The organism is Sphaerisporangium sp. NPDC049003, assembly GCF_043197795.1.
GTDB lineage: Bacteria > Actinomycetota > Actinomycetes > Streptosporangiales > Streptosporangiaceae > Sphaerisporangium.
On the sequence record NZ_JBICTU010000001.1, the window covers coordinates 1 to 55139 of the forward strand.

56 protein-coding genes and 1 tRNA gene (1 of these 57 running past the window's edge) are annotated in these 55139 nt (G+C 68.5%); 12 read left to right on the forward strand and 45 right to left on the reverse strand.

Going from position 1 to position 55139, the window contains the following annotated elements; translation table 11 throughout:
- Nucleotides 1-139: 139 nt before the first annotated feature.
- Nucleotides 140-676 (reverse strand): endonuclease NucS domain-containing protein, encoded by a 537-nt coding sequence (locus ACGFIV_RS00005; protein ID WP_392830493.1) that lies wholly within the window; start codon nt 674-676, stop codon nt 140-142.
- A gap of 44 nt (nt 677-720) precedes the next feature.
- On the opposite strand from ACGFIV_RS00005, the gene ACGFIV_RS00010 reads away from it, so the two are divergent.
- Both ACGFIV_RS00010 and ACGFIV_RS00015 read left to right on the forward strand, forming a co-directional pair.
- A complete protein-coding gene (locus ACGFIV_RS00010) occupies nt 721-855 on the forward strand; it encodes a hypothetical protein (protein WP_392830496.1) in 135 nt (44 codons plus the stop codon).
- 183 nt (nt 856-1038) lie between these two features.
- Nucleotides 1039-1111 (forward strand) — tRNA-Arg (locus tag ACGFIV_RS00015).
- 95 nt (nt 1112-1206) lie between these two features.
- On the opposite strand, the gene ACGFIV_RS00020 is transcribed toward ACGFIV_RS00015, so the two are convergent.
- From ACGFIV_RS00020 to msrA, 9 genes are all read right to left on the reverse strand, one after another.
- The gene (locus ACGFIV_RS00020) at nt 1207-3777 is read right to left on the reverse strand and encodes a DEAD/DEAH box helicase (RefSeq protein WP_392830499.1); all 2571 of its coding nucleotides are present in this window, start codon (nt 3775-3777) and stop codon (nt 1207-1209) included.
- A gap of 17 nt (nt 3778-3794) precedes the next feature.
- Nucleotides 3795-4223, reverse strand: coding sequence for a DEAD/DEAH box helicase family protein (locus ACGFIV_RS00025; RefSeq protein ID WP_392830502.1), 429 nt, complete (start codon nt 4221-4223; stop codon nt 3795-3797).
- Between the two features lie 855 nt (nt 4224-5078).
- Nucleotides 5079-5408 carry a hypothetical protein gene (locus tag ACGFIV_RS00030; RefSeq protein WP_392830505.1) on the reverse strand — a complete coding sequence of 110 codons (330 nt, stop codon included), beginning with the start codon at nt 5406-5408 and terminating at the stop codon, nt 5079-5081.
- Nucleotides 5405-5572 (reverse strand): hypothetical protein, encoded by a 168-nt coding sequence (locus ACGFIV_RS00035; protein WP_392830508.1) that lies wholly within the window; start codon nt 5570-5572, stop codon nt 5405-5407. The genes ACGFIV_RS00030 and ACGFIV_RS00035 overlap by 4 nt, the downstream gene beginning before the upstream one ends.
- A 165-nt stretch (nt 5573-5737) precedes the next feature.
- Complete coding sequence (locus ACGFIV_RS00040; RefSeq protein WP_392830510.1) at nt 5738-6922, reverse strand: helix-turn-helix domain-containing protein; 1185 nt, start codon at nt 6920-6922, stop codon at nt 5738-5740.
- Between the two features lie 405 nt (nt 6923-7327).
- Nucleotides 7328-7627, reverse strand: a complete 300-nt coding sequence (locus tag ACGFIV_RS00045; protein WP_392830513.1) for a helix-turn-helix domain-containing protein — start codon at nt 7625-7627, stop codon at nt 7328-7330.
- Nucleotides 7624-7980 (reverse strand): type II toxin-antitoxin system RelE/ParE family toxin, encoded by a 357-nt coding sequence (locus ACGFIV_RS00050; protein WP_392830516.1) that lies wholly within the window; start codon nt 7978-7980, stop codon nt 7624-7626. Before ACGFIV_RS00050 ends, ACGFIV_RS00045 begins: the two co-directional genes overlap by 4 nt.
- Before the next feature lie 105 nt (nt 7981-8085).
- On the reverse strand, nt 8086-8499 hold the full coding sequence (locus tag ACGFIV_RS00055) for a hypothetical protein (protein ID WP_392830519.1): 414 nt from the start codon (nt 8497-8499) through the stop codon (nt 8086-8088).
- A gap of 274 nt (nt 8500-8773) precedes the next feature.
- Nucleotides 8774-9463, reverse strand: coding sequence for a peptide-methionine (S)-S-oxide reductase MsrA (gene msrA / locus ACGFIV_RS00060; RefSeq protein ID WP_392830522.1), 690 nt, complete (start codon nt 9461-9463; stop codon nt 8774-8776).
- 139 nt (nt 9464-9602) lie between these two features.
- Here msrA and rarD point away from each other — a divergent pair, with 139 nt between their 5' ends.
- Complete coding sequence (rarD, locus tag ACGFIV_RS00065; RefSeq protein WP_358548437.1) at nt 9603-10520, forward strand: EamA family transporter RarD; 918 nt, start codon at nt 9603-9605, stop codon at nt 10518-10520.
- A 53-nt stretch (nt 10521-10573) separates the two neighbouring features.
- On the opposite strand, the gene ACGFIV_RS00070 is transcribed toward rarD, so the two are convergent.
- The 17 genes from ACGFIV_RS00070 to ACGFIV_RS00150 form a co-directional block, all read right to left on the reverse strand.
- Entirely contained in the window at nt 10574-11569 is a 996-nt protein-coding gene (locus ACGFIV_RS00070) for a polyprenyl synthetase family protein (protein ID WP_358548434.1), read from the reverse strand.
- A 12-nt stretch (nt 11570-11581) separates the two neighbouring features.
- The gene (gene nuoN, locus ACGFIV_RS00075; RefSeq protein WP_358548432.1) at nt 11582-13141 is read right to left on the reverse strand and encodes an NADH-quinone oxidoreductase subunit NuoN; all 1560 of its coding nucleotides are present in this window, start codon (nt 13139-13141) and stop codon (nt 11582-11584) included.
- Nucleotides 13138-14667, reverse strand: a complete 1530-nt coding sequence (locus ACGFIV_RS00080; RefSeq protein WP_392830527.1) for an NADH-quinone oxidoreductase subunit M — start codon at nt 14665-14667, stop codon at nt 13138-13140. Before ACGFIV_RS00080 ends, nuoN begins: the two co-directional genes overlap by 4 nt.
- On the reverse strand, nt 14667-16574 hold the full coding sequence (gene nuoL, locus ACGFIV_RS00085; protein WP_392830530.1) for an NADH-quinone oxidoreductase subunit L: 1908 nt from the start codon (nt 16572-16574) through the stop codon (nt 14667-14669). Before nuoL ends, ACGFIV_RS00080 begins: the two co-directional genes overlap by 1 nt.
- A 9-nt stretch (nt 16575-16583) precedes the next feature.
- Nucleotides 16584-16880, reverse strand: a complete 297-nt coding sequence (gene nuoK, locus ACGFIV_RS00090; RefSeq protein WP_189165194.1) for an NADH-quinone oxidoreductase subunit NuoK — start codon at nt 16878-16880, stop codon at nt 16584-16586.
- On the reverse strand, nt 16877-17776 hold the full coding sequence (locus ACGFIV_RS00095; RefSeq protein ID WP_358548425.1) for an NADH-quinone oxidoreductase subunit J: 900 nt from the start codon (nt 17774-17776) through the stop codon (nt 16877-16879). Before ACGFIV_RS00095 ends, nuoK begins: the two co-directional genes overlap by 4 nt.
- The gene (nuoI, locus tag ACGFIV_RS00100) at nt 17769-18284 is read right to left on the reverse strand and encodes an NADH-quinone oxidoreductase subunit NuoI (RefSeq protein ID WP_358548424.1); all 516 of its coding nucleotides are present in this window, start codon (nt 18282-18284) and stop codon (nt 17769-17771) included. The genes ACGFIV_RS00095 and nuoI overlap by 8 nt, the downstream gene beginning before the upstream one ends.
- Nucleotides 18271-19632 (reverse strand): NADH-quinone oxidoreductase subunit NuoH, encoded by a 1362-nt coding sequence (nuoH, locus tag ACGFIV_RS00105; RefSeq protein ID WP_358548456.1) that lies wholly within the window; start codon nt 19630-19632, stop codon nt 18271-18273. Before nuoH ends, nuoI begins: the two co-directional genes overlap by 14 nt.
- 85 nt (nt 19633-19717) lie before the next feature.
- Nucleotides 19718-22144 (reverse strand): NADH-quinone oxidoreductase subunit G, encoded by a 2427-nt coding sequence (locus tag ACGFIV_RS00110; protein ID WP_358548422.1) that lies wholly within the window; start codon nt 22142-22144, stop codon nt 19718-19720.
- Nucleotides 22141-23427 (reverse strand): NADH-quinone oxidoreductase subunit NuoF, encoded by a 1287-nt coding sequence (gene nuoF / locus ACGFIV_RS00115; RefSeq protein WP_358548420.1) that lies wholly within the window; start codon nt 23425-23427, stop codon nt 22141-22143. The genes ACGFIV_RS00110 and nuoF overlap by 4 nt, the downstream gene beginning before the upstream one ends.
- Nucleotides 23424-24101 (reverse strand): NADH-quinone oxidoreductase subunit NuoE, encoded by a 678-nt coding sequence (gene nuoE, locus ACGFIV_RS00120; protein ID WP_358548417.1) that lies wholly within the window; start codon nt 24099-24101, stop codon nt 23424-23426. Before nuoE ends, nuoF begins: the two co-directional genes overlap by 4 nt.
- On the reverse strand, nt 24098-25450 hold the full coding sequence (locus ACGFIV_RS00125; RefSeq protein ID WP_358548414.1) for an NADH-quinone oxidoreductase subunit D: 1353 nt from the start codon (nt 25448-25450) through the stop codon (nt 24098-24100). The genes nuoE and ACGFIV_RS00125 overlap by 4 nt, the downstream gene beginning before the upstream one ends.
- Nucleotides 25447-26124 (reverse strand): NADH-quinone oxidoreductase subunit C, encoded by a 678-nt coding sequence (locus tag ACGFIV_RS00130; protein ID WP_358548411.1) that lies wholly within the window; start codon nt 26122-26124, stop codon nt 25447-25449. The genes ACGFIV_RS00125 and ACGFIV_RS00130 overlap by 4 nt, the downstream gene beginning before the upstream one ends.
- Complete coding sequence (locus tag ACGFIV_RS00135; RefSeq protein ID WP_262842214.1) at nt 26121-26672, reverse strand: NADH-quinone oxidoreductase subunit B family protein; 552 nt, start codon at nt 26670-26672, stop codon at nt 26121-26123. Before ACGFIV_RS00135 ends, ACGFIV_RS00130 begins: the two co-directional genes overlap by 4 nt.
- 39 nt (nt 26673-26711) lie before the next feature.
- Nucleotides 26712-27071, reverse strand: coding sequence for an NADH-quinone oxidoreductase subunit A (locus ACGFIV_RS00140; protein ID WP_203993453.1), 360 nt, complete (start codon nt 27069-27071; stop codon nt 26712-26714).
- Between the two features lie 91 nt (nt 27072-27162).
- Nucleotides 27163-28437 (reverse strand): geranylgeranyl reductase family protein, encoded by a 1275-nt coding sequence (locus tag ACGFIV_RS00145; RefSeq protein WP_358548409.1) that lies wholly within the window; start codon nt 28435-28437, stop codon nt 27163-27165.
- A 127-nt stretch (nt 28438-28564) separates the two neighbouring features.
- Entirely contained in the window at nt 28565-29299 is a 735-nt protein-coding gene (locus ACGFIV_RS00150) for a demethylmenaquinone methyltransferase (RefSeq protein WP_358548406.1), read from the reverse strand.
- Between the two features lie 77 nt (nt 29300-29376).
- On the opposite strand from ACGFIV_RS00150, the gene ACGFIV_RS00155 reads away from it, so the two are divergent.
- Nucleotides 29377-30663, forward strand: a complete 1287-nt coding sequence (locus ACGFIV_RS00155; RefSeq protein ID WP_392830543.1) for a delta-60 repeat domain-containing protein — start codon at nt 29377-29379, stop codon at nt 30661-30663.
- Here ACGFIV_RS00155 and ACGFIV_RS00160 read toward each other — a convergent pair.
- On the reverse strand, nt 30660-30860 hold the full coding sequence (locus ACGFIV_RS00160; RefSeq protein WP_358548399.1) for a DUF4229 domain-containing protein: 201 nt from the start codon (nt 30858-30860) through the stop codon (nt 30660-30662). The genes ACGFIV_RS00155 and ACGFIV_RS00160 overlap by 4 nt on opposite strands.
- Nucleotides 30861-31156: 296 nt before the next feature.
- Between ACGFIV_RS00160 and ACGFIV_RS00165 the strand changes: the two genes are divergently transcribed.
- Nucleotides 31157-31396 carry a BldC family transcriptional regulator gene (locus tag ACGFIV_RS00165; protein ID WP_189165217.1) on the forward strand — a complete coding sequence of 80 codons (240 nt, stop codon included), beginning with the start codon at nt 31157-31159 and terminating at the stop codon, nt 31394-31396.
- 269 nt (nt 31397-31665) lie between these two features.
- Here ACGFIV_RS00165 and ACGFIV_RS00170 read toward each other — a convergent pair whose 3' ends face one another.
- Both ACGFIV_RS00170 and ACGFIV_RS00175 read right to left on the reverse strand, forming a co-directional pair.
- On the reverse strand, nt 31666-31911 hold the full coding sequence (locus ACGFIV_RS00170; protein ID WP_358548396.1) for a hypothetical protein: 246 nt from the start codon (nt 31909-31911) through the stop codon (nt 31666-31668).
- A 10-nt stretch (nt 31912-31921) separates the two neighbouring features.
- On the reverse strand, nt 31922-33025 hold the full coding sequence (locus ACGFIV_RS00175; protein WP_392830548.1) for a hypothetical protein: 1104 nt from the start codon (nt 33023-33025) through the stop codon (nt 31922-31924).
- 178 nt (nt 33026-33203) lie between these two features.
- On the opposite strand from ACGFIV_RS00175, the gene ACGFIV_RS00180 reads away from it, so the two are divergent.
- Nucleotides 33204-33512 carry a PLDc N-terminal domain-containing protein gene (locus ACGFIV_RS00180; protein WP_358548390.1) on the forward strand — a complete coding sequence of 103 codons (309 nt, stop codon included), beginning with the start codon at nt 33204-33206 and terminating at the stop codon, nt 33510-33512.
- A 123-nt stretch (nt 33513-33635) separates the two neighbouring features.
- Here the strand turns inward: ACGFIV_RS00180 and ccsA are convergent, their stop codons facing one another.
- The 13 genes from ccsA to ACGFIV_RS00245 form a co-directional block, all read right to left on the reverse strand.
- A complete protein-coding gene (ccsA, locus tag ACGFIV_RS00185; protein ID WP_392830552.1) occupies nt 33636-34619 on the reverse strand; it encodes a cytochrome c biogenesis protein CcsA in 984 nt (327 codons plus the stop codon).
- A complete protein-coding gene (locus ACGFIV_RS00190) occupies nt 34609-36192 on the reverse strand; it encodes a cytochrome c biogenesis protein ResB (protein ID WP_392830555.1) in 1584 nt (527 codons plus the stop codon). The genes ccsA and ACGFIV_RS00190 overlap by 11 nt, the downstream gene beginning before the upstream one ends.
- On the reverse strand, nt 36192-36923 hold the full coding sequence (locus ACGFIV_RS00195; protein WP_358548381.1) for a cytochrome c biogenesis protein CcdA: 732 nt from the start codon (nt 36921-36923) through the stop codon (nt 36192-36194). Before ACGFIV_RS00195 ends, ACGFIV_RS00190 begins: the two co-directional genes overlap by 1 nt.
- An 18-nt stretch (nt 36924-36941) precedes the next feature.
- The gene (locus ACGFIV_RS00200; protein WP_358548378.1) at nt 36942-37520 is read right to left on the reverse strand and encodes a TlpA disulfide reductase family protein; all 579 of its coding nucleotides are present in this window, start codon (nt 37518-37520) and stop codon (nt 36942-36944) included.
- A 90-nt stretch (nt 37521-37610) separates the two neighbouring features.
- Nucleotides 37611-38252, reverse strand: coding sequence for a histidine phosphatase family protein (locus tag ACGFIV_RS00205; protein ID WP_358548375.1), 642 nt, complete (start codon nt 38250-38252; stop codon nt 37611-37613).
- 13 nt (nt 38253-38265) lie between these two features.
- Nucleotides 38266-39237, reverse strand: coding sequence for a LysR family transcriptional regulator (locus ACGFIV_RS00210; protein WP_358548372.1), 972 nt, complete (start codon nt 39235-39237; stop codon nt 38266-38268).
- A gap of 50 nt (nt 39238-39287) precedes the next feature.
- Complete coding sequence (gene hemL / locus ACGFIV_RS00215; protein WP_358548369.1) at nt 39288-40592, reverse strand: glutamate-1-semialdehyde 2,1-aminomutase; 1305 nt, start codon at nt 40590-40592, stop codon at nt 39288-39290.
- A 71-nt stretch (nt 40593-40663) separates the two neighbouring features.
- Complete coding sequence (locus ACGFIV_RS00220; RefSeq protein WP_358548366.1) at nt 40664-41317, reverse strand: bifunctional DNA primase/polymerase; 654 nt, start codon at nt 41315-41317, stop codon at nt 40664-40666.
- An 82-nt stretch (nt 41318-41399) separates the two neighbouring features.
- Complete coding sequence (hemB, locus tag ACGFIV_RS00225) at nt 41400-42389, reverse strand: porphobilinogen synthase (RefSeq protein ID WP_358548363.1); 990 nt, start codon at nt 42387-42389, stop codon at nt 41400-41402.
- 76 nt (nt 42390-42465) lie between these two features.
- A complete protein-coding gene (locus ACGFIV_RS00230) occupies nt 42466-44094 on the reverse strand; it encodes a uroporphyrinogen-III synthase (RefSeq protein WP_392831104.1) in 1629 nt (542 codons plus the stop codon).
- Nucleotides 44095-44144: 50 nt separating this feature from the next.
- Entirely contained in the window at nt 44145-45077 is a 933-nt protein-coding gene (hemC, locus tag ACGFIV_RS00235; RefSeq protein WP_358548357.1) for a hydroxymethylbilane synthase, read from the reverse strand.
- The gene (locus tag ACGFIV_RS00240) at nt 45074-46417 is read right to left on the reverse strand and encodes a glutamyl-tRNA reductase (RefSeq protein ID WP_358548354.1); all 1344 of its coding nucleotides are present in this window, start codon (nt 46415-46417) and stop codon (nt 45074-45076) included. Before ACGFIV_RS00240 ends, hemC begins: the two co-directional genes overlap by 4 nt.
- Nucleotides 46414-47109: a redox-sensing transcriptional repressor Rex gene (locus ACGFIV_RS00245; RefSeq protein ID WP_358548351.1), complete on the reverse strand. Its 696-nt coding sequence runs from the start codon at nt 47107-47109 to the stop codon at nt 46414-46416. The genes ACGFIV_RS00240 and ACGFIV_RS00245 overlap by 4 nt, the downstream gene beginning before the upstream one ends.
- 242 nt (nt 47110-47351) lie before the next feature.
- Here ACGFIV_RS00245 and ACGFIV_RS00250 point away from each other — a divergent pair, with 242 nt between their 5' ends.
- On the forward strand, nt 47352-47600 hold the full coding sequence (locus tag ACGFIV_RS00250) for a glutaredoxin family protein (protein WP_358548349.1): 249 nt from the start codon (nt 47352-47354) through the stop codon (nt 47598-47600).
- Between the two features lie 8 nt (nt 47601-47608).
- On the opposite strand, the gene ACGFIV_RS00255 is transcribed toward ACGFIV_RS00250, so the two are convergent.
- A complete protein-coding gene (locus tag ACGFIV_RS00255) occupies nt 47609-49264 on the reverse strand; it encodes an antibiotic biosynthesis monooxygenase (RefSeq protein WP_358548347.1) in 1656 nt (551 codons plus the stop codon).
- A 229-nt stretch (nt 49265-49493) separates the two neighbouring features.
- Between ACGFIV_RS00255 and ACGFIV_RS00260 the strand changes: the two genes are divergently transcribed.
- The 3 genes from ACGFIV_RS00260 to ACGFIV_RS00270 all read left to right on the forward strand — a co-directional run bounded on the left by ACGFIV_RS00260 (nt 49494) and on the right by ACGFIV_RS00270 (nt 51944).
- Nucleotides 49494-50093, forward strand: coding sequence for a sigma-70 family RNA polymerase sigma factor (locus tag ACGFIV_RS00260; RefSeq protein WP_392830566.1), 600 nt, complete (start codon nt 49494-49496; stop codon nt 50091-50093).
- A gap of 120 nt (nt 50094-50213) precedes the next feature.
- The gene (locus tag ACGFIV_RS00265) at nt 50214-50903 is read left to right on the forward strand and encodes a DUF5667 domain-containing protein (RefSeq protein ID WP_358548342.1); all 690 of its coding nucleotides are present in this window, start codon (nt 50214-50216) and stop codon (nt 50901-50903) included.
- 174 nt (nt 50904-51077) lie between these two features.
- On the forward strand, nt 51078-51944 hold the full coding sequence (locus tag ACGFIV_RS00270; protein WP_358548339.1) for an HAD-IB family hydrolase: 867 nt from the start codon (nt 51078-51080) through the stop codon (nt 51942-51944).
- A 40-nt stretch (nt 51945-51984) separates the two neighbouring features.
- On the opposite strand, the gene ACGFIV_RS00275 is transcribed toward ACGFIV_RS00270, so the two are convergent.
- Nucleotides 51985-52446 (reverse strand): VOC family protein, encoded by a 462-nt coding sequence (locus tag ACGFIV_RS00275; RefSeq protein WP_358548336.1) that lies wholly within the window; start codon nt 52444-52446, stop codon nt 51985-51987.
- Nucleotides 52447-52826: 380 nt separating this feature from the next.
- Here ACGFIV_RS00275 and ACGFIV_RS00280 point away from each other — a divergent pair, with 380 nt between their 5' ends.
- Both ACGFIV_RS00280 and ACGFIV_RS00285 read left to right on the forward strand, forming a co-directional pair.
- The gene (locus tag ACGFIV_RS00280; RefSeq protein ID WP_358548333.1) at nt 52827-54173 is read left to right on the forward strand and encodes a cytochrome P450; all 1347 of its coding nucleotides are present in this window, start codon (nt 52827-52829) and stop codon (nt 54171-54173) included.
- Nucleotides 54170-55139: the 5' portion of a hypothetical protein gene (locus tag ACGFIV_RS00285; RefSeq protein ID WP_392830572.1), read on the forward strand. 116 nt of this gene lie beyond the right edge of the window; the window shows 970 of its 1086 coding nt (coding positions 1-970); its start codon is at nt 54170-54172; its stop codon lies beyond the right edge, outside the window. The genes ACGFIV_RS00280 and ACGFIV_RS00285 overlap by 4 nt, the downstream gene beginning before the upstream one ends.

Genomic DNA, 55139 nt, shown 5'->3' on the forward strand with positions numbered 1-55139 from the left:
ACGACAGGCACGGTTTCCTCTTCAGATCAGGTGGCCTCAGATACCTCTGATCTTCGGGAACCGTGCCTTTCCATCTGTGGCGGCTTGGCATTTCCTTACCTGCGTAGCCGTATGTTTATGAACGAACCCCATCAAAACCTCAACTCGCCGGGGCCCTGACCTGCTCCCAGCATCGATCTCGTCCATCACGCTGGTTGAATAGGTACATGAAGTGAACCGACGTAAGCTTTTGATCGAGCGGTTCCGGAAGAAGATTAATCAGCCGTGCATCGAGCGGCACACCATCACCGTCAATCCGCAGACTGTACCCGCGAAGATCATGATGCCAGTCACGGGCGAGATTACTGATCGGGGCCAGGAGCTCTTTCCACTGTGGCTCCAGGGCAACCACGATCACTCGGATACGGTCGGCAGGGAGTCGCTTCTCACGGCGTAGCAGCTCAGCATACTTTGCGATCTCCTGTGTGGCCTCGCGGGCGGTCTTGTTCGCCCGTTTTAGCTCAATAACCACCCACATCTGGTGCTGGTCGCGAGCGAGGATATCGATACGGCCTCCGGTGCCCTCAGGGTTTGTCAGGACGTACTCTTCATCGACACAGCGCAGCCCTGACTCCAGGAGATGCAGACGCTGCGCCAGAAACTCCCGTATGCGGTTCTCGTGGGCGGTAGTGGTCATGCAGCGCCTCCTCGCTGATCGCTGAGACATCCATCATAGAGACCATGACCGACAATCTGATGCCTTTGTTGTTGCTGGCCGCTTATTCCTCCTCCACAATGTGCCCTCACGTGCTGTTGGATTGCCTCAGCAGCCCACCGGAGGAGCGGCAGGACCCGTTCCCGGTCGCTCTTGAGTAACGGGTCCCTCCGAGAGCGTGGCGTGGAAGGAGTCCAGCGGAGGCGTCCCCTGTCCTGCTGGCGCCGCCGTCACCGCGGTCGGCTTGCAGCCGGATGACGTGGTGTCCGACCTCAGCGGCTGTGGGACATGCACGGGATGATCTTGTAAGCAGTGCAGGCTGCCCGAGGTGTTCGCGCAGCCTGCACCCCATGAGCCAGCCGTACGGCCGCCGCTCTCCTAAAGCGGGTGCTGCAGGTTCGAATCCTGCCGGGGCACTCTTGACTAATTATTACGTCCCCCACCCAGGCATTCCTTGATCGTTGCCAAGGGCGGTGGCGGCTCGCATCCGGGTTATGAGCTTGCGCTGACATCTAGGAATTAACGATCACTTGGAGGACACTGTTGGCGGTGTCCATCGCGTACATCTCGGCGCAGGCCAGCAGGTGAAGCTGATCTTCGGATACGCGTGCCTTGGAGACGCCTGGTTGGACGATGGTGATGGTGAACTTCGGTTGAAGGAGCGGGGCACGCTGGGCGAGTTCATAGAGCGTCTGGTCGGTGCCCTTCATCAGTCCCGACTTGCCGCCGGTTCGGCGGTGGCCTTCACGGCGGATCAGGTTTTCGAAGAGCCGAGTCGGGCGGTGCCTCCACTTGGTGGATTTGTGGACCTGTCCGCACACCTCGTACAGGTCGTCGATACGGGCGCCGGGAACGCCGGCATGGGCGTATTTACAGTGGACGAGGTTCACGTGGAGTTGTTTGCCCTCGATACGAGCGGCGACGATGTCGGCGACTTCGTTTGGGCCGTCATCGTCGATGACGAGATCCCAGTCGGCCACGCTAAGAAGGTGCTGGATGGCCCGAGCTTGAATGGAGGTGGGGTCACGCTCGATACCCTGAGATTCCTTTCTCAGGTCGATGCCGGTCCAGTCGATGATCTGGAGCCGTTCGGGGCTGAAGGGTGCCACGGTTCCTGTCGGGCGGATGAGGAGCATGTCCGGTTCGAGGATCGCTTCGTCCTCGAAGATGACCCGTATGCCGTGCTGATCGATGTATTCGCTGAACGGCTGGGCTTTGCGGCTCGTAACGACCATGGGTTCGGGCCCGTCGCAGGTGAAGCTGGCGCGGCCGCCGGTGATGGTGATCTGGTAGTCGGCGCTCCAGTGTGGTGTTTGCAGGCTGAAGCCGATTGGGCCTTCGCGGGTGAAGGTGGTGATGGCGAGGTCGGCGTCGATCAATGGATAGCTGAAGTTTCCGCGCCTGATTTCAACGGCTTCGGTCGTGTCGAAGAAGAATTTGGTTGACCATTCCAGGGCCAGCGGCACGAGCTCAGGACGGTCGGTGACCTCGGTGGGGATGATAAATCCCTTGAGGACATCTGAAGGATCGACGGTCTCGTCGGTGAGTTTCGCGCCGACGTCGTCGCACCAGTCGACCCAGCTTTTGAGTGTGGGGGCCGCGCCATAGTTCCAGACGCGCCCTTTGAGAGAAGCGCCCACGTTGACGCGTTCTCCGCCCTCGTAGCCGCTGACGAATATGTTGGTCTGGGTCTTGTTGCGCCTTTCCGCCTCGGGGTAGTCGAGCAAGACATCGGCACCAACCGCAAGCTGGAAGCGGCGGCTGCGGTTTCGGGCATCGAGGGTCCCGACGTTGGTCGGTACACATCGCCGGATCTTCGCCATGATCCGATAAACGGCCGACCCTTTGATGATGGTGGCGTCGTGGCCGCCGATCGCCTCGGCGAGTTCTTTGTGAACGCTCTCGGTGTTGGAGCTGTTGATATAGAGCAGTCCGTGTGTACTGTCCCAGTACACGATGTAGAGATCGTGAGTGATGTCCTCCAGCCTCTTCACCGTGCCCCAGGCGACAGGCGTTCGCTCGCGTACTACGAGCCAGGCGACCCGGTCTCGTTCGTTGATCGCAACTGGGTAGGTGAGGAGTCGGTCGCCGAAGAAGGGGGCAAGTACCTCGGGCTTCCAGCGCAGAGTACTGGTGCGGTATGCAACGGTGCTCATCCGCGGTGCGACGTTCCGGAGTGAGACCTCGTCGGGCAGGCTGGAGAAGGCTTCCTCGAACTCGCTGAGTTCTTCCTGTTCTCCGACTGCGTGTGCGGAGAGGATCTCGATGACGTCGTTCCAGTCGGCGTCCTCGGCGTACAGCTTCTTCAAGTTCTCGTCGAACTGGGGCTCGGTGCGGTTGACGATGACGGTCGCCGCTCCGATCGCATCACCTGCCACGCGAGCGAACCGGCCGATGAACTGCAAGGTGATGCCGAGGCTCTTGTGCTGGTCGTGGATCGCGGCGACCTTGAGCGCAGGCAGGTCGAAGCCCTCACCGAGCATGTCGACGCACACCACGATCTTGCTGGCCCTGGTGTTCAGCGCGTCTAGCGCGGCTCTGAGATCTGTTTTACGGCCTTTGCTATGCAGAATGACCGGGTTCAGGTCGGGCGCGAGCTTCTGGTAGAGCGGCAGGACTTCCTCGGCGCGCCCGATCCGGTTGACCCGGGCCATAAGCAGGTGATCATAGCCGGCGGCCAAATCTTCGCGAAGCAATTCGATGGCCCGTTCCGCGATGGCATGGTCAGGCTCGTACAGATTGATCACAGGAGCATATTTGATCTTCGAGAAGTACCGCTGCTGATGTGCGTCCTTCAGGGAGAAGCTGAACACGAATCGGCCGCCGAGGTCAGCGCCGTCACTGCGAAACGGGGTTGCCGTGAACTGAACAATCCGCTTTCCACTGAATTGATCACGAATCTCGCGCCACGTCTGCGCAGCTACATGATGCGCCTCGTCAATGAACAGATGAGTGCAAGCCTCGATCAGGACATCTCTCGCCTCTGGGGAAAAGTGCTGCAAAGCAGATGGCGTCGCCACGATCACGTTGCAATGCGACGCGAACTCGCGAGCCAGGGCAGGATCCTGCATGCCCCGTTTCACCCGTCCGACGATCGGCCTTAGGCTGACCCGGCGACCACGCCGAGGCCTTTCAGCAGCCCAAGCCGCTCGAACTTGATTGCGATCTGATCCCGCAAGGCGTCGGAAGGAACGATCACCAGAAGACGCTCGACTCGCCCGGCCACCAGCAGGGCCACCATGGTCTCGGTCTTACCCGTCCCTGTGGGCATGACGACCGTTGCAGGCTGAGACCGTCTTGACGCCCAATGCCCCAGCACCGCGTATACAGCTCCAAGCTGGGGCTCCCGCAGGCCGACCACGCCCCGTTCCGGATCCTCCTGGCGGAACCGGAAGGCTTCATCGAAGGAGGCAAGGACCTGGCCGTGATCTACGTCTTCGTCGGCCCCATCCGAAGCCACGAGGCGCCAGGCGACGTTGCCGCCGATGTCACACTGCTTGGACCGCCGACCAGGGACACCCAATCCCATAACGCCTCACATGAACTGATGACTCAAGAAGCTAATTAAAAACATGCCGTGACAACTTTACCAACAGCCCAAGCCTTACCATGAAGATCGTTTCCTCGACGGGCTCGGGGGATCTCCGAATGCCAGCAGGAGACCCTTTGATTCCCATATGGGCTTTTTGTCGCATATAGAGCAAGGTGACGACGTCGCTAACGAGATGCCCGCCTTGTCTACGGACCCGACGGCGTGCACTAGTCGAAAGCCAGAGATCTTGCTAACACTCTTGCTAACACCGTGCTTGGACGTTGGTGAACGCGGACGGAAGCCGATCAAGAAGAATGGTGCTCTGAGCAGGCGCGCACAGCTTGCGTGGACATCGACGGACGGTTCTCGGACGACTTTTAATCCGTAGGCCCAGGGTTCACGTGCATGGTGGCCCATCGGCATATCCCGCGTCGGACCATTCAGCCGGGGATCGTCGAGTCCGAGGGCGCATGCTCGACGGCTCACTGTTCCCATATCGGAGTGGCCGATCGGTGATTGACACCCGCCCAGCCGGATTCCATCGGACAGCACCACCCCCATCCTGCCCAGCGGGGCGAGCGCCCGGAGCTCAGCTCGGCCAGGGCGCAAGCGCCAATCGGCTCGACGACCCGCCCGGCGATTGTCCAGGCGGGAGTCCATGGGACCACTGCGGTTGGGGGACGTGAAGGCGGTGTTCCCCGCGCAGGAGCGGTTGGGAGGGGCAGTGAGTGCGAAGCAGAGGGCCCGAGTTGTTGCTGTGTTGTTGTACAGCGCGCCACGCGCCACGTGGAATGCGGTAGATCTCGGCCAGGCAGTGCAGGCATCGGCCGCTGAGCTGCTGGGGAGGCGCGGTCACGAAGCCGAGTCTGTCGAGGCGCTCGGCTGGGAAGCGGGCCCGGAGTCGCCCACCGCGTAGCGGTTCTGGTGGGCGATCTCGTCCTGGACGGCGAGTTCCATCATGAGCCCGATCGCGTCGCGGCGGGCGATCGAAGGGATCAGTCCGGCCGCGCGCTGGGCGGGGGTGAGTGCGGCGTACCGGGTGGCCCACCACCCGCCGGGGGTGCCGTCCGGCCACATGATGCGCCGGATCTGCCATGCCGGGTAGGTTTGCCCGAGCACGGTGAGCTGCTGTGCCACCAGCTCGGCTACACGCTGCAGGACGGTGGGCTCATGGTCGGTCATGAGGTGGCCGCCAGGTCGGCGATGCTCTCCTGCTCGGCGATCGCCCTGGCGAGCGTAAGCTCGTCGTCGGCGTCGACCGTGCGCCACGCTCCGGCTTTCTCTGCGGCTTCGTCGTATGGGCGTTCGCGGGTGGCCCACCATCGGCCGGCGTCCGACTGCCACATCCGCCAGCCAGGGGACGGAGCTGTGGGAGCGTCCGAGAGTCCATGTCCTGCCGCATTCGTTCGGTGACATTCCATGTACCGATAGTGAGATCACAGCATGTCTCCCACCAGGGACAGGCTGTCCAGATGGCCCGATCGCTTCGCTGACGATGAGGACGCGGTGTCCTACATCTCGATGTGGAGAGATCCCATAAGGGAGCGGATGGTCGGCGACGGGCGCATCTCCACTTCGCGGATCCCCATGACCAGATCATGCGCGACCCGCTGATGGCGGAACCATACCGGCGACAACGCACGCGCCTCCTGGAGCCGCTGCACCGCTGCGCCGTGGTGTCTTACGTCCACGTGAGCCTGTGCGACGTCGAGCAAATGCCGGCCATAGGAAATGCCGCTGACGTCTTCCCGCCGGACACGCCGCGACTCGGTGAGAGCGCGCTCTGGCCGGCCCAGCACCGTATATGCGTGGGTGGCCTCCATGCCGACCTTCGCCGGGCCGAACACCGAGTTATAGATGGTGACCTGTCCGCCGAGGCGTTCGGCGCCGGCCGCGGCCAGCGCAATGTACTCCGAGACGTCGCGACCTGCGGCCGCCGCGGGAGCCAGCGCGGTGAGCAGCAAGTTGCCCCAGGCGGCCACTCGGTTGGCCGGCGCGGAGAACGAGGGCTCGACGCGCTCGGCCATGGAGACAGCAAGGCGTTCAGCGGCATCGAGGCGGCCCTGGTGGAGCAGCACCCACGCGTAGGTACCGTGCAGCGTCGCCCACAGCAACTCGTCGTTCCCGCCGTGCGCGGTGGTGATGGCTCGCTCGGCACCGATCGCGGCTAGGTCGTCACGGCCGAGGTGAACCATGAGGCTGGCGGCCAGGTCGTAGGCCATCACCAACGGGTAGAGGGCGGACTCACCCACAGCGGAGTGTGTGAGACGTGCTTCGGCGATCAGGCCAGGCAGGTGAGCGACGAGCCACGGGAAGTCGCCACGCCAGTAGCTCGCGCAGGCACTGTCCACGGCGGCCGCGATGTCATCCAGCCGTGTCGGCTCGCCGCCATGTCCGTCATCCAGGTCAGGTAGGTACGACGGCGAGAGCAGGGCATCCCGGAGTGCCAGGACACCGCCGCCGGCACGCTCGGCGCCCATGCGGTCCCGCTTGCCGATCAGGGCGCTCAGCTCCGCGTCCAGGGCGTTGGCGATCCGGACCAGCGTGGTGAGCCGAGCGGTCTGCCGGCGGCCCTGTTCGAGCTTGGCGATGATGTCACGGCTGAGGCCGGCGCGCTCGGCCAGCTCTTCCTGGGTGAGGCCGCGATCCTCACGAAGCGACTTGATCTGCCGACCTACCGTGCTGGCTTCGGGCATAGCCCCTGCACCTCCTGCGACATCGACAATCTCAGGCTAGTGCGAGGCCTTCTTCTTGTCGGGGTCTTGCGGTACCAAGTTCACCTGATGCCGCCCCCTAACACCCGGCAACTGTCGATAGCGGCAGGACTCGTCGAGCACCGACACGAGCCGTTGAGCAACTCGTTCGGCAGTGATCGGCCTTGATCGGTTGGAGGGGTCCGGACAGCAGGACGGCTCACGCCCAGGAGTTGAGCGCGAGCCGTACAGCGAGACCTGCGAACTACTCCTCGGTCGGGACCAAGCCCGTCTGGCAGGCGGCCCACTCGGATGGGTCACTTAGCTTGACGTTGGTACCACCGAGGCCGCGATGACCGATGAGACACTGCGTAAGAAGATATTGTCTCGAAAGACCTCAGAGGCTTCTCAAGCAGCTGGAGCCTTCGGTGTCAGGCGGACCTCGACATCCGCGTCCAACGCGCGTGCAAGGCGTTCCAGAACCGGCAAGGTGGGAATGGTCCCGCCCGCTTCGAACCGCGCCACCGCCGATTGGGTCATGCCGGCCTCGCGGGCCAGATCGTTCTGGCTCCAGCCTCGCCCCTGGCGCATCGCTAGGACCGTCTTGCCCAGCTCGTAGGCGATCCGCGTGGCTTCATAGGCCTCGGCCGCCCCCGGCTCGGCCATTCGGCGATCCCTGAGCTCTCGCCAGCTTCCCTGCTCGCTCATACCGCTTCTTCTTCCTCGTCGACGGTGTGCGCCAACTCGATGCAGCGGCGCATGGCCCACCGAGCCCGCTCGATCTCCCGATCATCGCGTGCCCGCGTCCTGTGGAACACGGTCAAGAGCACGATCCGGCGACCAGGCGCGATCCAATAAGTGATGCGCACGGCGAACTCGTCGAGGTGGAACCGCAGCTCGCGTAACTTGCCATCAAGCTGCTTGGTGTAGGGCTCCCCCAGTAGAGGACCCTCCTCCGCAAGCAGATCGACATAGAAGGCCACCCTCGCGAAAGATGCTGCAGGCAGGTCTTCAAGCCACTTGCGAACCTCTGGTTCCAGCTCCACGGTACCCCAGCTCATAGCGTTGATGCTATGAGCCACCAGCTTGTCACGCCTCGCCAGGTGCTCCGACCGACGCGCCCGCCGCTGGTGACCTCGAACTCCCACTGCTCAAGGTCTTGACCTTTATGACGATGAGTCGGCTTTGATCCGAGCGGTCGCCCGCCATCCTGCGATGACTTCCTGTGTGGTGACATCGACATCCAGTTCCGCCGCGTCGGAGAGGGCCTCCACCAGTTCGAGGGTGAAGGCACGCAGTTCGGCGGAGGTGAGGTGGCGAACCCAGGGGAAGACCTCGGGCATGGCGATGACCAGCGCGCGTGCGGTCGGATCGTGCTTGATGAGTGCGAGGAACAGACGGGATGCCGTAGCCAGCGTCTGCCCACGCTGATCCTCACGATCGGCGGCGGTCAGGTAGAAATCCGGGGCATCGCGGTGGGTGACGCGTACACGACCGAGGCGCGCGGCGCGTTCGGCGACGGCTCGGGGGTTTCTCGACAGGTCCGAGAAGGTGACGGCGTCGGCGTTGCTGGTACTCACCCTGCCATCGTAAGTCAGAACACGTTCTGAAGTTGGTGAACCAGAGAAGGAGCGTCACACGACCGCCTGTCAGTAAGCAGGCCCAAGCGAGCCGTCAGACGACTCGCACTGCGAAGAACAGTCATGAATCGTGCAGCAGCCCTTCGAAGGTCGCCCTGAATCAGATCCCGGCTCGAGGAAGAAGCAACGGCGAAGCCGCGCAGACACGGCTCACGACCAGGAAGGCAGAGGCGAGCCCAGAAGCCGGGCGCGAGCCGTACCGGTGAAGTCGGCGCTACTCCTCGGTCGGGACCAGGCCCGTCTGACAGGCGGCCCACTCGGATGGGTCACCTAGCTTGACGTTGGTGCCTCCGATGCCGCAGTAGCCGTTGGGCACTTTGTACAGATATTGCTGGTGATAATCCTCAGCGAAGTAGTACTGCGGGGCGGGGGTGATTTCTGTGGTGATGGGGTCGTAGCCGGCGTTGGTGAGGACGTGCTGGTAGGCGTCGCGGGAGGCGAGCGCGGACTTCTCCTGGGCCGGGCCGTGGGTGTAAATGGCCGAGCGGTACTGCGTGCCGACGTCGTTGCCCTGGCGCATGCCCTGCGTGGGGTCGTGCGCCTCCCAGAAGACCTTGAGCAGTTCCTCGTACGACACGCGACTGGGGTCGAAGACGACGCGGACGACCTCGGTGTGGCCGGTGAGCCCGGTGCACACTTCCTCGTATGTCGGGTTCGGGGTGTGACCGCCCTGGTAGCCGACCGATGTCGAGACGACGCCCGGGGTCTGCCAGAACTTGCGCTCGGCCCCCCAGAAACAGCCGAGGCCGAACTCGGCGATCTCGGTCCCCTCGGGGTACGGCCCGGCGAGGGGGGCGTCGAGCACCGCGTGCCGCTCGGGCACGGGCATCGTCGCCGTACGTCCGGGGAGCGCCTCCTCCGCGGTCACCATCGAAGTCTTGTTCTTGCCGAAGATCCAGCCCATCGCGCACCTCCGTCAGACAGCCTTGCAGACTAGCCCAACCACCGGCCCGCCCTCATTGTTCCTCAGGTAAGCAACGCTTAAGAGAGGACAAAGAGCTACTTATTTGTGGTAAAGGCTGTCAGCAGCGAAAATGGCGTACATGCCTGATTCGCGCCGTGGTGTCCTGTACGGCATAGCCGCCTACGCCATGTGGGGCCTCTTCCCCCTCTACTGGCCTCTGCTCAAGCCTTCCGGGGCGGTGGAGATCCTCGCCCATCGCATGGTCTGGTCGCTGGTGGCGGTCATCGCCGTACTCGCCGTGCGGCGCCACTGGTCCTGGTTCCGCGAGCTCGCCGGGCAGCCCAAGAAGCTTCTCCTGCTGGCCCTCGCCGCCGGGGTGGTCTCGGTGAACTGGGGCGTCTACATCTACGCCGTGAACGCGGGCCACGTGGTTGAGAGCTCACTCGGGTACTTCATCAACCCCCTGGTGAGTGTGTTGTTCGGTGTGATGGTCTTCCGGGAGCGGCTGCGTCCGTGGCAGTGGGTGGCCGTGGGCCTCGGCGCCCTGGCCGTCGTGGTCCTGGCCGTGGACTACGGCCGGCCGCCGTGGATCGCGCTCGTGCTCGCGGTCAGCTTCGGGACGTACGGGCTGATCAAGAAGTCCGCGAACGTGGGAGCGGCCGAGAGCCTGACGGTCGAGACCCTCGTCCTGTTGTTGCCCGCATCGGCGTACCTGGTGTTCCTGCAGGCGCAGGGGACGTCCACCTTCGGCGACGCCGGGCTCGGCCATGCCGCCCTGCTGGCGGGCGCCGGGCTGGTCACGGCGATCCCTCTCATGCTCTTCACCGCCGCCGCGATCCGCGTCCCGCTCACGGTCATCGGGCTTCTGCAGTACATCGCGCCCATCCTGCAGTTCCTCTGCGGTGTGCTGGTGGCCCACGAGATCATGCCTCCCAGCCGGTGGACCGGTTTCACGATCATCTGGCTCGCCCTGGCCGTCTTCAGCTGGGAAGGGCTGCACAACGCCCACACGGTCCGGCGCGCGGCCAACAGGGCCACCGCCCTCGAAGCCGTCTGAGCTACGCCGCCGGACGTATCCGGCGGACCGCGTGCGAACCCGAGAACGCCCTGTCAGCCGGAGCGGTCGGCCACGTAGTCGCACAGGGCCAGCAGGGCCGCCCTGGCGGGGATGTCGGGCAGCGCCGAGAGCGAGGCATGCGCCCGTTCGACCCACGACATCAGCTCGGCACGGGCACGGACCATGGCCGCGTTGCCCCGGAGCAGCACGACGGCCTCCGCGACGTCCTCCTCGGCGACGGGACCCGAGAGGAGCCGCCGCAGCCGGGCGTCCTCCGGGGCCGAGGACTGCAGCACGTACAGAACGGGCAGCGTGCGGATGCCCTCGCGCAGGTCGGTGCCCGGCGTCTTACCGCTCTCACCCGCGGTCGAGGCGACGTCGAGCAGGTCGTCCCCGAGCTGCCAGGCCACGCCGATGGCCTCGCAGGCACTCGTGAGGCGCTCGACGACCTCGGCGGACGCCCCCGCGAGCATGCCTCCGAACCGGCCGGAGGTGGCGATCAGCGAGCCGGTCTTGTCGGCGAGCACGTCGATGTAGTGCGTGACGGCGTCGACACCGGGCCGGGGGCCGATGGTCTCGCGGATCTGGCCGCGGACCAGCCGGGAGAACGTCTGCGCCTGGATGCGCACCAGCTCAGGCCCGAGGTCGGCGAGGATCTCGGAGGCCTGGGCGAAGAGGTAGTCGCCCGTGAGGATGGCCACCGTGTTGTCCCACCGGGCGTTGGCCGACGGGGAGCCCCGGCGCACCCGGGCCTCGTCCATGACGTCGTCGTGGTAGAGCGTGGCGAGGTGGGTGAGCTCGATCACCACGGCCCCCGGCACGATGCCGGGGGCCGTCGAGTCACCGAAGTGCGACGCGAGGAGCACGATCATCGCCCGGAAGCGCTTGCCGCCGGCCTCGATGAGGTGCTTGGACGCCTCCGCGACGAAGGCGTCCTCGCTGTCGGCCGAGGTGCGGAGCAGCTTCTCGACGGCGTCGAGCCCACTGGCGATATCCGCTGCCAGCCCTTCGTCGATGAAAGGCAGGTCGACTACGGGCGGCGCGGCCATGAACCATAACTCCTAACGGACGAACAGCGACTGCGCAGCCGTGTGCGCGAGGTCGAGCACAGGCTGCGGGAAGACCCCGAGCACTACCGTAGCCGCCGCCGCGACTGTGACCACCGCCGCGGTCCCCATGCTCGGCACGGCGATGGTCGGGCCCTCGGGAGCCGGGTCGCTGAAGAACATCAGGACGATCACGCGGACGTAGAAGAACGCCGCCATCGCGGACGTCACCACACCCACGATGACCAGCCCGACCGCGCCACCGGAGACGGCGGCGGCGAACACCGCGTACTTCCCGAAGAAGCCGGACGTCAGCGGGATGCCGGCGAAGGCGAGCAGGAAGAGCGCGAAGATGCCCGCGAGGACGGGCGAGCGCTTGCCGAGGCCCGCCCAGCGGGACAGGTGCCCCGCCTCGCCACCGGCGTCCCGGATCATCGTGACGACGGCGAAGGCGCCGACCGTGGCGAACCCGTAGGCGACCAGGTAGAACAGGATGCCCGAGAGCGCGCTCGCGTTCTGCGCCTCCTTGCCGGTCGCCACCACGGCGGTCAGCAGGAAGCCGGTGTGCGCGATCGACGAGTAGGCCAGCATGCGCTTGATGTCGGTCTGGGTGATCGCCAGGATCGCGCCGATGACCATCGTGAGGATGGCCACCGCCCACAGCACCGGGATCCACTCGGTGTCGAGGTTGCCGAGCGCGACCCAGAACACCCGCAGCAGCGCGCCGAACGCGGCGATCAGCGTGCCGGAGGCCATCAGCGCGGTGATGGGGGTCGGGGAGCCCTGGTACACGTCGGGCTTCCACGCCTGGAACGGAGCGGCACCGATCTTGAACAGGAGGCCGACGCCCAGCAGCGCGACGCCCATGTACAGCAGGCTGTCCTGGCCACCGACGGTGGTGAGCGCCTTCTCGATGGCCCCGAGGTCCACCGACCCGGCGAAGCCGTACAGAAGGGCCGTGCCGTACAGGAAGAACGCCGAGGAGAAGGCGCCGAGCAGGAAGTACTTCATCGCCGCCTCCTGCGAGAGCAGGCGGCGACGGCGGGCGAGGCCGCAGAGCAGGTACAGCGGCAGGGACATGACCTCAAGGGCCACGAACATGATCAGCAGGTCGTTCGAGGCGGGGAAGAGCATCATGCCGCCGACGGCGAACAGCACCAGCGGGTAGATCTCGGTGTGCGCGCCGCCTTCGGCGATCGCCTGGTCCTCCTCGGCGCTGCCGGGCACCGCGGCGGCCTGCGCCACGAACTGGTCGTCGTCGTTGATCAGCAGCACGCAGACGATCGCGAGCAGGAGGATGGCGCCCCAGATGAACAGGGACGGCCCGTCGACGGCCACGGCGCCCATGGCGGCGGCGTTGCGCACGCCCTGGACGCCCTCCCAGACGGTCAGCGCGAACGCGCCGATCATCGACAGGATCGTGATGGGCATCTGGATCGACTTGCGCAGGTAGCGCGGCGTGAAGGCCTCGACGAGGACACCGGCGATCGCCGCGCCGAACACGATGAGCATCGGGGCGAGCTGCCCATATTCGATCTTCGGCGCCTCAATGGTGACGGCGGCGAGCGTGCTCACTGGCCTGCCCCCTTCTGCTCAGCGGTCGCGGGTATGGCGGGGGTGAACTGCGGCGCCTGCACGCTGGTGAGGGTCTGGTGGACCGCCGGGTTGATCACGTCGAGCAGCGGCTTGGGGAAGAACCCGAAGCCGATGAGCAGCGCGAGCAGCGGGACCACCACGATCTTCTCGCGGAGGTTCAGGTCGGTGATGCCACGGATCTTCTCGGGCGTCGGGCCGGTCATCATCCGCTGGTACATCCACAGGATGTACACGGCCGCGAGGACCATGCCCGACAGGGCGATGATGCTCGGGACGATGTACCGCTCGTAGGTGCCGATCAGGACGAGGAACTCGCTCACGAAGGTCGACAGGCCCGGCAGCGACAGGGACGACAGGCCGGCGACCAGGAAGGTGCCCGCCAGCACGGGGGCGACCTTCTGGACGCCTCCGTAGTCCGCGATGTACTGCGAGCCTCTGCGGTTGATCAGGAAGCCCGCGAGCAGGAACAGCGCGCCCGTGGAGAAGCCGTGGTTGACCATGTACAGCGTCGCGCCCGAGCCCGCGTCGGCGGTCATGGCGAAGACGCCCATCGTGATGAAGCCGAAGTGCGAGATCGACGTGTAGGCGATGAGCCGCTTCATGTCGGTCTGCCCGATGGCCACGATCGCGCCGTACACGATGCCGATCACACTCAGCGTGATCACCAGCGGCGTGAAGAACTTGGCGGCGTCCGGGAAGAGCTCCAGGCAGAAGCGGAGCATGCCGTACGTCCCGACCTTGTCGAGCACGCCGACGAGCAGCACGGCCGCGCCGGCGGGCGCCTGGGCGGCCGCGTCGGGCAGCCAGGTGTGGAACGGCCAGAGCGGCGCCTTGACCGCGAACGCGATGAAGAAGCCGAGGAACAGCCACTTCTGCGTGGCCGGGTCCGTGATGACCCCGATCAGCTGGGGCTGCAGGAAGGTGCCCTTGCCGGCGATGGAGTAGAGCGCGATCACGGCCACCAGCATGAGCAGGCCGCCGAACAGCGAGTACAGCAGGAACTTGACGGCCGCGTACGACCGCTGGGCTCCGCCGTAGGACCCGATCATGAAGTACATCGGGATCAGCATCGCTTCGAAGAAGACGTAGAAGAGGAAGATGTCGGTCGCCGCGAAGACGCCGATCATCATCGCCTCCAGCACCAGGATCAGTGCGAAGTACGTCTTGACCGACCGCTTGGCCTCCGGCCGGTCGGCGTCGTGCCAGGAGGCCAGCACGACGATCGGGACCAGCACCACCGCCAGCGCGATCAGCACGAGCGCGATGCCGTCGACGGCGACCGCGTAGTGGACCCCGAACGACGGGATCCAGTCGTAGACCTCGCTGAACTGGTCGCGACGCCCCGACGGGTCGAACTGCGACGCCATGATCAGCGTGAGCACCAGCACGACGAGCGAGACCGCGTGCGTGAGCTGCTTGGCGAGTTTGTCGTTGCCCTTGGGCACCGCCGCCACCGCCAGCGCGCCCACCACGGGCACGCCCATCAGGATTGAGAGCCAGGGCATCACAGGTTCCCTACGACGAACCATGCGCCGACCAGAAGGGCGGCACCGAAGAATATCGACAAGGCGTACGACCGGACGAAACCGGTCTGCACGCGGCGCAGGCGGCCGGACGTACCGCCGATCGTCGCCGCCAGGCCGTTCACCAGGCCGTCGACGCCGCGGTTGTCGAAGAACACCGCGAGCCGGGTCAGCCACTGGCCGGGGCGCATGAACAGCGCCTCGTTCAGGGCGTCGCCGTACAGGTCACGACGGGCGAACGTGGTGAGGAACGACCCGCGCGGGGCGACCACGGGGACCTCGGCCCTGCCGTACCGCATCCACGCGTACGCGACGCCGACCGCGACCAGCGCCAGGGTCACCAGGCCGGTGACGCTGAAGGGGTCGAACTCCGGCCGCTCGGCGGGAGCGCCGACGGCGGGCTGGAGGAAGTCCATGAAGCGGTTGCCCATGACGAGGTAGGCGCCGCCGAAGACCGAGCCGATCGACAGGATGATCAGCGGCCAGGTCATCACGGCGGGCGACTCGTGCGGGTGGGCGTCCTTCTCCCAGCGGCGCTGACCGTGGAAGGTCATGAAGAACATCCGCGACATGTAGAAGCCGGTGATGCCCGCGCCGATCACGGCCAGCCAGCCGAGGATCGGGTTGTGGTGCATCGCGGTCTCGATGATGCCGTCCTTGGTCCAGTAACCGGACAGCAGCGGGAAACCGATGATCGCCAGGTAACCGAGCCCGAAGGTGATCCACGTGATCTTCATGACGGAGGCCAGGCCTCCGTACTTGCGCATGTCGACCTCGTCGTTCATCGCGTGCATGACCGAGCCCGCGCCGAGGAACATGGAGGCCTTGAAGAAGCCGTGCGCGATCAGGTGGGCGATGGCGAAGGCGTAGCCGACCGGGCCGAGGCCCGCGCCGAGCATCATGTAGCCGATCTGCGACATCGTCGAGCCGGCCAGGCCCTTCTTGATGTCGTCCTTGGCGGTACCGATGATCGCACCGGCGAGCAGCGTGGCCACGCCGACGATGGTCACGACGAGCTGCGCGGTCGGGGCCCCCTCGAAGATCGCGCCGGAGCGGACCACGAGGTAGACGCCGGCGGTGACCATGGTGGCCGCGTGGATGAGGGCCGAGACCGGGGTCGGGCCCTCCATCGCGTCCAGGAGCCAGGACTGCAGCGGGAGCTGGGCCGACTTGCCGCACGCGCCGAGCAGGAGCGCGAGGCCGATCAGCGTCAGCGTGCCCTGCGGAGCCTGCGAGGCGCTGGAGAAGACCGGGCCGAAGGCGACGGTGCCGAACGTCGTGAAGATGACGAAGATGCCGAGCGCGAGGCCCATGTCACCGACGCGGTTGACGATGAACGCCTTCTTGGCCGCCGCGGCGGCCGACGGCTTGTGCTGCCAGAATCCGATCAGCAGGTAGGACGCGAGACCCACGCCCTCCCAGCCGATGTAGAGGCCGAGGTAGTTGTCGGCCAGCACCAGCAGGAGCATCGCCGCGACGAAGAGGTTCAGGTAGGCGAAGAACCGCCGCCGGTTCGGGTCGTGCGCCATGTAGCCGATCGAGTAGATGTGGATCAGCGATCCGACACCGGTGATCAGCAGGGCGAACGAGATCGACAACGGGTCCAGCAGCAGGCCCATCTTGACGTCGATCGTGCCCCCGGGCAGGAAGTCGTACAGCTCCACCACACGGCGGCGCTGGTCGGGCCCGAGGCCGATCAGCTCGAAGAAGACGAGCACGGCGACCGCGAACGACGCCAGTGACATGGCGACGCCGAGGAAGTGGCCCCAGCGGTCGGTACGACGGCCGCCCAGCAGGAGGATCGCCGCGCCCAACAGGGGCAGGACGATCGTCAGCCAGGAGACGCCGATCACTCCACCGGAGTGCTGGACGATCTCAGCGGGTTCCACGGCCACCTCTTAGTACTTCAGCAGGTTGGCGTCGTCCACCGACGCGGACCTGCGGGTTCGGAAGATCGTCACGATGATCGCGAGACCCACGACGACCTCGGCGGCGGCGACGATCATCACGAAGAACGCGATGATCTGGCCTTCGAGGTTGCCGTGCTGCCTGGCGAACGTGACGAAAGCCAGGTTGCAGGCGTTGAGCATGAGCTCGACGCACATGAACACCACGATGGCGTTGCGGCGTACGAGCACGCCGACACCGCCGATGGCGAACAGCAGCGCGGAGAGCACCAGGTAGTGGGTGGTCACTTGCCTTCCTCCTGGACGGGGCCGTCGGCGGTGCCGGCGGTCTGGGCGACCTTCGGCTTCTCCTCCGCCTCGGAAGAGCCCCCAAGGGAGTCCTCGGGCTCCTCGGCGACGGCCTGGACGACCTTCGGCTTCTCGGCGCGGCCGGGGCCCGCGGCGACGTTCCTGATCGCCTGGGCGAGCCTCGGGTTCTCCGGCAGCCGGTCGTCCTCGACGTCGTGCCGGGCGATGACCCGGTTGACGGAGAGCTCGGAGACCGTGCCGTCGGGCAGCAGCGCGGGCATGTCGATCGCGTTGTGCCGCGCGTAGGTGCCGGGGCCGGGAAGCGTGCCGGGGTGCCCGCCGAGGAAGCGCGCGCGCGACAGCTCCTTCTGGGACGCCTTCGGCGTGCTGCGCTCGCGGTGCGCGAGCACCATCGCGCCGAGCGCGGCGGTGATGAGCAGCGCGGAGGTGACCTCGAACGCGAACACGTAGCGGGTGAAGATCAGCCTGGCCAGCGCGGGGACGTTGCCTCCGTCGGCCTTGACCGCCGAGGCCAGCCCGGCCGGGTCGCCGATCACCGCGTTGCCGATGCCGGCCGCCAGGAGCACCGCGAAGCCGAGGCCCGCGACGACCGCCCAGAAGCGCTGACCCTTGATCGTCTCCACCAGGGAGTCGGAGGAGTCGACGCCGACCAGCATCAGCACGAACAGGAAGAGCATCATGACCGCGCCGGTGTACACGATGATCTGCACCACGGCGAGGAACGGAGCGTCCTGCACGGCGTAGAGCACCGCCAGCGACAGCATCACCACGCCCAGCATGAGCGCGGAGTACACCGCCTTGCGGCTGAAGACGAGTCCGAACGCCGCGGCCACCGAGACGACCGCCAGCACCCAGAACGTGATGGTTTCACCCATTGCTACGGCCCAACCGGTAGTAGTCCTCTTCGGTCTCGCCGAGGCGCATGGAGTGCGGCGGCGCCTCCATGCCAGGACCCAGCGGCGCGAGCAGCATCTCCTTGGTGTAGATGAGGCTCTCACGACTGGAGTCCGCGAGCTCGTACTCGTTGGTCATCGTGAGCGCGCGTGTCGGGCACGCCTCGATGCACAGTCCGCACAGGATGCAGCGCAGATAGTTGATCTGGTACGTCCGGCCGTACCGCTCACCCGGGGAGTAGCGCTCCTCGTCGGTGTTGTCGGCACCTTCCACGAAGATCGCGTCCGCCGGGCAGGCCCAGGCGCACAGCTCGCACCCGACGCACTTCTCCAGGCCGTCCGGCCAGCGGTTCAGCTGGTGGCGGCCGTGGAACCGAGGCGCGGTGGGCCGCTTCTCCTCGGGGTAGTTCACCGTCACCGGCTTCTTGAACATGTGGTGGAAGGTGACGCCGAAGCCCTTTACGGGATTCAGGAAATCAGTTAGTCCCACTGGGGACCTCCTTGCGTCCGTTGACGCCGTGGTAGTGCGGCAGGTCCAACGCCGGAACCGGGAACCCACCGGCGGTGGGCTCCTCACGCAGCCGCTCGAACTCCGCCTCGACCTCCGCGGCCCTGGCCTCTCTGCGGCGCTGGTTGACCGTGTCGAAGCGGAAGTAGATCGCGAGGATTCCGATGACGACGATCGCCGCGATGACCAGCACCAGGGTCCTCTGCTCACCGGCGATCCGGGTGGCCCGGACGGTGGCGACCAGCAGGATCCAGCCGAGGTTGAGCGGGATGAGGACCTTCCAGCCGAAGGCCATGAGCTGGTCGTACCGGATTCGGGGCAGCGAGGCGCGCACCCAGATGAAGAACGCGAACACCAGCGCGAGCTTGATGAAGAACCACAACATCGGCCACCAGCCGACGTTCGCGCCGTCCCACAGCGAGATCGGCCACGGGGCGCGCCAGCCGCCGAGGAACAGCGTGATGCACAGGCCCGACACCGTGAACACGTTGGCGTACTCGGCCAGCATGAACATCGCGAACTTCAGCGACGAGGAGTACTCGGTGTGGAAGCCGCCGACCAGCTCGCCCTCGCCCTCGGGGAGGTCGAACGGGACGCGGTTCGTCTCACCGAGCATCGTGATCACGTAGATCAGGAACGACGGGATCAGCAGGATCGCGTACCAGGACGGGAGCGGGATGGAGAGCCCGAAAGCGTCCCAGGTGCCGCCGGAGGCCTGCTTGGCCACGATCTCGGAGGTGGACAGCGTGCCCGCGAACAGGAACACCGCCACGAACGACAGGCCCATCGCGATCTCGTACGAGATGACCTGGGCCGTGGAGCGCAGGCCCCCCAGCACGGCGTACGGCGAGCGCGAGCCCCAGCCCGCGAGCACGATGCCGTAGACGCCGATCGAGGCCATCGCCAGGACGACCAGCACCGCGACCGGCAGGTCGGTGAGCTGCAGCGGCGTCCTCACCCCGAACATCGACACCATCGGGCCGAACGGGATGATCGAGTACGACAGGAACGCCGGCACCGCGATGATGATCGGCGCGAGGATGTAGACGAGCTTGTCGACGGTCCTCGGGAGGATGTCCTCCTTAAGCCCCATCTTGAGACCGTCGGCCACCGACTGCAGCAGGCCGAACTTGCCCGCGCGGTTGGGGCCGTAGCGGTGCTGCATGCGCGAGATGAGCTTGCGCTCGGTCCACACGCCGAACAGCACGCCCAGCATCAGGAAGACGAAGATGAAGACGGCCTTGATGATGGAGATCCACAGGGGATCCTTGCCGAAGTCGGCCAGGGTGGGCCCGGCCGGATCGGCGACCAGAAGAGCTGCCTGTGTCATTTGGTCGCTCACCACTTCTCATTCGCTTCGCGGGCGGCTCGTGCCTCGCCGACCGCTCCGCTCACCGCGTAGGATCCGCTCCCCGTCATGAGGCGCTCCCGATCTTGACGACGTCGCCGGCCACAGCGCGCAGGTCACGGGTGACCGAGCAGCCGGCCGAGTTGGACGGCACCCAGACCACGCGGTCGGGCAGGTCGGCCACCCGCGCGGGCAGCGTGACCGTGCCGCCCTCCGTGGTGATCGTGACCTTACCGTCGAGCGCGCCGATCTCGGCCGCGGTGGCCTCGGAAAGCAGCGCTTCCACGGCCCGGCCCGTGCCGGCCAGATACGGCTCGCCGTCCTGCATGCGACCGGAGTCGAGCAGCAGGTGCCAGGTGGCGAGGATCGCCTCGCCGGACCTGGGGTCGGCGTGCGTGCCGCCGGACACGCTGGGACCGTTGGAGCGGGAGCCGCGCCAGGCGCCGAGGGCCGCGAGCTCGCGGCGGGCGGCGGCGGCGTCGGGCAGGCCCAGGTGTACGTCCATGTGGTCGCTGATCGCGGCGATGGCGCGCAGGTCGCTCATCACGCCCGGCACCTCGATGGCCTGCTCGAACGAGCGGCCCCTGCCCTCCCAGTCGACGAACGTGCCGCTCTTCTCGGAGACCGCCGCGACGGGCAGCACCACGTCGGCGCGGTCGGTGACCGCGCTGGCGCGCATCTCCAGCGAGACGATGAACGGCGTGTTCTCAAGTGCCGCGAGCGCGGCCTCGGGGTCGGCCAGGTCGTAGGGGTCGACGCCCCCGATGACCAGGGCGTCGAGCTCGCCCGTCAGCGCGGCGGCGAGGATCCCGGAGGTGTCGCGCCCGGCGGTCTCGGGAAGCCCCGAGACGTTCCAGGCGCGGGCGACCTCGGCGCGGGCCGTGTCGTCGTCGGCGGGGCGGCCGATGGGAAGCAGGTTCGGCAGCGCGCCCGCCTCGATGGCTCCGCGCTCACCGGCCCGGCGGGGCACCCAGGCCAGGCGCGCGCCCGAGGTGGCGCTCAGCCGCAGAACGGCCGAAAGGGCGCCCCGGGAGGTGGCCAGCCGCTCGCCCACCAGGATGATCGTGCCCGGCTGCGTGAGCGCGTCGGTGACCGGCGAGGACCCGGAGATCAGGTCGCCGAGCGCCTCGGCCTCCGCGCCGGGAAGCGTGCGGATGAGCGTGCCGCCCATCTTGGCCAGGCCCGCCGATGCGAACGGCGCGAGCGAGTAGACCTTCAGGCCGCGCTTGCGGAACGCCTTGCGGAGCCGCAGGAAGACGATCGGCGACTCCTCCTCGGGCTCGAATCCGGCGAGCAGCACGGCCGGGGCCTTCTCAAGGTCGGCGTAGGAGACCTCGATGCCCTTGCCCGCGACCGCGTGGGCGAGGAAGACCGTCTCCTCCTCCGACAGCGGGCGGGAGCGGAAGTCGACGTCGTTGGTGCCGAGCGCGATGCGGGCGAACTTGGAGTAGGCGTAGGCGTCCTCGACGGTCGCCCGGCCGCCGACCAGCACGCCGGCCTTGCCCCTGGCCCTCGCGAGCCCCTCGGCCGCGGCCGTCAGGGCCTCGGGCCAGGAGGCGGGGCGCAGCCGACCGGTCTCGTCACGGACGAGCGGGGACTGCAGGCGGTCGGGCTGGGTCGCGTAGGCGAAGGCCCAGCGGCCCTTGTCGCAGTTCCACTCCTCGTTGACCTGCGGGTCGTCTCCGGCGAGGCGCCGGGTGACCTTGCCGCGCCGGTGGTCGGTGCGCAGCTCGCAGCCGCTCGCGCAGTGCTCGCAGGCGCTCCGCGTGGACACCAGGTCGAACGGCCGTGACTTGAAGCGGTAGGCGGCCCCGGTGAGCGCCCCCACCGGGCAGATCTGGACGGTGTTGCCGGAGAAGTACGACGCGAACGGCTGGCCGTCGGCCACGCCCACCTGCTCGGAAGCGCCGCGCTCGAAGAAGTCGATCAGCGGGTCGCCCGCGATCTCGTCGGCGAAGCGGATGCAGCGGGCGCACTGGATGCAGCGCTCACGGTCGAGCAGCACCTCGGTCGAGAGCGGGATGGGCTTCTCGAACGTGCGCTTGGTCTCCTGGAAGCGCGACTCGCCCTGCCCGTTCGACATGGCCTGGTTCTGCAGGGGGCACTCGCCGCCCTTGTCGCAGACCGGGCAGTCGAGCGGGTGGTTCAGGAGCAGCAGCTCCATGGCGCCGCGCTGGGCCTTCTCGGCGACCGGCGAGGTGAGCTGGGTCTGGATGACCATGCCCTCGGCGACCTCGATGGCGCAGGACGGCTGCGGCTTCGGGAAGCCCCTGCCGTTGCCCGCGTCGGTGATGTCCACCAGGCACTGGCGGCAGTTGGCCGCCGGTTCGAGCAGCGGGTGGTCGCAGAACCTCGGGATCTGGATCCCCAGCAGCTCGGCCGCCCGGATGATCAGGGTCCCCTTCGGAACGCTGACCTGGAAGCCGTCGACGGTGAGCGTCACCATGTCGACCGGCTGCTCGACCGGTCCCGCCGGGGTTGTCTGTACTGTCATGCCTTGCCCCACACAGTCGACGCGGCGGGATCGAACGGACATCCGCCGATCTCGAAGTGCTTGAGGTATTCGTCGCGGAAGTGCTTCACCGAGGAGTGGATCGGGCTGGTCGCGCCGTCACCGAGGGCGCAGAACGAGCGGCCCAGGATGTTGTCGGCGATGTCCGTGATCGTGGTGAGGTCCTCTTCGGTGCCCTGGCCCTTCTCAAGCCGCCGGAGCACCTGCTTGAGCCAGTAGGTGCCCTCCCGGCAGGGGGTGCACTTACCGCAGGACTCGTGGGCGTAGAACTCGGTCCACCGCAGCACCGCGCGCACGACGCAGGTCGTCTCGTCGAAGATCTGCAGCGCCCGGGTGCCGAGCATCGAGCCCTTGGCGCCGACCGACTCGAAGTCGAGCGGGACGTCCAGGTGCTCCTCGGTGAAGATCGGGGTGGAGGAGCCTCCGGGCGTCCAGAACTTGAGCCGGTGACCCTCGCGGATACCGCCCGCCATGTCGAGCAGCTCGCGCAGCGTGATGCCGAGCGGCGCCTCGTACTGGCCGGGCCGGGTGACGTGGCCGCTCAGCGAGAAGATGCCGAAGCCCTTGGACTTCTCGGTGCCCATCGAAGCGAACCAGTCGGCGCCGTTTCCGATGATGCTGGGAACGCTGGCGACCGACTCGACGTTGTTGATGACAGTGGGGCACGCGTAAAGGCCCGCGACCGCGGGGAAGGGGGGCTTGAGGCGAGGTTGACCTCTGTAGCCCTCCAGCGAGTCGAGCAGCGCCGTCTCCTCGCCGCAGATGTAGGCGCCTGCGCCGCTGTGCACGACGAGCTCAAGGTCGTAGCCCGACCCGAGGATGTCCGTGCCGAGGTAGCCCTTCTCGTACGCCTCGGCGACGGCCGCCTGCACCCGGCGGATGACGTGGAGCACCTCGCCGCGGATGTAGATGAAGGCCTGGTTCGCACGGATCGCGTACGCCGTGATGATGACGCCCTCCACCAGCGAGTGGGGGTTGGCCATCATGAGCGGGATGTCCTTGCAGGTGCCCGGCTCCGACTCGTCGGCGTTGACGACGAGGTAGTGGGCCTTGCCGTCGCCCTGGGGGATGAAGCCCCACTTCATGCCGGTCGGGAAGCCCGCGCCGCCACGGCCGCGCAGGCCGGAGTCCTTGACCGCCTTGATGATGGCGTCGGGGTCGGTGCCGAGCGCCTTCTTGACGGCTTCGTACTCGCCGTATCCCTGGAGGGTGAACGAGTCCGCCCTGTCCCAGTTGGCGGTGAGGACCGGAGTCAGCGTGGTCATTCGGAGGCCCCCTTCGAAGGCGCGGGCGCCGTCCACCCGTTCGCCTTGGCGATCTTGAGACCCTCGATCGAGGGGCCGGCGGCCGAGGGGCCGTCAGCGGCCAGGCCGTCCGGCAGGCCCGCGAGCACGCGCGAGGCCTCCTTGAACGAGCACAGGCGCCCCGGCCCTCGGGTCGGCGCGATCTCCTTGCCGGCCCGCAGGTCGTCGACGAGCTGCTTGGCGGAGCCGGGGGTCTGGTTGTCGAAGAACTCCCAGTTGACCATCATGACCGGGGCGAAGTCGCAGGCGGCGTTGCACTCGATGCGCTCCAGCGAGACCTTGCCGTCGGGGGTGGTGTCCCCGTTGCCGACGCCGACGTGCTCCGAGAGCTCGTCCCAGATCTGGTCGCCGCCCATGATCGCGCACAGCGAGTTGATGCAGACGCCCACGTGGTACTCACCCGCGGGCTTGCGCTTGTACATCGTGTAGAACGTCGCGACGCCCACGACCTCGGCCTTGGTCAGGCCCAGCATCTCGGCGCAGAACTCCTGCCCCGCGTCGGAGACGTAGCCGTCCTCCGACTGCACGAGGTGCAGCAGGGGCAGCAGCGCCGATCGGGTCTTCGGGTAGCGCCCGATGATCTCTTTCGCGTCGCGTTCGAGACGCTCGCGGACTTCCGGCGAATAGGTCGTCACCGGTCCACACCTCCCATGACCGGGTCGATCGATGCGACCGCGGCGATGACGTCGGCAATCATGCCGCCTTCGCAGGTAGCGGGCACCGCCTGCAGGTTCGTGAACGACGGGTCGCGGAAGTGTACGCGGAAGGGGCGGGTGCCCCCGTCGCTCACGACGTGCGCGCCCAGCTCGCCGCGCGGCGACTCGACCGGGACGTACGCCTGGCCCGCCGGGACTCTGAAGCCCTCGGTCACCAGCTTGAAGTGGTGAATCAGCGCCTCCATCGAGCTGCTCATGATGTGGGCGATGTGATCGGGCGAGTTGCCGAGGCCGTCGGGGCCGAGCGCGAGCTGCGACGGCCAGCCGATCTTTTTGTCCTCGATCATGACCGGCTTGCCCTTGAGCTCGGAGCCGGAGAGCCGGTCGAGGCACTGGCCGATGATCTTGAGCGACTCCTCCATCTCGGCCACCCGCACGAGGTAGCGGCCGTAGACGTCGCACGAGGTCTCGGTGGGCACGTCGAAGTCGTAGGTCTCGTAGCCGCTGTAGGGCTGCGACTTGCGCAGGTCCCACGGCAGGCCGGCCGCCCGCAGCATGGGCCCGGTGACGCCGAGCGCCATGCAGCCGGTGAGGTCGAGGTAGGCGACGTCCTTGGTGCGGCGGGTGTACGCGGGGTTCTCGTCGAGCAGCTTGCGCATCTCCTTGATGCGGCCCGGCATGATCTTGAGGAACTCACCGATCTTGTCGACCGCACCCGCCGGCAGGTCGACGGACACGCCGCCCGGCCGGACGTACGCCATGTTCATGCGCAGGCCGGTGATGTACTCGAACAGGTCGAGCACCAGCTCGCGCTCGCGGAAGCCGAACAGCATCGGCGTCGTCGCGCCGAGCTCCAGGCCGAAGGTCGCGATGGCCACGAGGTGGGAGGAGATCCGGTTGAGCTCCATCATCATGACCCGGATGGTCTGCGCGCGGAGCGGCACCCTGTCGGTGATGCCGAGGAGCTTCTCCACCGCCATGCAGTACGCCGCCTCGTTGAAGATCGGCGACAGGTAGTCCATGCGGGTGACGAACGTGACCCCCTGGGTCCACGTCCGGAACTCCATGTTCTTCTCGATGCCGGTGTGGAGATACCCGATCACCGTGCGCGCCTCGGTGACGGTCTCACCGTCGAGGGTCAGCACGAGCCGGAGCACACCGTGGGTGGACGGGTGCTGGGGGCCCATGTTGATGACCAGGCGCTCTTCCGACGACTCGGCGACCGCGCCGACGACCTCGTCCCAGTCCTGACCGTTGACGCTGTAGACCCTGCCCTCGGTGGCGTCCTGCTCGGTGCGAGCGGTCTCACCGTCGTGGATGGCGGTCATGCGTACGACCTCCTCTGGTCCGGCGCGGGGATGGTGGCGCCGCGGTACTCGACCGGGATGCCGCCAAGCGGATAGTCCTTGCGCTGCGGGTGACCTTCCCAGTCGTCGGGCATCTCGATGCGGGTGAGCGCCGGATGGCCGTCGAAGACGATCCCGAAGAAGTCGTAGGCCTCGCGTTCGTGCCAGTCGTTGGTCGGGTAGATCGACACCGTGGACGGGACGTGCGGGTCGGCGTCCGGGCAGGAGACCTCGACCCGGACGCGCCGGTTGTGCGTGATCGAGCACAGGTGGTAGACCGCGCGCAGCTCAGCGCCGATCTCCTCGGGGTAGTGCACGCCCGAGACGCCGAGCGACAGCTCGAAGCGCAGGTCGGCGTGGTCGCGCAGGTGCCGCATGACCTCGACCAGGCGCTCGCGCGCGACGTGCAGGGTCAGCTCACCGCGGTCGACGACCACGCGCTCGACCATGCCCGTGTAGGCGTCGCCCGCCGCGCGCTCCAGCCCGTCGGCCACCTCGTCGAAGTAGCCGCCGTACGGCTTCGCGCTCGACAGCTTCGGCGCGCGGCGCACGACGAGCCGGCCGTAGCCGGAGGTGTCGCCGGAGTCGGTGACCCCGAACATGCCGAGGCGGGCTACCGGCTCCTCCGGCACCCCAGGAAGGTTGTCAGTGCTCATTTCGAGGTCCCCTGGTCGATGAGCGGAAGCGACCGGAGAGCCTGCAGCTCCAGCTCGTCGATCTGCTTGGCGCGGTGCGCGCCGAACTTCATGTTCTGGATCTTGTCGTGCAGCTTGACGATCGCGTCGATGAGCATCTCGGGGCGCGGCGGGCAGCCGGGCAGGTAGATGTCCACCGGCACGACGTGGTCGACGCCCTGCACGATCGCGTAGTTGTTGAACATGCCACCGCTGGAGGCGCAGACGCCCATCGCGATGACCCACTTGGGCTCGGCCATCTGGTCGTAGATCTGGCGCAGCACCGGCGCCATCTTCTGCGAGAGCCGGCCCGCCACGATCATGAGGTCGGCCTGGCGGGGGGACGCGGACGCGCGCTCCATGCCGAACCTGGCCAGGTCATGGTTGGGACCGCCGGTGGCCATCAGTTCGATGGCGCAGCAGGCCAGGCCGAACGTGGCCGGCCAGACGGAGTTCTTGCGCGCCCATCCGGCCGCCTGCTCCACGGTGGACAGGACGAATCCGCTGGGCAGTTTCTCTTCGAGACCCATCTCAGTGCTTCCTCTCGCGCGCCTCCGGCACGCTGCCTCTCAGTCCCAGTCCAGGCCGCGGCGACGCCAGACATAGGCGTACGCGACCAGGACGGTGACGATGAACAGCACCATCTCGACCAGCCCGAAGACCCCGAGCTGGTCGAAAGCGACCGCCCACGGATAAAGGAAGATGATCTCGATGTCGAACACGATGAAGAGCATCGCGGTGATCATGTACTTCAACGGGAACCGGCCGCCGCCGACGGGCTGCGGCGTGGGCTCGATGCCGCACTCGTAGGCGTCGAGCTTCGCGCGGTTCCAGCGCTTTGGGCCGGTGAAGGGCGCGATTCCCACGGAGAAGACGGCGAAGCCCGCCGCGAGAACCGCGAGCACCAGGATAGGCACATACAGTTCCATCGCTATGCGTCCCCTCTGAGCGCTGAAGCTTCGGTCAATCGGTTGCTGAGTCTAGGCAGGTCGATCATCGATCTTCGTTCCGGGTGCTGTGTCATGCCGGTGGCGTGACCTTGGACAGGGCGTTGATGATCCGGTCTGACGCATCGCCCTGCCGGTCCGTGAGGTTACCAAGGAGTTTCAGAGCGAACCGCATCAGAGTGGGATGTGGCAGGCCGTGCCGCGTGAGGAACCCCATCACGCCGGGCTTGCCGATGGCCTCGACGAACAGCCGCCCGAGGGTGAAGTAGCCGCCGTAGGCGTCCTTGAGCGTCTTCGGGTAGGCGCGCAGAACGCGCTCCCGCTGGGCGGGGGTGGTGCCGGACACGGCCGTGACGATGGTGTCGGCGGCGATGCGGCCGGTCTCCATCGCGTAGGCGATGCCCTCGCCGTTGAAGGGGTTGATCATGCCGCCCGCGTCTCCGACGAGCACCAGGCCGCGGGTGTAGTGGGGCTGCCGGTTGAAGGCCATCGGCAGCGCGGCGCCGCGGATCGGCCCGGTCATGTTCTCCTCGGAGAACCCCCACTCGGAGGGCATGTTCTTGACCCAGCGGCGCAGCAGGTCGCGGTAGTCGAGGTTCTGGAACGCCTCGCTCGTGTTGAGCAGCCCGAGTCCGACGTTGCTGGTGCCGTCGCCGACGCCGAAGACCCAGCCGTAGCCGGGAAGGAGCCGCGAGGAGCCGTCGGCGTCGGTGTCCCACAGCTCCAGCCAGGTCTCCAGCCAGTCGTCGTCGTGACGGGGGCTTGTGTAGTAGGTGCGCACGGCGACGCCCATGGGGCGGTCGGTGCGCTTGTGCAGGCCCATCGACAGGGACAGCCGCGTGGAGTTGCCGTCGGCGGCCACGACCAGGCGCGAGCGGTAGGTCACCGGCTCGCCGTCGTGCTTGGCGGTCACCCCGACGATGTGGCCGCTGCGCGGGTCGAGCACGGGACCGGTGACGTTGACGCCCTGGAGCAGCCTGACGCCCCCGCGCTCGGCGTTGTCGGCCATGATCTGGTCGAAGTCGAGGCGCGTGCGCACCAGGCCGAAGTCGGGATAGCTCGACAGCTCAGGCCAGGCGAGCTCGATGCGCATGCCGCCGCCGACGGCCCGGAGCCCCTTGTTCCTGATCCAGCCGGGGGCGTCGATGTCGACGCCCATGGCGATCAGCTCCTTGACGGCGCGCGGCGTCAACCCGTCCCCGCATACCTTCTCGCGCGGGAACCGGGTCTTCTCCAGCAGCAGCACGTCGAAGCCGGCCTGTGCGAGATAGAAAGCCGTGGTCGAACCCGCCGGTCCGGCACCGACGACGATGATGTCGGCGTCCGCCGCGGGAGCTGACTCGCTCACGGGACCTGTCCTGTCCTGGGTGTCGAGGGCCTCGGGTTTGGGGCCTTCGTTCCTTTGTGAACCACTTCACAAACTTGTCGGCGGAAGTCTAACCCTTTTTCCCTGCCCGATGTCAGATGGAGCTTACCTACTTGCCCACGGTTGGTTTACCAGCCCGATGGAGGGCCACGATGCCGAGGGAAAGATTGCGCCACTCGACCCGCTCCCAGCCCGCCTCCTGGAGAAGCCGGGCGAGACTGGCCTGATCAGGCCAGGCGCGGATCGACTCGGCGAGATATTCGTACGAGTCGGGATTGGAGCTCACGGCGCGGGCGACGGGCGGCAGGAGCTTCATGATGTATTGCGTGTAAACCAGCTCGAACGACTTCACCGTGGGCCTGGAGAACTCGCAAACCACCAGCCGCCCGCCTGGCTTGGTGACCCGCAGCATCTCGCGCAGCGCCTCGACCGTGTCGTTGACGTTGCGCAGCCCGAACGAGATCGTCACCGCGTCGAACGTGTCGTCCGCGAAGGGAAGCCTGAGAGCGTCGCCCCCGACGAACGTGACGCCGCGCACTCCCCCGCCCCGCAGCCCCGACCCCCCATGCCGCTCGGCACCCGTGCGCAGCATGCCGAGAGAGAAGTCACAGGCGATCGCCCGCGCCCCGAGGCCGGTGAAGGCGTCGGTCGAGGTGCCGGTGCCCGCCGCGAGGTCGAGGACGAGCTCACCCGGGCCGGCGTCGACGGCGACCGAGGTGGCCTTGCGCCAGGACCGGTCTTGGCCCAGCGAGAGGACATCGTTGACCAAGTCATAGCGCCGGGCCGTGCGGTCGAACATCGCCGCCACCTCGTGCGGCTGTTTGTCCAAGGATGCACGCGTCATGCGACCAGCTTAGTGCGCATGAGGTGATCGACCCAAAGTAGCCACCTCATTACTTAGCGTCTGCTAGGACTTGGTGAATGTTTGCCCGAAACTCGACCCGAAACTCGATCGCGATCGCCGTCCCGCTGGTCGCGGGAGCCCTCGCCGTCCTCCCCTGCGCCCCCGCCTCGGCCGGGGACGTCGCGCAGGCCCGCGTCGTCTCGGCCCATCCCGTCGCCACCACTCCCCACGTTCTCGATGGCATCGTCAACGCCTTCGCCCTGGTGGGGGGCACCGTCGTCGTCGGCGGCGCGTTCAGCCAGGTGCGCGAGGCGGGCGGCTCCACGACGCTGCGGAGAAGCAACCTCTTCGCCTACGACCTCGCCACAGGAAAGGTGGACCCCCGCTTCGCACCGCGGCTGGACGGCCCGGTCAACGCGCTGGCGGCGGGTCCCGACGGCTCGGTCTACGCCGGCGGCGCGTTCATCACCGCGGGCGGCGCGGGCGGCGCCGGCCGGGGCCTCGTCCGGTTCGGCCTCACCGACGGCTCGCCGGTCGCCGGCTTCTCGGCGCCGGTGCGCGGCGGCGACGTCTCCGCCCTCGTGCTCCACGGCGGCAAGCTCTACGTCGGCGGGGACTTCACCGGCATCGGCCGCACCGGCCGCGCGGCGCTCGCCCGCGTCGACCCGGCAACCGGAGCGGTCGATCCGGCCTTCACGGTCACCCCGGGGGGAGGGCGCGGCGGCAGCCTCAAGGTCTACGCGATGGCCGCCGCCCGTGACCGGCTCGCGGTCGACGGCTCCTTCACCACCCTCGACGGGCTGCGCCGCCCGCAGGTGGGCCTCATCGACATCGGCGCCTCGCGGCCTTCGGTAACCGGCTGGCACACCGAGGCGTACGCCCCCGACTGTAAGGACGTGTTCCCCTCTTACGTGCGAGGCCTGGATTTCTCACCAGACGGACAGTATTTCGTCATCGTGACGACAGGAGGCGCCAAGGGAGCCAACAAGCTGTGCGATTCAGCGGCGCGCTTCGAGACCTATTCACATGGTGACACCATCAGGCCCACGTGGGTCAACTTCACCGGGGGCGACTCGCTGTACTCGGTCGCGGTGACCGGGGCCGCGGTCTACGTCGGCGGCCATCAGCGGTGGCTGAACAACCCCAGAGGGTCGGACTCCGCAGGACCCGGAGCGGTGGCGCGACCCGGCATTGGAGCGATTCAACCCACCACCGGCAGAGCGCTCACATGGAACCCAACTCGCGACCGGGGCATCGGTGTCAAAGCGTTCCTGGCTCACAAAGGCGGCCTTCTCGTCGGAAGCGACACCACGCACCTCGGACACGAGTACCATGCCCGGGTCGGCATGTTCCCGCTTCTCTAAGCCCTGTGGCCCTTGCTGATCTGCTCACTCACCGCGTCTCGCTGCTTGGACAGCAGCACGTAGCTGGCTATGCCGCTGATCACGAAGCTGATCACGATGAGCCAGAAGGCGTCGTGAACGCCGATCAGGAAGAGGACACCAAGGGTGACGACGAACAGGCCGAGCCGTGACGCGGTGTAAACAAGAAACGATCGCACAACGTCGAGGCTACGCCACCAGCCCGGTGGAGCGGTCTACTGGCCGCCTCTGGGCGGGGAGCCGATTACGTCCGTGGAGCTTTACACCGCTCACTTCGCATCGGGAGCGAGCACTGCTAGTGTTCCCAACACGGCGCTTTTGTAAAGAAACACCCACGAGCGCCCCAAAGAGGCTCTATCATATAACAAACGGGCAGTCAGCTGATAACAACCCGTGATCTTTCGATCTAAATCACGGATATATCAGATTTCCGCTCAGCAAACTGGATACCTGTCCGCCCGCTTCAGGATGCGGGATGCGAGGGGGAGAGATTGTGGAGAGTAGCAGCGAACGTCTGCTGACCCCCGGAGAGGTTGCCGCCCTCTTCCGGGTCGATCCAAAAACGGTTACGCGCTGGGCAGCGGCAGGCCGCATCAGCAGCATCCGTACCCCCGGAGGGCACCGGCGTTTCCGCGAGTCGGAGGTGCACGCTCTCCTGCGTGGTGAGGAAGTCCTAACGGCCGAACGGCCGAGCGGCGACTCACCACGTGTTTGATGTACCGGCGAGAGCACGCCGTCCCTGGCGACCATCGGGGGGCACGGTGGGCTCGAAGCCACGTTGCACCACCCGGTGATCCTGCGTGCCCCCCGGAAGCCGCAGGGTCACTGTTCTTTTTAGGACGCGCCTTTAATGCCTTTACGGGTGCGATCTGTTCTCCGTGTCCGGCCGGTGCGGCCCTCCTGGTGGCGTCACTTCCATGGCGCCACGAGCGGGCTCGCCACCGGCACGCGGCCGTCCGGCGCGCACTCCCCCGGAGCCGGAGCTCAGTGGTCGGTGGCCTGCGACTCCTTGAACGCCAGGAACTCGCGCTCCAGGTCGTCGTTCTCGTCCTTCCAGCGCCTGCGCCGCTCGGCGTCCTGCTCCTCGGTGATCGACTCGGGCAGCCAGCGGTCGTAGTCGGGGTCGCTGGGCGCGAGCTCCACGTAGGCGTTGCCGATCAGGCGGCCATCGTCACTGGTGAGGGAATGCGGTATCCGCAACGTCCCGTCCGCGAGCCGGATGACGTACATGGCGGATCACCTAGATTCCGTAGCGCCGGTTGAAGAAGAGCATGACATTGAGAGCGGCCCGGGTGTCTCCGTTCAGCATGTCGAGCAGCGCCGGCCGCTGCCGGGAGGCGATGGCCGCGAAGGCGTCGGCGAAGAACTCCTTGCGGCCGAGGCCACCCGGCTGCTTGTGGAACGCCGAGGCGAACAGGTGCCCGCATTCCTCGTAGAGGGCGACGAACTCCGGCGAGTCGGACACCCATTCGCCAGGCGCCGAGTCGATGTCGTCGAGAGCGTGACCGGTCTCGTGCATCATCACGTCGGGCGTGGGCGAGGGCCGGTCGCCCACCACGATCTTGCGGTCGCCGTACGCGCCGGCGCAGACGTCCCAGGTCGCCTTGCCCGAGGGCAGCGGCGCGCCCCGGAGATAGCCCATGTCGTCCAGATCGGGCACGCCACCGGGCCCGACGTAGATGCCGTCGAGTCCGACCGCCAGGAGGGCCTTCAGGCGCTCGGGGAGCCGGGCGAGGCTGTCCACGGCGCGCACCGCGTCGGCCGACGGGGGGCCGTTCACCGCGTCCCACTGGCGGTAGAGGATCTGCTCCAGCGGGCCGCAGTGTTTCAGCCCGTCGCGCATGTCCGGCGTGTCGGGCGAGTTGGGCTGGGCCAGCGGGGGCTCGTCGTCGAGCTCGAAGTCGCGCCAGATGTACTGCGGCCGGTCGACCACGGGGGCGGTGACGGCGCGCATGGCGTCGGCCCGGGGCTGCTCGCCCTGCCAGAACGCGTCGGCGCGGCTCTCCCTGCGGTTCGCCCTGCGCCCGCTGTCGCGATAGTCCGTACGGTCGCGTGCCTGATCGGCGCGCCCCTCACGGAACGACTCGGGACGCCCCTCACGGAACGACTCGGGACGCCCCTCACGGAACGACTCGGGACGCCCCTCACGGAAGGACTCGGGACGGCCGTCTCTGCCGTCCGTGGGCTCCGGGGTTCCCTCGCGAGGGGACTCTCCGCGGCGGGGAAGGCCGTACGGCGCCTTCTGCCGCCAGCGCGGCCCTCTGCGATGGCGACCCCTGTCGCCGGAATACGCCGTCAAGGCGACGGCCAGGGGGCCCGGGCGAGCGCGAACAACGGCACGCACCTCTCACGTCCGCGAAGCGTGGTCACGGTCCACGGTACGACGAGGCCGCTCGGGAAGTCATCAGGAATGTCCTACGGGGATGGATCCGCCCGGCTCCCGAGGGACATCCGGGGACATCCGGGGGACGCTGTCACGCCCCGAAAACACGATCTACCGTCGAATGGCTTACGCTGCGGACATGCCTAGCGTGCTTCTTGGCCTGGCCCTGTTAGCCTTCTGGCTTTACTGCCTGTTCGATGTGATCACCACACCGGAGGAGGACGTAAGGAACCTGCCCAAGCTCCTGTGGGTTCTCATCGTCGTCCTCCTGGTCGACCTCGGTGGCCTTCTGTGGCTGCTGCTCGGCCGCCCCCAGAGCGAGCAGGCAGTTCAGCGACAGCGCATCGGCCGCGCCGGCCGGCCCCGGCCCTCCGTGCCCCGTGGACCCGACGACGACCCCGACTTCCTCCGCGACCTAGACCGGCGCCTCCGCAGGGAGGACGACTGACCCCCCGCGCGTCTCCCTGACCCACAGAGACAGCATGCCCGTACCGGCCTCATCGGCGGGCACGGGCGGCGGAACGGCCCGCTCGTAGGGGACGAGCGGGCCGTTCAGGGGACGCCTAAGGGCCTACGGCACCTGCGCGTAGGAATGCAGGCCCGACAGGAAGATGTTCACCCCGACCAGGTTGAACAGCAGACAGCCGAAGGCGATCAGCTGGACGATCACCGCCGCCCGGCCGCGCCATCCGGCGGTGGCCCTGGCGTGCAGGTAGGCCGCGTAGGCGATCCAGGTGATGAACGCCCAGACCTCCTTGGGGTCCCAGCCCCAGTAACGGCCCCACGCCTTGTCCGCCCACAGGGCGCCCGCGATCACCGCGAACGTCCAGATCGGGAAGGCGATCACGATGGCCCGGTGGGCGACGCGCTCCAGATCGTCGCGCCCGGGGAGCCGCGACGGCCCGTCCTTGCGGCCCAGGAACAGGATCCCCGAGACCCCGGCGACGATGAACAGGCCGCTCGCGAAGATCGCGGCGGTGACGTGGATGGCGATCCAGTACGAGTTGAGCGCGGGCACGACCGGCCCCGCCTGCACGTGCAGGTAGCGGACGGCGAAGCCGAGCCCGAGCGCCGCCGCGACCGAGACGAAGGCCCCGAGGAACCGCACCGGCTGCCTGGCCTGCATCACGAGGAACGCGGTCACGGCGGCGAAGCAGATCGCCACCACGAACTCGTACATGTTGCCCCAGGGCCAGCGGCCCACCGCGAAGCCCCGGGTGACGATGGCCCCGAGGTTGGCGGCCCATCCGACACAGCTCAACGCGACCGCGAGAGTGCCCGCACGGGCGGCCCAGGCGGGCCGAGTGCCTCCCGCGCCGGCCGCGGAGCCCGTCCCGGCCCCGCCCGTACGGGCGTCGGTCGTGGTGACCTCGCCCGCCTCGGCGACGGCCCCGCCGCCGGCGGGGACGAGCTCGCGTGCCGGTTCGGCCGCCCGGGCCCGGCCGAAGCCGAGATCGAGCGCGTAGCCGATCATGGCAAGGACATACAGCAGGACGGTCGCGAGGATCAGCTGGTCGCTGAGCGTGGCGAGCCCTGAGTTGACGTCAGTGGGCATCCTTTACTCCTTGACGCGAGGCGGCATCGCCGGCCTCGGGACCTCGAAGGGCCGTGACGATCTGGGAGAACTCCTCGGCGAAGCCGGGGCCGCCCTCGGTGCGCGTCAGCCCGCCGACCTCGACCTCGGTCGCGCCCTCCCCCTCCTTGACCCGCGCCCAGACCCGGCGGCGGCGGACGGTGAGGGAGAGCACGAGCCCGAGGACCGACAGGCCCGCGGCGATCAGGGCCGGGATCCGGCCGGGGTCGTAGGCGATCTGGAGGCTGATCCACTCGCGAACGCCCGTGAGCTGAATGGACCCGGCGCCACCGGGCAGCGGCAGGGTCTCGCCGATGGCGAGCGGCTTGGTGTTGAGCCCCATCACCAAGGGCTTGAGGTTCTTGGTGTCGAGCTGGTAGACCGACTGCGGCCGGCCCGACTTCATCCCGAGGTCGCCGGAGAAGGCGAACACCTGGGCCGTGGGGTTGGCGGCGCCGGGGAAGACCGAGACGTACGAGCCGTCCTGCGCGGGCACGGTCGTCGGCAGGAAGCGCACCAGGAACCCGAGCTGGTCGGGCACGGCGTCCGGCACCTTGATCACGCACTCGGAGGTGTAGGTCACCTGGTCGGCGGTCAGGCACGGCACCGGCCCCTCGAAGGCCACCTGCCCCTTCCCGTCGAGGATCTTGAACGTGGGGGCGTACCCATGCCCGAGCAGGTAGGTCTGGGTGCCGTTGACGTCGAGCGGCTCGTTGACCCGCAGGTCGTACGGCCGCTCACGCGCCCCTGGGCGGTCGGTCACCCTGAGCTTGGCCGAGAAGTCGAGCGGTTGCCCGCGCCGGTCCCCCGTGGCGACGTAGGTGGCCTGGAAGTCCGAGAGCGTGAAGGAGAACGGCTCCAGGGACTCGGCCGACACGTTCTGGCCGGGGATGTACCTGTCGTAGGCGGCGACGGTGTTGGCGAAACCGTTCCCCTCGACGAGCAGCACGTTGCCCCGGTAGCCGTACAGCCCGCCCGCGCCGACCGCGACCAGCAGGGCGAGCAGGGCGACGTGGAACAGCAGGTTGCCGGTCTCGCGCAGGTAGCCCTTCTCGGCCGACACCCAGCCGGGGCCGGTGACCGTGCGGAAGCGCTTCTTCCTGAGCTGTGCGGCGATCGACTCGACCGTGGCGCCGGGGGCCTCGAAGGAGGCGTGCTGGGGAAGCCTCGACAGGTTGCGCGGGGCCGCCGGAGGCGTGCGCCGGACCTCGCGCAGGTGGGCGGCCGCCCGGGGGATGACGCACCCGGCCAGCGACAGGAACAGCAGCAGGTAGGTCGCCGCGAACCACGGCGAGGTGAAGACGTCGAAGAGCCCGAGGCGGTCGAGCCACCTGGCCACGCCGGGGCTGTCCTTGAAGTACTGCGCGACCTTCTCGGGGCTGATCGACCGCTGCGGGTAGATCGAGCCCGGCACCGAGGCGAGCGCGAACAGGAACAGCAGGATCAGCGCCGTGCGCATCGAGGTGAGCAGGCGCCAGGCCCAGCGCAGCCAGCCCAACGGCCCGAGGCCGGCGGGGCCCGCCGGGTCGGCCCGGACCTCCTGGGTGAACGTCATCAGATCACCGGCTCGAATCCGCCCACCCAGCCCTGCATGCCCGCGATGATCTGGCCCCAGAGGCCGGTCACCAGCAGCACGCCGACGAGGACGAGCATGGCGCCTCCGATACGGGTGATGAGCTGGGAGTGGCGGCGCACCGCCTTGAACGTGTGGAGCGCCCTGCGGTAGGCCAGGGCCGCGAGGACGAACGGCAGGCCGAGGCCCAGCGCGTACGCGAAGGCCAGCACCGCGCCCCGCACCGCGCTGGCCTGGTCGAGCGACAGAGTGAGCACGGCGGACAGCGTGGGGCCGATGCACGGCGTCCAGCCGAGGCCGAACACCACGCCGAGCAGGGGCGCGCCCGCCATCCCCGCGGCGGGGAAGCGGTGGATGCGCACGTCCCGCTGGAGGCCGGGGATCAGTCCGAGGAAACCCAGCCCGAGCACGATCGTGAGGCCGCCGAGCACGCGGGTGACCACCTCGGCGTTACCGAACAGCATCGCCCCGAGGCTGCCGAACAGCGCGCCCCCCAGCACGAAGACCAGGGAGAAGCCCAGCACGAACAGGGCGCTGCCCGCCACCATGCGCCCGCGCCTCGGGTCGCCGCTCATGCCGGTGACGTACGACAGGTATCCGGGGACCAGCGGCAGCACGCACGGCGAGAGGAACGACACCAGCCCGGCCGCCACCGCGACGGGCAGGGCGACGATCAGCGAGCCGGCCGCGACCGTGCTCGCGAGGTCGGTCACGGCGCACCCACGTGGTCGCTACTTCTCATCGCCGACCTTGGTGATCACGTCGTAGAGATCGGAGTACTTGACCTCTCCGAGGGCGCGGGCGGCGACCCTGCCCTGCCGGTCGAGCACCAGCGTGGAGGGGATCGCCGCGGGGTTCACCATGCCGTGGAACGCGAGCGCGACCTTGCCGGGCTGGTCGTACAGGCTGGGATACCCGGGCTGCTGCGTGCGCTGGAAGGCCATGGCCTGCGCCTTGTCGTCCTTGAAGTCGACGCCGAGGAACTGGACGCCGCTGTCCTTGGTCTTGGCGGCGATGTCCTTGAGCACGGGGGCCTCGCTGCGGCAGGGAGCGCACCAGGAGGCCCAGAAGTTGAGCACCACGACCTTGCCCTTGTGGTCGGCGAGGCTCGCGGGGGTGCCCTCCAGCGTCTCGCCCTGGATCGCCGGGGCGGGCTGACGCTCCCCGGCCGGGAAGAGCCGCACCGCGCCGTCGCCCGCCACGAAGCGCGTGTCGCCGGACTGCGGCTGCGATGCCGGGGTTCCGGCGCAGCCCGCGAGAGCCGTCATGGCAAGGACCATGGTGACGAGGGCACGTGACTTCGCGGACACGGAGGAGGATCTCCTTGCACTACAAGCGGTAGAGCTTCAAACCCTACCCAGCGCACCGCACGCCCTCGAAATCGGGGCGGGCACCGGCGACTAACGACGTTTGGCCGGTTTGAGTAGTTTAGGCGGTTTGACGAGCGCCCCCGCCGGTTCGCTGTAGCCCACGCTCGTCAGCCGGTCGCCCTCGAAGGTGAAGCTGGTGAGGCTCGCGAGCCCGCACTGCCGCTTGCGCGGGTCATGCGCCAGCCTGCGGCCCTCCGCGGCCAGCCTGATGATCCAGATCGGGAGCTGGTGGCTGACCAGGACCACCTCGTGCCCCCGCGCCTCGGCACGCGCGTCGTCGATCATCGGCCGCATGCGCTTGACGATCTCGACGTACGGCTCGCCCCAGGAGGGACGGGCGGGGTTCCACAGGTGGCGGTAGTTGGCGGGCGCCCGGAACATGCCGCCGACGACCAGGCCCTCGAAGACGTTGTCGGCCTCGATCAGCCTGGCGTCGGTCTGGATCGGGAGCTCCAGCGTCGTGGACAGCGGGGTGGCGGTCTCCTGGGCGCGTTCCAGGGGTGAGCTGTACAACGCGACGATGTCGCGGCCCGCGAGCGCCTTGGCCACCATCTCGGCCATAGAGCGGCCGTTCTCGGAAAGGTGATATCCGGGCAATCTGCCGTAAAGCAGACCCTGGGGATTGTGCACCTCTCCATGGCGGAGCAGGTGAACAACGGTGCTTTCAGTCATGACGGACACCAGCCTACTGGGCCAGACCGGCCGTGGCATGACTAGACGTGGCGGACCGCCCGACATCCTCTGAGACCGGCAGGAGCCCGGAGGGCGGGCTCATCTGCCGCAGCACGTCGACGGCCGCGCGGATCGCCGGGCGCCGGGCGGCGTCCGTGCGCCACAAGGCGAAGATGCGGCGGGTCGGACGCGGAAGGATCGGAACGGCCCGGACGTCGGAGGACAGGACCTCCCTGCCGAGGCGCGGCACGATGGCACAGCCGTGCCCGGCCCCCACCAGGGCGATCTGCGTCGGGTACTCGTCGGCCATGCATGAGAACTCCGGCTCCAGCGACGCCGTCCTCAGGGTGAACACCAGCCAGTCGTGGCAGACCGTGCCCGGTGAGGAGCTGATCCAACGCTCGCCGTGCAACTCGGCGAGGTCGATCTCGCGCCGGTCGGCCAGGGGATGGCCGGCGGGCACCACCACGTCGGCCACGTCGTCGAACAGGGGGACCCGGGAGAGCCCCTCGGGGATGGCCATCGGCCGGTTCAGCCAGTCCTGGACCAGGGCGAGATCTAGCTCGCCCCGCGCCACCTCGCGGACCTGCCGCTCGGGCTCCCGCTCGTAGAGCACGAGGTCGAGATCGGGATGGCGGTGCTTCAGCTCCCTGAGCGCGCGGGGAAGCACGCCCCGGGCGGCCGTCGGGAACGCGGCGATCAACAGGCGCCCGACGACCGTGCCGCGCAGCGCCTCGAAATCGGCCTCCGCCGTCTCCACCAGCGCCAGGATGCGCTCGGCGTGCTCGGCGAGCAGGCCGGCCGCGTCGGTGAGCTTCACCCCGCGCCCGCTGCGCTCGATGAGCGTCGAGCCGGTCTCGCGTTCGAGCTTGGCGAGCTGCTGGGAGATCGCCGACGGTGTCACCATGAGCGCCTCGGCGGCGGCGCCGACCGAGCCGTACACGGCGACGGCGTGCAGGGCCTTCAGGCGGTGCAGATCCAGCATATAGCGATGCTAAACGATTTATCGGTGTAAGTCCCGCCTGGGCTGAAGGGTCACCCCTGGGAGGACGCGGAAGCGGCGGCCTTCGCGGCGGCGGGCAGCGCCTCGACGACCCGGGTCAGCGCCTCCTCGTCGTGGGCCGCCGACAGGAACCACGCCTCGTACGCCGACGGCGGCAGGTAGACGCCCTGGTCGAGCATGGCGTGGAAGAACGCGCGGTACGCCGGGGTGTCCTGGGCGCGGGCGCCCGCGAAGTCGGTGACCGGGCCGGGGGTGAAGAAGATCGAGAACAGGTTGCCCGCCGTCTGCAGCCGGTGGGGCACCCCGGCGGTGGCCAGGGCGTCGGAGGCGGCGCGGCCGATGATCAGGGCCGCGGCGTCCACCCGGTCGTACACCTCGTCGTCGCAGGCCCGCAGGGTGGCCAGACCGGCGGCGCAGGCCAGGGGGTTACCCGAGAGGGTGCCCGCCTGGTAGACCGGGCCCTCGGGCGCGAGCCGGTCCATGACCTCGGCCCGCCCGCCGAACGCCGCGGCCGGCAGGCCACCTCCCATGACCTTGCCGAACGTCATCAGGTCGGCGTCCACGGGGTCCAGGCCGTACCAGCCGGAGGCGGAGACGCGGAAGCCCGTGAGGACCTCGTCGATGACGAGAAGGGCGCCCCTGGCCGTGCACAGCTCGCGCAGCAGCGCGTTGAAGCCGGGGGCCGGCGGCACAACGCCCATGTTGGCCGGGCATGCCTCGGTGATCACGCACGCGATGTCGTCACCGTAGGCCTCGAAGGCCTCGGTGACCGCCTCGGGCGAGTTGTACGGAAGGACGATCGTGTCCGCCGCCGACGCGCCCGTCACACCGGGGGTGTCGGGCAGCCCGAAGGTCACCACGCCCGAGCCCGCGGAGGCGAGCAGGGCGTCGACGTGCCCGTGGTAGCACCCGGCGAACTTGACGACGCGCGAGCGCCCGGTGAAGCCGCGCGCCAGCCGTACGGCCGACATGGTGGCCTCGGTGCCGGAGCTGACCAGCCGGACCTTCTCGACCGGGCCGACCCGGGAGACGATCTCCTCCGCCAGCTCGACCTCACCCGGCGTGGCCGTGCCGAAGGACGTGCCGCGTGACAGGGCCTCGGTCAGCGCCTCCACCACGGCGGGGTGCCGGTGGCCGAGGATCATCGGGCCCCAGGAGCAGACGAGGTCGACGTAGCGGTTGCCGTCGGCGTCGACGATGTAGGGGCCGTCGCCCGACTCCATGAACCTCGGGGTGCCGCCGACGGCGCCGAAGGCGCGCACCGGCGAGTTGACGCCTCCCGGCACGACGGCCCGGGCGCGTTCGAACAGGTTCTCTGAGATCTTCGTGCGGCTCACGCGTCAAGGTTAGTCCCCGGGGCGCCGGGCCGGTCAGCCGAGTCGGGGGCCGCAGGGGTGAGCGCGAGGGCTCAGTCGATGGCGTCGGCCAGGCGGTCGAGGACGTGCAGAGGGTCGGGAAGGGGACGCCCGTCGGGAGGCCGCAGCCAGCGGGCCTGGCTTCCGTCGGCCAGCGACGACGGCGGGGCGAGGACGTAGCTGTCGCGGCAGTGCCAGCGGAGCCCGGGAGAGTCCTCGATGGTCTCGGGGCCGTAGTCGAGGTGGCAGGACCACCACTCGTCCTCGTCCTCGGGGGCGCCTCGCGTGGCGACGTAAAAAAGGACCCGGTCGCCGCTGGCGGCGACCGGGCCCGTGGCGAAGCCAGAGGCATCCATGGCGGCGAGGGCCGGCTGGCCCGCCGCCGCGGGTACGTCGAAGACGTCGAAGACCCTGCCCGTGGGAAGGATCACGCTCGCCTCGGGATTCTGCTCCCACCATCGGGTGAGCTGAGCGGTGTCCGTGGTCGCCATCATCTGCCAGGCCGGCGACAGCGGATGCGCCCCCGGGTCGGGACAGCCGACGCGGTCGCAAGAACAGGCCCGCCGTCCCTCGCGCAGCGGGTGGGCGCCCAGACAGCTGGCCCACCCCAGCTCGGCGTACTCGAGCACCGAGGCGATCATCTGCGCTTTCGCATGGGAACGGCCGCGCCGTTTCGCCCGGCGAGCCGTCAGCGGTACCCCCACCATCGTGTTCCTCCCCCACCCTGCCTTTCCCCGATGATGCCCGATGGGGACCGCGTAAGGTGACCCGACCCCCGGAAATGGCCCGTCAGGATAGTCTCCTGGCCACTTCAGTAGCCCAGTAGGTGAGGATCATGTCCGCCCCGGCGCGCCTGATGGCGATGAGCGACTCCATGATGACGCGCTCGCGGTCGATCCAGCCGTTGGCCGCCGCCGCCTCGACCATGGCGTACTCGCCGCTCACCTGGTAGGCCGCGACGGGCACGTCGACGCTGTCGCGCACCTGCCGCAGGATGTCGAGGTAGGCCAGCGCGGGCTTGACCATGACGGCGTCCGCGCCCTCGGCCAGGTCGAGGCGTACCTCGCGCAGCGCCTCGCCCACCGGGCCCGCGGGGTCCTGCTGGTAGCCGCTGCGGTCCCCGAACCGGGGGGCGCACTCGGCGGCCTCCCTGAACGGCCCGTAGAAGCCCGAGGCGTACTTCGCCGAGTAGGCCAGGATCGGGATGTGCGAGAAGCCGTTGGTGTCCAGCGCCGAACGGATCGCGCCCACCTGGCCGTCCATCATGCCGCTGGGGGCGATCACCTCCGACCCGGCCGCCGCCTGGGCGACCGCCACCGACGCGTAGCGCGTAAGGGTCGCGTCGTTGTCGACCTCGCCCTCGGCGGTGAGGACGCCGCAGTGCCCGTGGTCGGTGAACTCGTCGAGGCAGGTGTCGCTCATCACCACGATGGAGTCGCCGAGGTCGGCGCGCAGGTCGCCCAGGGCCAGCTGGACGATGCCCTCGGGGTCGTCGCCCGCCGATCCCCTGGCGTCCTTGACGGCCGGGATCCCGAACAAGATGAGCGCGCCCACGCCCGCCTCGGCGGCGTCGTGGGCGGCCTTGCGCAGCGAGTCGCGCGTGTGCTGCACCACGCCGGGCATCGACGTGACCGGCTGGGGTTCGCTCACGCCCTCCTTGACGAACATCGGCAGCACCAGCTCGGCCGGGTGCAGCCGGGTGCCCGCCACCATGCGGCGGATCGGCGCGGTGCGTCGCAGCCTCCGAGGCCGCGCCACCGGAAACTCCGCGTTGCTCATCTTGTCTCCCCTCCCCGACCCTGTCCCGGATCTCGCGTACGCGCGAGGCGCGACGATGGGGAAATCGACTGTTCGGTTATTTGGCTCGGCGGCGAGCACCTCTGCGTGTCTGCGAGGGTCGCCGGGGGACGTCACCGGCCGCGACGGCCGCCTGACGCTGCTTGGCACCGTACTCCGCGAGCGCGGACGCCAGCGCCGAAGCCGACGGATTGTCGGCCATGATGTCGACCCGCAGGCCGAACTCCTCAGCGGTCTTGGCGGTCTGCGGCCCGATGACCGCGATCACCGTGACGTTGTGCGGCTTGCCGGCGATGCCGACGAGGTTCCTGACCGTGCTGGACGAGGTGAACAGCACGGCGTCGAAGCCACCGCCCTTGATCGCCTCGCGGATCGGCGCGGGCGGCGGGGCCGCCCGCACCGTGCGGTAGGCGGTCACGTCGTCGCACTCCCAGCCGAGCTCGGTGAGCCCGGCGATGAGCGTCTCGGTCGCGATGTCCGCCCTGGGGAGCAGGACCCGGTTGATCGGGTCGAGCATGGAGTCGTACGGCGGCCACTCGGCGAGCAGTCCCTCGGAGGAGTGCTCGCCCACGGGCACGAGGTCGGGCTTGACCCCGAACTCCACCAGCGCCTTCGAGGTGGCCTCGCCGACGGCCGCGACCTTCAGGCCGGCGAACGCCCGCGCGTCGAGGCCGTACTCCTCGAACTTCTCCCTGATCGCCTTGACGGCGTTGGCCGAGGTGAAGGCCACCCACTCGTAGCGGCCGGTCACAAGGCCCTTGATGGCGCGGTCCATCTGCTGGGGGGTGCGCGGCGGCTCCACGGAGATCGTCGGCACCTCCTCGGGCACCGCGCCGTACGACCTGAGCTGCTCGGACAGCCCGGCGGCCTGCTCCTTGGTGCGGGGGACAAGGACGCGCCAGCCGAACAGCGGCTTGTTCTCGAACCACGAGAGCCGGTCGCGCGTGCCGACGGCCTCCCCCACGACGATCAGCGCGGGCTCGGCGATGCCGGCGTGCTTGAGGTCGGCGGCGAGCCTTCCGAGCGAGGACACCACGGTGTACTGCTCGGTCGTGGTGCCGCTCTGGGTGACGGCCACCGGGGTGGTGTCGGGCTTGCCCCCGGCGATGAGCGCCTTGCCGATCGCGACCGCCTCGGCGATGCCGTTGTAGATCACCACCGTGCCCGCGGAACCGGCGTGGACGGACCAGTCGTCGACCTGGGTGGCGTCCACGATGCGGAACTCCGGCACCGCGACGGCCGGGGCGATGCCCGCGTAGGTGAGCACCGCCGTCGCCGGCGGCACGCCCGGGACGATCTCGAAGTCGACCTCCGCCTTGGCGCAGGCCGCCACCTCTTCGGTGACCGAGGAGAAGAAGCCGGGGTCGCCCGCGCAAAGGCGCACGACCCGGCACCCCGCCTTGGCCTCCTGGACGGCCTTCAGCGGCACCGCGCCCGTGTCCTCCGCGACGTCGATGACCTTGACGTCCTCGGGGCAGTGGCGCAGCAGGGCCCCGTAGGACTCCCTGTCGAGCACGACGACGTCGGCCCGTGACAGCAGGTCGGCGCCGCGCAGGGTGAGGAGGTTCTCGTCACCCGGTCCGGCCCCTACGAAGGCGACGAACCCGGCATGGCGTTCACCGGCCGTCTCCGTCGCGCCCGTCGTGGCCGCGCTCCTCTCCACGGCCTCGCCGCTCTCATCCGTCATGGTGCCGGCCGTCGTGGTGTCGGCCGTCTTGCCGGTCTTGCTTCCGGAGCTCAATGGGTCCGCTCCCCCATCAACATGCCGGCCCCCTCGGAGATCATGGCGGTCGCGAGTTCGCGGCCGAGCTCCATGGCTGCCGAGGGATCACCGGCGGTGGACTTGCGCACCGACCGCGTGCCATCGAAGGCGACCACGGCGGCGGTCAGGTTGAGAATGTGCCCGTCAACGGCCGCGTACGCACCTACGGGCGCGCTGCAACCGGCTTCCAGGGTGGCGAGCACGGCGCGCTCCGCGGTCACCGCGGCGCGGGTGTGCGCGTCGTCGAGCACGCCGAGCAGGTCGATCAGCGCCGCGTCGCCGGCGCGGCACTCGACGGCGAGCGCCCCCTGGCCGGGCGCGGGAAGCATCTCGGGCACTTCGAACAGCTGGGAGATCTCGGCCTCGCGCCCGATGCGGCCGAGCCCGGCGGCGGCCAGCACGATGGCCCGCAGCTCTCCGGAGGTCACCTTGCCGATGCGGGTGTCGGCGTTGCCGCGGATCGGGACGTACTCAAGATCGGGCCGCAGCACGCGCAGCTGGGCCACGCGGCGCGGGGAGCCCGTGCCCACCTGGTCGCCGGGCGAAAGGTCGGTGAGCTTGGCAGGGCCGACCAGAGCGTCCCTGGGGTCGTCGCGTGGCGGGATGGCCGCGATGACCACGCGTGGGTCGGGCTTGGTCGGCAGGTCCTTGAGAGAGTGGACCGCGAAGTCGATCTCGCCCTCGATGAGCTTGTCGCGAAGGGCGCTGACGAACACCCCGGTGCCGCCGAGCTGCGCCAGGTGGGTCTTGGTGACGTCGCCGAAGGTCGTGACGCCGACGAGCTCGACGGTGCGCCCCGTCAGCGCGGTCAGCCGGTCGGCCACCAGCTGTGACTGGGTGGTCGCCATCAGGCTCCGCCGCGTGCCCAGCCGGAGGACGCCCCGTGCCGTGATCAGGCCCTCGGTCATGCCTCCTCCTCGCCGGCTCGACCGGTCACATCGGTCTCCACCTCGGCCGCGTCGGCTCTTGTCACTGCCTCGGGCACCTTCGGGTTCAGGTCGAACAGCTCGCGCAGCGCCTCAGCATAATGATCGCCCGCTGGGGACGCCGCCAACCGCTTGACACGCACAGTCGGCTCGTGGAGCAGTTTGTCCACGACCCTGCGGACGGTCTGGGAGATCTCGCCCCGCAGCCGCCCGTCGATCTCGGGCACCCGCGTCACAAGACGCCCCAGCTCGGCCTCGACGACGTCGGCGGCCTTGGCCCGCAGCGCCACCACGGTCGGCGTGACCTTGGCCACGCGCTCGGCCCTGAGGTACTCGCATACCTCGGCGGCCACGATGGACCTGACCGCGACGATGTCGTCGGAGCCGCCGCCCTGACCCTGCTCGCCGAGCCCCGCCTCCTGCATCGACTCAAGGTCGACGAGCGTGACGCCAGGAAGCGTGCGCACACCCGGGTCCACGTCGTGCGGGAGGGCGAGGTCGAGCAGGAAGAGCGGTCTGTCGCGTTCGGCTCGCGCCACCATATCGGTGCCGATGACAACGCTACCCGCTCCCGTGCAGGAGATGACCAGGTCAGCGCCTGCCAGCTCGCGCTCGACCTCCGCCAGCTCGACGGCGCGCCCGCCGACGGACTGGGCCAGGCGCGCGGCGCGCTCGAAGGTGCGGTTGGCGACCACGATGTCGGTGACCCCGGCGCGGGAGAGCGTCGCGGCGGACAGCGCGCTCATCGACCCGGCGCCCACCACGAGCGCCCGCCTGCCCGCGATCGGGCCGAGGACCCGCTCGGCGAGGGTGAGGCCGACGCCGACGAGGGAGGCGCCCGCCCGGTCGATGCCGGTCTCGGTGTGTGCGCGCTTGCCGACGCGGAGCGCCTGCTGGGCCAGCTCGTTGAGCGTCGTGCCGGCGGTGCCCTGCTCCTGGGCGAGCCGCAGCGACTGGCGGACCTGGCCGAGGATCTGCCCCTCGCCGACCACCATCGAGTCGAGGCCGCAGGCCATCGTGAACAGGTGCTCGACGACGCGGTCCTCGTAGTGGACGTACAGGTGGCGGGTCAGCTGCTCCTGGGGGATCCCGGAGTGGTCGCTGAGAAGGTCGGTCACGGCGGTCACGCCGCCGTGGAAGCGCTCGACGTCGGCGTAGACCTCGACGCGGTTGCACGTGGAGACGATCATCACCTCGGACACGTGCGCGTCGCTCTGGACGTCGTGAAGCAGCTTCACGAGGGCGTCGCCGGTCACCGCGACGCGTTCGAGCAATGCCACCGGCGCGGTCCTGTGGCTGAGACCAACAGCGAGAAGGCTCATGCGTCCATCGCCTCGGCCCAGTCTCCAGCCATCATGGGACTCCCTGTTTCGCGATCCGCTTTGCGCTGCTCATGAAACGCAAGGATTTGCAGTTCGGTCGAGAGATCGACCTTGCGGACATCGACTCCGTCAGGCACTGTCAGCACGACGGGGGCGAAGTTCAAGATACTCGTGATCCCCGCGGCTATGACCCTGTCGGCCACCTGCTGCGCCGCCGTCGCGGGCGTGGCGATCACCACGATCGACACCCCCCGCTTGTCGATCACGCTTTCGAGCTGGTCGATGTGGTCCACGGCCATACCGACGAGACGCTCGCCGACCACGCCGGTGTCGGCGTCGAACAGCGCGGCCACCCGGAAGCCGCGGGACACGAACCCGCCGTAGTTCGCAAGCGCCCGTCCGAGGTTGCCCACCCCGACGATGGCCACGGCCCAGTCCTGGGTGAGGCCCAGCTCACGGGAGATCTGGTAGATCAGGTACTCCACGTCGTACCCCACCCCGCGCGTGCCGTACGACCCGAGGTGCGACAGGTCCTTGCGCAGCTTGGCGGAGTTCACCCCGGCGGCCACCGCGAGGTCCTCCGAGCTGACCGTGGCGGTGCCCCGCTCCGCGAGCCCGTTCAACGCGCGCAGGTACAGCGGCAGCCTCGCGACGGTCGCATCGGGGATGCCACGTTCACGCGCTTGGGACATGCGGCGGATCACTTGGCCGGAACTCCAGGGGACGGGCGGCCGGTGCGCCCCCGGCCGCGCTCGCGGTTGACAGATGTCGAGGAGAGGGCGCAGGCATCCAGGTTAGTACCTTTGTGAAGCTATGCACAAAGTGTGAACGTCGTCTCTCGGGTGTCAACTTTCCCAGGTAGGGGTGGCGGTCCCGGATCCGGCCCACTGACTGTGATCCATGACACGGCCGGCGGGGCCGTTAGGCTGGGCTCATGGCTCCGCGAGACCACACGATCACCCTGCTCGGCAAGCCCGGGTGCCACCTCTGCGACGACGCCAGGGCCGTCATCCAGCGCGTGGCCGCCGATCTCGGGGTCTCCTGGGACGAGCGCGACATCACCCTCTCCGAGGACGACCAGAAGGCCTACTGGGAGATGATCCCGGTCACGCTGATCGACGGCGTCCAGCACGACTTCTGGCGCGTCGACGAGACCCGCCTCCGCGCCGCCCTGGCCTCCTAGCCCATCCCTCAGACGCGGAAGGCCGTGGGCAGCGGCACCACCTTGGCGGCGTTGACGTTCAGTTCGATGACGTTGGCCGCGAGCACGTGGGCCACCCGCTCGCGGGCGAAGCGCTCCATGTGCGCCTGGCGCTGGTGCTCGGTGAACGCCACCTCGTCGCGGTAGAGCTCGTACACGATGCGCTGCAGGGGCGCCGACTTGACGGCGTGGCAGATGAAGATCAACGTGTCGGGCTCGCTCCGGCGTACGGCCTCGACGGTCTCCTCGGCGAGGCGGTCGAACGCCTCGCCGGCTCCGTCCATCAGCGTGAAGACGGTGAGCAGGCCGTAGATGCTGGGCGAGGGCCTGACCGAGCCCGAGGACGCGACCGGGACGTCGGCGCGGCGCCCCCCTCCCGAGGCGGCGGGCTGGTCCGGGCGGCCGAAGGGCGGCTGGAGTTCGTTGCCGGGGAACAGCGCTCCGGTGGCGGGCATGGAGAAGTCCTGCTGGCCCGGGGCGTGATGCGACCCGTTCTGCCCCGGGTAGGCCGCCGCACCGGGGTCCCATCCCTGCTGGCCCGGGTCCCCCGGGGAACCGGCGTGCCACGACCCTGGCTGGCCCGGCATGTTCGATCCCACCGCGCCGCCGAGGCCGGCCCCTGGGAGCCCTTGCCCGGGAAGTCCTTGCCCCGGGAGGCCCTGGCCGGGCCGGCCTTGCCCCGGCAGTCCTTGTCCGGGGAGGCCCCCGGCCGCGTCCGGGCCGAAGACCTCGCCGGTCCTCGGGCCGCCGAAGGCGCCGGACGGCTGCATACGGGCGGCGAAGTCCACGTCTCCCTGGTCGCCCGCGCGGTACTCCGCCACGAGATCGCCGAGGCCGGAGCGTCGCGGAGACGGGGCCGAGGCGGCGGGAGCGGCGGGCAGGGGCCCGGACTCGTACGCGGCCTCGGGAGCCTGGCGGCGGGGGGGCGGGCGCTCGTCGTCCCAGTCGTCGTCGGCGTCGTCCCGCTCCTCGTCGTACGGCGCGAGCGGGCGGGCGACGGCGTACCACACGGCCCCGACCATGAGCGTGATCACGAGCGCGGCGAAGACGCCGGGGATCGCGAAGCGGACGGCGCCCACCAGGGCGAGCCCGGTCGGCGCCAGGACCACGCCCGCGTGCATGTTGTCGGCGTCGAGGTCGTCGCCGCCGCGCCAGCGCAGCACCGCCAGGATGAGGCAGCCGATCAGGATGAGGTACGTGAGGCCGTGGGCGGCGTACAGCAGGGCCGTCGGGATGATGGTCCAGTGGGTCTCGCCCAGCGGCAGGGTGTAGGCGAACTTGTCGGACTCGCTGATCGGGTCGAGGATCAGGATCACGGTCGTGATCAGCGTGAAGGCGATGCCGAGCAGCCAGGTGGCGAACTTCGCGGGCGCCTTCCGCGCGAGGAGCTGGATCATGCCGATGGCGAGCCAGAACGGCGCCAGGAAGGCTCCGGTGATCTGGTAGACGCGGAAGGTCACGGGCCCGAACTTCATCAGGTGCCCGACGGCGACCGCGCCCAGGGCGAGGCAGAGGGCGGAGGTGGTGACGGTCCAGGCGATCAGCCAGCCGCTCCGTTCGTCCCGGAGACGTCCGACCAGGATGCCAGTGGTGATGGCGGCGAACAGTGCACCGGCGAAGGCGGTGACGGCAACGAGGACTTCCATGATGGCCCAACTCTGCCGGACATTACCTCCAAACCGGTAGCCGATGCCGGAACTGCCGCATGACTCCTGTTACGCGTGGTAGTTACTGAGGCAAAGTGGATTGTGTAATTTCCCGATGATTTCTAGAGTGTTCGAGCACGCACGCGCCCTTCCCTTTCCTCCCCAGGGATACCGGATGTCGAACTCATGGTCGGTCGCCGGGCTTTCCCCTCCAGGATCGGCCGACACTGTGAACTCCACGCGCGCCGCCGCTGACCAGCGGGAGCGCCCCTCACCGGACATCGATGAGCTCCGGAGAGTGGTCCTCCGCGCCAAAACCGGCGACGCCGACGCCTTCGCGGCGTTGTACGACCGCTACGTCGATCTTGTGTACCGCTATGTCTACTTCCGGGTCGGCTGTCACGCCCTGGCGGAGGATCTGACCAGCGAGACGTTCCTGCGCGCGCTCCGGCGCATCGCCGACTTCACCTGGCAGGGCAGGGATTTCGGCGCGTGGCTGGTGACGATCGCCAGGAACCTGGTGACCGACCACTTCAAGTCCGCCCGTTACCGCATCGAGGTCTCCACCGCCGAGGTGCTGGACACCCCCGTGGACGGCCCGCACATCCCCGAGAACGCCGTTGTCGCGACCATGGTCAACGAGCGCATCCTGCGTGCGGTGCGCGATCTCGGCCCTGAACAGCAGGAATGCATCGTTCTGCGCTTCTTGCACGGAATGACCCTCGCGGAGACGGCGTTGATCATGGGGAAGAAGAGCGGCGCGATCAAGGCCCTGCAGTTTCGCGCGATCCGTGCCCTGGCCAGGGCACTGCCGGGCGACCTGGGTTGATCTAGGGTGGCGCTCGTGAGGAATCCGGAGTGAGCCGGGCAGCCGTAACCTGAAGGCTCCCCGCATCGTTGGGCAAGTAGCACCTATGGATCATCGTAGTGCGCGCGGCAGGGAGCTTTCATGGGCAAGTGGGGGCCTTCGCGGTGGCTGCTCAGGCGTTGGGCCGCCGTCACGCGACGGGAGCCCCAAGCCCATTTCGTCTCCCGGCTCAACGAGATCGGCGCCGAGCCCGGCCACGGCCCGCGGCCCGACTTCCGCGCCCGGCTGCGTGGAGAGCTGCTCGCCGCCCAGGCGACCGGCCCGGAGATCGCTCCCGAGACCGCGGGTCACAGGCGGCGCACTCCCCTGCTGGTCCGGTTGCGGCCCGGCGCCCTCATCGTGACCGTGACGGGTCTGATGCTCTTCACCGGGCTGGAGACCTACGCCGCGGTGCCCGGCGACCGCCTCTATCCGATCAAGCGGGCGGCGGAGGCCACCCTGCTCAGCCTGACCACCAACGACGTGGAGCGGGCCCAGCGTGAGCTGAGCGCCGCGCACTCCCGCGCAACGGAGGCTGCGGCGCTGCTGGGCTATCCCGACTCCCGGCGCACCGAGCTCATCGGGCCGACCCTGGACGAGATGACCTCGACGACCCGCTCGGCCCTGTCCGCGCTGGGCCACGTGAAGCGCCCGGGTAGGCACACGCCCACGTTGAGGCGCTTCACCGAGGAGCAGCGGGACGTGGTGGAGCCGATGATCCCGCAACTGGGCGGCGACGACCGTATGAAGGCCAGCGCGTACCTGGACATGATCGACGACCTGGCTCCCTGACGTACGCCTCCTCACCAGGCGGGGACACGCCCGGAGCCGTCCACGACCTGCATGATCTACGTTTCCCGCCAGGTCCGCTTATCTGGGCGCATCCATGACGTGCGCCAGACGTCATGCCGCGCTAACGCCACGTACACCGACTCCACCCCCTGCTCCCGGTTAAGCTGAGGTGCTATGAGGCGGTTACTGCGACGGCGCACCGAGGCGGAGCTGGCCGGAGAGGTCGCCGCCGCGGCGGCCGTGGCCGCGCCCATCGCCGATCCCGACCCGACCGCGGCGGCGTTCTTCGACGTCGACAACACGATGATGCGGGGCGCCTCCATCTACCACTTCGCCCGCGGCCTCGCCTCCCGGGGGCTGTTCACCACCAAGGACCTTCTGAGGTTCGCCGTGGGCCAGGCGCTGTTCCGCGTACGCGGCAACGAGAACCCCGAGCACATCGCGCAGGCGAAGGAGGCCGCGCTCGCCTTCGTCGTCGGGCTCAAGGTCAACGACGTCGTACGGCTCGGCGAGGAGATCTACGACGAGGTGATGGCCGACCGCATCTGGGCCGGCACCCGCGCCCTCGCCCAGAGCCACCTGGACGCCGGCCAGCGCGTGTGGCTCGTGACCGCCACCCCGGTCGAGCTCTCCCGGGTGATCGCCCAGCGCCTCGGCCTCACGGGCGCGCTCGGCACGGTCGCCGAGACCGAGGACGGCGTCTACACCGGACGGCTGGTGGGCGATCTGCTGCACGGGCCGGCGAAGGCCGAGGCCGTCAAGGCCCTCGCCAGGCGCGAGGGCCTCGACCTGTCACGCTGCACCGCCTACAGCGACTCGGCCAACGACCTTCCTCTGCTCCAGCTCGTGGGCCATCCCTGCGCGATCAACCCCGACAGCGAGCTGCTGGAACACTCCAGGAACAACAACTGGATGATCAGGGACTTCCGCACCGGCCGCAAGGCCACCATGATCGGCCTCCCCATCGCGGCGGGCGCCGGCGCCATCGCCGGAGGCGTGGCCGCCGCCATCGCCCTGCGAAAGCACTACCGCTCCGCCTGACAAGGCCCTCGTGGCCATCGCTGCGCGACTGTGAGCCGTGTCAGTCCAGGCAGAACTCGTTGCCCTCGGGGTCGGTCATCACGAGGTAGCCGGCGCTCATCGGGGGATCGGGCTCATAGCGACGCACCAGCGTCGCTCCCAGCGCGACGAGTCGGTCGCACTCGGCCGCAAGCGCCGCCATCCGCTCCTCTCCCCGCAGTCCGGGCGCCGCACGGACGTCGAGGTGGACGCGGTTCTTGATGACCTTGTCCTCCGGGACCCGCTGGAAGAACAGCCGTGGGCCGTGCCCGTCCGGGTCCTCAATGGCCGATCTGGTGTTGCGCTGCTCCTCCGGCACCCCGATCCGCGCGAGGAAGTCGTCCCACGCGGCCAGCGGGTCGGCGCCCTCGGGCAGGTCGACTCCGGGCGGGCCCGGATGCACGTAGCCGAGTACGTCGCGCCAGAAGGTCGACAGTGCCCGAGGATCGTGGGCGTCGAAGGTGACCTGGATGTGGCGGCTCATCGGGCTGCTCCGTTCTTCGCGGGTTTCGTGCAGGTAGAGGAACGCGCGGCAGGCAGACCTCGGACCTCTCGCCGGCCGAGCGCGGCGGAGCGGGTCTCACCGTCCGGGGTCCCAGCGTGATTAGGGGGTACCCCAGGTCTCCAGGTCCGCACTTTGGGAGATGTTTCAGGGAATATCACCATGTGACCCTCATGTGGGCACAGCACTGGAAATTCGAAAGCCCCCGAGCGACATCCATCCAGGGCCGCTGTGCGCTTCGCTTCAGATCCACCTTCGCCTCCCCCGCACGGTAGAGAGCTGGTTGAGAAATGAAGAGCAACGCTACGGCAGGTCCCGGAACACTGGCCCGGGAACGTGAAGCCGCGGAGCCCCCGCGAACGTTGAAACGCGTACCCGACACCAGCCTGCGGGACCAGGTCGGCGGCGTCTTCTCCATGCGGAACGACCAGGTGGCCTTCCTGTCACGGATGATCGACACGCACGGCGACATCGTACGGATCCGGGTTCTCGGCATCAAGATGATCATGCTCAACAATCCGGACTTCTTCGAGCGTGTCCTGGTCAGGAACCACGACAACTACGACAAGAACACCTTCCTGTTCCGCGCGGTGGAGCCGATCCTGCGCGGGGGGCTCATCGGCAACGTGGGCGGGGAGCCGTGGCGGCGGCAGCGCCGCATCATGCAACCCTCGTTCCACCGCCCGAAGGTCGCCGGGTTCGCCGAGAACATGACGGACGAGACGTCACGCATGCTTCGGCGCTGGGACACCGAGTACCGGTCCGGGGACGTGGTCAACGTCAGCACCGAGCTCGGGCAGCTCGCCATGAGGATCGTCTTCCGGTCGCTGTTCGGCGCGGACGTCGGATCGCGGGGAGACGCGATCGAGGAGATGTTCCTGGAGGCCAACCAGATCGTCGGCAGCTTCTTCCGATTCCCCTTCCCCCCGCTGAGCTGGCCGACCAAGCCCCATCGCCGCCTCAACTGGATCATCAGGACGATGGACGGCTTCGTCTCCGACGTCATCGAGAAGCGCGTCACCAGCGACGATGAGCACCACGACCTGCTCGCGGCGCTGATGAACGCCGTGGACGAGGAGACCGGCACGGGGATGACCCCGTTGCAGCTCCACCGCGAGGTCCTGAACATCATCATCGGCGGGTACGAGACGACGAGCAACTCGGTCGCGTGGCTCGTCTACCTCGTGGGCCAGCACCCCGAGGTGCAGGAACGACTGCACGCCGAGGTCGACAGCGTGCTCGGCGGGCGGGTCCCGACCTTCGACGACGTGCCCAGGCTCCAGTACACCAGGATGATCGTCGACGAGACCCTGCGGCTGTACACCCCGGCCTGGCAGACCATGCGGCGGGCGAACGAAGAAGACGAGATGGGCGGCTACCGCATCCCGGCGAAGTCCGACATCTACCTCAACATGTTCACCCTTCACCGGCACCAGGACTTCTGGCCGTCTCCCCACACGTTCGATCCGGAACGCTTCTCCCCCGACCAGATCGCCCAGCGCCCCCGTCACGCCTACATCCCCTTCGCCAGCGGCCCCCGCAACTGCATCGGCAAGCATTTCGCGCTGACCGAGCTCACACTGATCCTCGCCATGATCGCGCAGGCGTACCGGGTGGAGATCCCCGAGGACCGCCGATCGGTGGAGATCGAGCCGCTGATCACGATGCACCCCAAGGGCGGCATACACACCCGGATGGAACGGCGATGACCGCGCCGCAGGAAGCGCGGCTCCGTCCGGTCGCCTGGAACGACCTCCTGACGGCGGACGCCGGCGTGGACCGCTGTCTCGACGTGATCCTGCCCTCGGCCCTCGACGTCTTCCCGCCCCTGCTGGACGAGCACGTGGACGCCGCGCGCCGGCATCTCGCGCGGTGGGTCGACGAGTACGGGCTGGTGCGCAAGGAGGCCGCCCGGCGGCGTTTCGCGCACGCGGACTTCGCCTGGTTCGCCGCGGTGACCTACCCGAGCGCGGACGAGCGGGGCCTGTGCCTGATCGCCGACTGGTTCGCGTGGCTGTTCCTGCTCGACGACCAGTTCGACGACGGCGCGGTGGGGCGTGACCCTGATCGCGTCAGGGAACTGATGGGTGAGATGGCGGCGGTCCTCGTCCACGACGACGGCGGCCCGCGCACCTACCCGCGACCCGCGATCGTTGAGGCACTGGCCGATCTGTGGCGGAGGACGACACCGCGTACCACACCCGCGTGGCGTCACCGCTTCGTGGACCACATCGCCGAGGGCGGGCTGGCGGCGTTCTGGGAGGCGGAGAACCGCGTTCGCGGCGTGGTGCCTGACGAGGCCACGTACATCGAGAAGCGCAGGCACACCGGGGCCATCTACGTCTGCATGGACCTGATCGAGGCGGTCGAACGGACCGAGGTCCCGGCGCGCGTCTACGCCGACGCGAGGTACCAGGACGCCCTCCGGTCGGCGTGCGACGTGGTCTGCTGGACCAACGACCTGTACTCCCTGGAGAAGGAGCTGTCGCTCGGCGAGTACCACAACCTGGTGGCGGTGGTCGAGCACGGCCGCGGCTTCTCCCGCGAGCAGTCGGTCCGCCACGTCGTGGCCGCGATCACCGCGGAGATCGATCTGTACCTCGAACGGGAGAGCCGGGTCCTCTCCGCGTTCCCCGGGCACGTCGCCGACGTGGTGAGGAACTTCGCAGGGATGC

What these genes read in the sequence shown, in the direction of transcription:
- ACGFIV_RS00010 (WP_392830496.1), top strand. Translation starts at nt 721, where the DNA reads ATGACCGACAATCTGATGCCTTTGTTGTTGCTGGCCGCTTATTCCTCC.
- ACGFIV_RS00125 (WP_358548414.1), bottom strand. Translation starts at nt 25,450, where the DNA reads ATGACCGCCATCCACGACGGTGAGACCGCTCGCACCGAGCAGGACGCC.
- ACGFIV_RS00255 (WP_358548347.1), bottom strand. Translation starts at nt 49,264, where the DNA reads ATGGAAGTCCTCGTTGCCGTCACCGCCTTCGCCGGTGCACTGTTCGCC.
- ACGFIV_RS00205 (WP_358548375.1), bottom strand. Translation starts at nt 38,252, where the DNA reads ATGACTGAAAGCACCGTTGTTCACCTGCTCCGCCATGGAGAGGTGCAC.
- ACGFIV_RS00095 (WP_358548425.1), bottom strand. Translation starts at nt 17,776, where the DNA reads ATGGGTGAAACCATCACGTTCTGGGTGCTGGCGGTCGTCTCGGTGGCC.
- ACGFIV_RS00155 (WP_392830543.1), top strand. Translation starts at nt 29,377, where the DNA reads ATGTTTGCCCGAAACTCGACCCGAAACTCGATCGCGATCGCCGTCCCG.
- ACGFIV_RS00025 (WP_392830502.1), bottom strand. Translation starts at nt 4,223, where the DNA reads ATGGGATTGGGTGTCCCTGGTCGGCGGTCCAAGCAGTGTGACATCGGC.
- ACGFIV_RS00110 (WP_358548422.1), bottom strand. Translation starts at nt 22,144, where the DNA reads ATGACAGTACAGACAACCCCGGCGGGACCGGTCGAGCAGCCGGTCGAC.
- ACGFIV_RS00250 (WP_358548349.1), top strand. Translation starts at nt 47,352, where the DNA reads ATGGCTCCGCGAGACCACACGATCACCCTGCTCGGCAAGCCCGGGTGC.
- ACGFIV_RS00245 (WP_358548351.1), bottom strand. Translation starts at nt 47,109, where the DNA reads ATGTCCCAAGCGCGTGAACGTGGCATCCCCGATGCGACCGTCGCGAGG.
- ACGFIV_RS00035 (WP_392830508.1), bottom strand. Translation starts at nt 5,572, where the DNA reads ATGTGGCAGTCGGACGCCGGCCGATGGTGGGCCACCCGCGAACGCCCA.
- ACGFIV_RS00040 (WP_392830510.1), bottom strand. Translation starts at nt 6,922, where the DNA reads ATGCCCGAAGCCAGCACGGTAGGTCGGCAGATCAAGTCGCTTCGTGAG.
- rarD (WP_358548437.1), top strand. Translation starts at nt 9,603, where the DNA reads ATGCCTGATTCGCGCCGTGGTGTCCTGTACGGCATAGCCGCCTACGCC.
- ACGFIV_RS00080 (WP_392830527.1), bottom strand. Translation starts at nt 14,667, where the DNA reads ATGCCCTGGCTCTCAATCCTGATGGGCGTGCCCGTGGTGGGCGCGCTG.
- hemC (WP_358548357.1), bottom strand. Translation starts at nt 45,077, where the DNA reads ATGACCGAGGGCCTGATCACGGCACGGGGCGTCCTCCGGCTGGGCACG.
- ACGFIV_RS00135 (WP_262842214.1), bottom strand. Translation starts at nt 26,672, where the DNA reads ATGGGTCTCGAAGAGAAACTGCCCAGCGGATTCGTCCTGTCCACCGTG.
- ACGFIV_RS00265 (WP_358548342.1), top strand. Translation starts at nt 50,214, where the DNA reads ATGGGCAAGTGGGGGCCTTCGCGGTGGCTGCTCAGGCGTTGGGCCGCC.
- ACGFIV_RS00070 (WP_358548434.1), bottom strand. Translation starts at nt 11,569, where the DNA reads ATGGCCGCGCCGCCCGTAGTCGACCTGCCTTTCATCGACGAAGGGCTG.
- nuoF (WP_358548420.1), bottom strand. Translation starts at nt 23,427, where the DNA reads ATGACCACGCTGACTCCGGTCCTCACCGCCAACTGGGACAGGGCGGAC.
- ACGFIV_RS00005 (WP_392830493.1), bottom strand. Translation starts at nt 676, where the DNA reads ATGACCACTACCGCCCACGAGAACCGCATACGGGAGTTTCTGGCGCAG.
- ACGFIV_RS00240 (WP_358548354.1), bottom strand. Translation starts at nt 46,417, where the DNA reads ATGAGCCTTCTCGCTGTTGGTCTCAGCCACAGGACCGCGCCGGTGGCA.
- ACGFIV_RS00045 (WP_392830513.1), bottom strand. Translation starts at nt 7,627, where the DNA reads ATGAGCGAGCAGGGAAGCTGGCGAGAGCTCAGGGATCGCCGAATGGCC.
- ACGFIV_RS00180 (WP_358548390.1), top strand. Translation starts at nt 33,204, where the DNA reads ATGCCTAGCGTGCTTCTTGGCCTGGCCCTGTTAGCCTTCTGGCTTTAC.
- ACGFIV_RS00170 (WP_358548396.1), bottom strand. Translation starts at nt 31,911, where the DNA reads ATGTACGTCATCCGGCTCGCGGACGGGACGTTGCGGATACCGCATTCC.
- ACGFIV_RS00190 (WP_392830555.1), bottom strand. Translation starts at nt 36,192, where the DNA reads ATGACGTTCACCCAGGAGGTCCGGGCCGACCCGGCGGGCCCCGCCGGC.
- ccsA (WP_392830552.1), bottom strand. Translation starts at nt 34,619, where the DNA reads ATGCCCACTGACGTCAACTCAGGGCTCGCCACGCTCAGCGACCAGCTG.
- ACGFIV_RS00275 (WP_358548336.1), bottom strand. Translation starts at nt 52,446, where the DNA reads ATGAGCCGCCACATCCAGGTCACCTTCGACGCCCACGATCCTCGGGCA.
- ACGFIV_RS00230 (WP_392831104.1), bottom strand. Translation starts at nt 44,094, where the DNA reads ATGACGGATGAGAGCGGCGAGGCCGTGGAGAGGAGCGCGGCCACGACG.
- hemB (WP_358548363.1), bottom strand. Translation starts at nt 42,389, where the DNA reads ATGAGCAACGCGGAGTTTCCGGTGGCGCGGCCTCGGAGGCTGCGACGC.
- msrA (WP_392830522.1), bottom strand. Translation starts at nt 9,463, where the DNA reads ATGGGCTGGATCTTCGGCAAGAACAAGACTTCGATGGTGACCGCGGAG.
- ACGFIV_RS00130 (WP_358548411.1), bottom strand. Translation starts at nt 26,124, where the DNA reads ATGAGCACTGACAACCTTCCTGGGGTGCCGGAGGAGCCGGTAGCCCGC.
- ACGFIV_RS00210 (WP_358548372.1), bottom strand. Translation starts at nt 39,237, where the DNA reads ATGCTGGATCTGCACCGCCTGAAGGCCCTGCACGCCGTCGCCGTGTAC.
- ACGFIV_RS00030 (WP_392830505.1), bottom strand. Translation starts at nt 5,408, where the DNA reads ATGACCGACCATGAGCCCACCGTCCTGCAGCGTGTAGCCGAGCTGGTG.
- nuoH (WP_358548456.1), bottom strand. Translation starts at nt 19,632, where the DNA reads ATGACACAGGCAGCTCTTCTGGTCGCCGATCCGGCCGGGCCCACCCTG.
- ACGFIV_RS00165 (WP_189165217.1), top strand. Translation starts at nt 31,157, where the DNA reads ATGCGAGGGGGAGAGATTGTGGAGAGTAGCAGCGAACGTCTGCTGACC.
- ACGFIV_RS00270 (WP_358548339.1), top strand. Translation starts at nt 51,078, where the DNA reads ATGAGGCGGTTACTGCGACGGCGCACCGAGGCGGAGCTGGCCGGAGAG.
- ACGFIV_RS00220 (WP_358548366.1), bottom strand. Translation starts at nt 41,317, where the DNA reads ATGGTGGGGGTACCGCTGACGGCTCGCCGGGCGAAACGGCGCGGCCGT.
- ACGFIV_RS00050 (WP_392830516.1), bottom strand. Translation starts at nt 7,980, where the DNA reads ATGAGCTGGGGTACCGTGGAGCTGGAACCAGAGGTTCGCAAGTGGCTT.
- ACGFIV_RS00140 (WP_203993453.1), bottom strand. Translation starts at nt 27,071, where the DNA reads ATGGAACTGTATGTGCCTATCCTGGTGCTCGCGGTTCTCGCGGCGGGC.
- ACGFIV_RS00150 (WP_358548406.1), bottom strand. Translation starts at nt 29,299, where the DNA reads ATGACGCGTGCATCCTTGGACAAACAGCCGCACGAGGTGGCGGCGATG.